The organism is Paenibacillus tyrphae (assembly GCF_024158745.1).
Lineage (GTDB): Bacteria > Bacillota > Bacilli > Paenibacillales > NBRC-103111 > Paenibacillus_G > Paenibacillus_G tyrfis_A.
Window position 1 is genome coordinate 57,672 of sequence record NZ_JAMZAW010000010.1, and the last position, 57,671, is coordinate 115,342.

A 57,671-nucleotide genomic window follows, 5' to 3' on the forward strand; every position below is an offset into this window, starting at 1 on the left:
TCTCTCGGAAAAATGAGAATGTAGTCGTAAGATGATGCTGCGAAGGAAACGTTATTCGAGCCTGCAACCGGAAAAAAACTCGCCAGTAAAACCGAGATGAGGAATACAATCGAAAATAGCGACTTTCCCTGCTTCTTAACCATTCGATTACCTCCATATTTCATATTTGGAATTTTATTCCTTTATAATTGTATTAGATAATACATTACCTCTCAATAGTTTTGTTCCAAGTTTATTCTATAGCTTTTGTAAAGACGCTATGGACGAAAAAAAACCAGGTCTTCTTCTTGGCAGAAGTCGACCTGGGTTTCTCTCCGTCTGGATATGGAAATCAATATTATTACGCGTTTGACCTATGAATGCCGATACTAATTTTTGTGATTGCCTATAAATTTTTTAAGTTCTTCCACAGGAATGGCGCCAACGATTTTGTCGACCGGTTCACCGTTTTTAAACAGAATCGTCGTTGGAATGCTCATCACTCCAAACTGAGCGGCCGTATTGGTTTGTTCGTCTACATTAACCTTGAGAATTCTCACGTCGCCGCTATGTTCCCGATCAAACGCTTCAAGTACAGTACCGAAAAAGCGGCAAGGCGCGCACCAAGTCGCCCAAAAATTGACTAATGTCAAGCCTTCGCTCTTTAAATCGTTGGTAAAGGTCGTATCCGTAGTATGGCAAATGGTCATTTGTAGCTTCCTCCCTTTTATTCCTATCATAAATTTAATTCAAATGAATCGAACCGACGGAGATTTCATCACCTCCTCCTCTCAGCTCCGCGGTTCCGGCAGTTTACTAAGCGTTTATTTCTTGAATTCTTCCTCCGTCAAGTCCAAATTAACGCCCATCGCCGTTCGGCTGCCGTCGGCTGCGGCAAAAACCACTTGGGAAGGCATGAAGTACGAAGCGTCTCCTGCGGCATATAAACCGGGTATCAAAGTTCTTCCCCATGCATCCGTCTTGAGCCCGCCGTTCTCCGTCCTTTCGCAGCCCAGATGTTCTCCGAACGGTACGGCCGGCACAAATCTCGGCATCACGAAACCGCCGGCTCTCGGAAGTTCCGTTCCATCCGCAAAACGAACATGCTCAAGCCGCCCATTGTGGCCGACGAAGGCCGTGACAGGCTGCTCCATCACCACGATTCCTTTGGTTTGAAGCCGAGTTTTTTGCTCGTCCGACAGGGACGACTTGCCGTGCGTGCAGACAACCACATCTTTGCTCCAATTGAGGAGAAGCTTGGCTGTATGAAATACGGTCGGAGATTCGGAAACAACGACAAGCGGTTGATCCCGCAGCTCCCAGCCGTCGCAATAGGGACAATTAAACAAGCTTTTCCCGTACAGCGGATAGAAGCCGTCGATGTCAGGAAATATTTCTTTAACCCCCGTCGCCAGAATCAGCTTTTGCGCTTGAATCCTATGGCCTGATGCATCCAGCACCTCGACAAATCCGGATTCGATTTTGCGAACTTCGACAGCCTCGGTTGGCAGATGCTCGACGGACGGATAACGGAGAACCTCCTCATAAGCAATGCGGCGGAACTCGGCCGGCGTCACGCCGTCTCTCGTAATAAAGCCGTGAGACGCATGCGTAACGGCATTTCGCGGCTTGTTGTTATCGATTAAAGCCACGCTTCGTCTTGCCCTGCCGAGCACGAGGGCTGCATTCAATCCGGCGGGACCGCCGCCAATAATTGCGCAATCGTAAATCATGATGTTCATCTCCTCAAGTTAGATATTAAAGACTCATTATATCTATGATTAATTTAAAAAAAATTGTTCACGCACTGCACCGTGTTTTTCCTTTTAACGAAGGGGCTCGTCTTAGGCTTGAGTTTGCTTTCGGGCCAGATCCGCCAATTTCGCTTCTTTGAGATGCGACTCCATCTTCTGTTCCGCTTCCTTCATTACCGCTTGAATCAGACATTCGTCGCCGTGGACAAAATCGCATTCGAATAAGGAGGCGTTGCCTTCAATGGCATGGATAATATCCAGAAACGTAATGTCGTCTTTTTTACGGGATAGCCGGTAGCCGCCGTTAGCTCCGGATACCGATTCGATCATCCCTGCCTTCACAAGCCTCGTTAAAATTTTGGAAAGATAGGTCGGTGAAACGCCTTGGGATTCCGCCAGCTGCTGCACGCCTACCGGTTTAACCGGAGAAGCCTCAATCAGAGCGAGCATCGTGTGCAGAGCATAATTTGTCGCTTTGGAAAATCTCATGGCCAACACCTCAATTAAAGACTTATTGTGTCTATAATATCCTTGAATTACGGACCTGTCAAGTCGCATCTTAGTTTCTTGACACAAAACACCGCAACTGTAAATGCGGCCAGAGTGTTGAGAAAGTGTTGAATTGAGATAATAGAGGTTACGAGGGGGTGGGGTATCCACTTCCGACCGCTGCTCCACCCCGCAAAGTGAAGTTGAATCAGGGAAGCTTAGTCCGAGTACTTTGCGGGGACCCCGGGTCATCGGGAAATTTGAATGGAAGCCGCTTATCAGCGGACATTTCCCGATGACAAAGGCGGCCGCTATCGCTTCTCCAGTGGATACCCCACCTCCGTTTGCATCTCATTTTTTGTAAAAATCCACTTTCTCAACAAGCTCACGCAATTGTAATTACGGCATTTTGATTCACAGGCTCCTACTGTTATCTCAGGATCTTCGGTTTTCGTCAATCGAAGCTCCGACTCGTTTCGTCAGAAGCTCCATGAGATAGAGGCTCGCCTCGTCTTTATCGGAGGTTAGCTCTTTAAACTTTTGCAGGGCGGTGTTAAGCTTCGAAAACCTGGCATCGAAGTCTTTCTCTGCTTCTTTCACCCCTTGAGCATCGGTCAGCTCCTCTAACCCTTTAACCCCTTGCTCCTTTAATTTAGCCAAGTTCGAATCCAGCTTTTCGGCGAGCGAGTCATATTTTTTAGAAGCGGACTTGGGATCGTTTAATTTCATTTTGGCATACACGTTCATGCGATACCCGTACAGTCCAATGGTCCTGTTTCCATCATGAATCCACATGGTGCCGCCGCCGTCACGGATATAATCGATATTGGACAGCTCTGAAATCGCTTCATTTACCGTTTGATGAACAGCGTCCGTATGAGTCTTCAGCTTGCTGTCGTTTGCAAGCAATTTATCCGTTTCCTGTTGAAAGCACTCGCCGATATAGCGATACATTTCATCCTGACCGCGTTCGGAGCGATCCAGCTCGTGCTTGCCGTATTCGTCCTCATAAGTCTGAACGATTTCATCCTTGGACATGTTGGAGACAACCACCCTTGAGCACAGGTTCCGGTTTACTTTCTCCAAAGTGGCGTTACTGTCGGAATCCGGTGTAGTCTGGACAGCGTCTGGTTTCGCTTTCGCTTTAAAGAACGCCACAACGTCACTCACCGTCGTCATTTTCCCGGAGGCATTCAGCCGGTTATCGGTCTCGTAATCCGATACAAAGCTTTTCTCCTTTTGAACAAATATGGACGGAGCGGTCACTGCGGCACTTCCGCCCGAGCCTTTTCCGGTAATGTAATCCGCGAGCACGATTACATCCTTCTTGCCGTCCCCATCGACGTCTTTAAAGGAAACCGCTTTGACGGATTCGAAATTCCACGACGCGACGAGCTTCGGCTGCGGGAACGTATACAAAGTCTGGCCTTCGGCATCCTTTAAGCTGAGCAAAAGCTCTTTATGCCCGTCTGCATTCGTACGTTTGGCGGACACAAAACGAACCTTGCCCCACGACTCCAGCTCAAGCTGAAACGACTGGTCCGCAATTTCCTCGACCGATGCGCCGTCATTTGCAGGAGCGGTTTGCGATGCTGCGGACGGAGAGGCTGCCGAGGGAGCAGGCGCTGCCGATCCAGACGGAGGCGACGTTGAATCGGAAGCTTTCGCGGGCTCATTGAGCTGGCTTTGCTGGCCGGACGGATTGCATCCCGTTAGCACCGCTAATAAAATACCTATTGCCAATAGCCTCATTGCCTATTCTCTCCCCCCTTTTCTATAAACCAGAAATGAACCATATATTGGCACATTTGACCATTCCATTTTCATATTCGCGCTGTACGGACAGATTCCTGCAAATTCTACATTATTCCGTAACTCCAAGTTGAATCATGCGTACCTTTTCTCCTGCAAGAACGCCGCGGCCTCCCGGAGGGATGACCATTAGACAATCGGAATCCTTGATCGAAAGCATCACGCTGGACTGATCGGGTCCTGCCATTTTGACATATACTTTACCGTCTTCGATATAGCTTTTAGCCCGCACGAATCGATGATAGGCATTGACTTTCGTAAAATCCTCCCCTAAGAATGCGGTTGCTTCCGGCGGGAGAATGTCCTTCTTCCCTTGCATGCCCCAGAGCACCGGGCGAACAAACAATTCAAAGCCCACAAAGCAAGCCCCCGGATTTCCGGAAAGCGCGAAGAGAAACTTGCCCTTCATCACGCCAACCGTCGTAGGGCTGCCCGGCCGCATCATCACCTTGTTAAATAACGTCATCCCTTCCCACGCATCAAAAATATCGACCATAATATCGTAATCGCCTACCGAGACTCCGCCTGTCGTAATGACGCAATCCGCCATGGAAAATGCGGCGGTGATTTGCTCCATGGCCCGCTCCGCATCGTCAGGGATAGTTTCCATCAGGATCGGGATGCCGCCTACCTCCCGCACTTGTGCTGCCAGCATATGCGTATTGCTGTTCCTGATTTTCCCCGGCTCAAGCGGCACATGAACGTCCAACAATTCCGACCCGGTTGCGAATATAGCTACTTTGGGGCGTTTAAATACGTTAACCGTTCCCACGCCGAAGGCAGCCAACAGGGCAATCTCGCCTGCCTGTAATTTCCTCCCCTTTTCCAAGGCTAGCTCGCCTTGTGCCAGTTCAAATCCGGTTAAGGTAATGTTTTGACCTTCCTTCTGTTCTTTTTTGATCGAAATGAACGTTTTTTCATCTTGCTCGAAGCATTCCGCTATCTCAAGCATGACGACCGCATTTGCGCCGTCAGGCACCATAGCACCCGTCATAATCCTCGATGCCGTATTCCCTGTTATGGCTTTCGTCGGCGTCGAGCCGCAAGGAATGCTCTCGATGACTTCCAGAATAACCGGCTGATTGGAAGATGCGCCGATTGTCGATTCCCACCGTACGGCAAACCCGTCCATACCCGAACGGCAAAAATGCGGCATATGGTCCGCTGCGAATACATCCGCCGCCAATCTCCTGCCGAAAGCTTCCTCCAATGGCACGTGCTCGACGTCTCCCGGCCGAATATGCTGTTGAATCATCTTTTGCGCTGCGTCAGGCTGAATGGCGTTCCTGCGAAAACGGTTCGAAAGCTGTAAACGTTCCATACTATCCTCCAATTTGCGACATTCTCCTGGAAGTCGGCCGATGTGTCTGTTTTTCATCGTCTAAGGCTTTTGCCATTTCATGATTTTGGGGCTTCAAGTGTAAAGCTTTGAGAAAGAGCTCGCGGATGGCATCATCATTTCCGATCCACTTGCGAACATTAAATTCGTCAGACCAGTATAAACAAGGCTTAATGCTGCCGTCAGCCGTCAGGCGAAGCCTGTTGCACGTTTCACAAAAATGGTCGCTTACCGGATGGATGAGTCCGAAGCTTCCTTGTGCCCCTTCGATTCGGTAATTTTTGGAAGGTCCATTGCCATGGATCGTATGAATAGGGATAACATTCCATCCCATTTCAGTGCAGCGATCGAAAATTGCCGCTAACGGCATATAAGAGGCCTTCCACCCTTTATCTTGATGGCCGATCGGCATGTATTCGATAAATCGTATTTGAAGTGGCCGTTCTATGGACAACCGCAAAAAATCTGCAATTTCATCATCATTGATTCCCTTCATAAGTACGACATTTATTTTAATGGGATCGAATCCCACTTGCATGCAGGTTTCAATACTATCCAGAACACGACGCACATCTCCGCCGCGCGTAATGAAAGAAAACCTGTCCGCGCGCAGCGAATCCAAGCTGATATTGACGCGAGTCAATCCCGCCGCTTTCAGCTTAGCCGCTTTCGGTGCGAGAAATATCCCGTTCGTGGTCAAAGCGATATCTTCTATTCCCGGAACGGCAGCAATCATGGCTACGAGTTTTTCAAGCTCCTTGCGAACTAACGGTTCCCCTCCGGTGAGCCTTACTTTTCGTACACCCATTCCTGCCAGTACCCGCACAACCTCCGTGATCTCCTCATAGGTCAATATCTTTTGGCCAGGTTCGAACTCCATTCCCTCGGGCGGCATACAGTATACGCATCGTAAATTGCAGCGGTCCGTAACGGATATACGCAAATAGTCGTGAACCCTGCCGAACGAATCGATCAATGGACTGCTCATCACTCGGCCTCCTTTCGTCACACTGTTTTATAAAAATGCGCTACCCGATGACATCATCGAATAGCGCACGACTTCGCTCCTTCTATACGCGTTCTTCAAAGTAGATATGATAACGCAGGTTAGCTTTAGGATCATGCGAAACAAAACAGTCTCTTGCTTGGCTGCCCTCCAGCTTGGTCAATGAATCGTCAAATAGGGGTACAGAAAGAAACTGATCGGCATTGAAATAAAACTTCAAATAGGCCCGGTCTTCCGTGAGCGCTGTCTTGAACAGGGTGAACGGCTTGGGCTGCGTTTGCTCTTCGCCCGAGAGATCTTCAATCCATACGGTGATTCGGCTTCCTTCATACTTGGATAACATCGTTTCCCATTCCATCATAAGCCCCCGGCTTTGACGTTATTTTTGCCGCAATGGCTGCACTCCGCATGTTCCTTGACTTCGACCTCTAACCGGTAGCCCTGCAGCCAGTCCCAGAATTGATGAGCTGCCCGCTCTTCGAGATAGGCGAGCATGTCCTCTTCCTTCTCCCAAGCTCCTGTACCCGTAACCTCGGCAACGACGTATTCCAGACCTTCTGCCTGTTTCTGCTCCAGGCTCCATTTCGCATGCTTCGGAAACAAGCTTTTCAGCTGATCGTCAATGATCTGCGCAAAAGGTTGCCCGGGCGCGTCCGCCGCACGTTCCCGAATAAAGCATAAGTCCATGAAAAATTCCGATTTCTTCATCTATTTTTCACTTCCTTCTTGTAAATAAATAAGGCGATCGGAAACAAAATGACGTTTAACGCAGCAAACAAGATCACCAGCTTATAGTTTTCAAAATAATAATGGTTGATCGTATACTGGGTAAAAATGATATTGAGCAGCAGCACGACACTCAGCAGGATGACGCCCCGATAGCTACGCTTCATACCGCTTCACTCCCGTTGCATAAATAGTCGGCCCTTCGACGGCTACGATGATTTCCGGCAGCGGCCTTCTTGGCGGCCCTCCTGTCGGAGCTCCCGATTTAGGGTCAAAAAAGCCGTGATGGCAAGGACAAACCATTCTTTTCTCCTCGCCGTTCCAAAATACAGGGCATTTCAAATGGGTGCATGCATTTTGATACGCTTTGTATTCATTTTCGCCCAAGCGGATCAGCAGCGCCGAATCGTGCTCCCCCGGATAAGCAAACTCGACCGCCTCCCCGACTTTCAACGCTTGAACGTCGGCGATTTTCGTTTTGGGGTGGCTTTTTTGGCCGAGCCCCGCAAGCTCTTTGGCCGCGAGTCCGCCCCAGGGAAGCGTGGAAATGGCAAACACCCCTGCCGCCCCCACCATCGTTTTCATAAAGCCGCGCCGATCGAGGGTTCGCTCATTATTTTTACGAATGTTATGCGTGTAATTGTCTTCGTTATACGGAACCTTGTTGTTCTTCTCTTTATCCATGCGGTCCACCCGCTTTCTAATAATGGTCGCTTTCCTTTGTCTGACGGTTTAGAACAGCTTCTGCTTTCCTTGGATAATGCCCGGAAGGCTGATCTTAACATTCGTCTCCCCTTCCAGAGGCTCGAACGGCTGCCGGCTGGACAGCCATTTGCCCAATCGGTGCTGCTCCTGCTTCTCGGCCAACTCGTTCTCGTCGATCCACTGCAGCGTATTGGTCGGGCAAACGGATGCGCACATCGGCGGGATGCCGTCCTTCGTACGGTCGTAACAAAGATCGCATTTATACATCAGGTTCTGCTCTTCATCAAATTTCGGAATCCCGTAAGGGCAGGCAATCGTACAGTTCTGACATCCGATGCATTTCTCGACGAGAGCGGACAGCACCGCTCCTTCTTCCGTGACCTGGATGGCTTGCGCCGGACAGCTTCTGGCGCATGCCGGGTTCACGCAGTGCAGGCACATCAGCGGAATCGTCTGCCGGTCCACCAACGGGTTGACATCATAGACATAATTGCGGTTCCGTTCGTCGTGACCGCCGCATTGTGTACAAGCCGCAAGACAGCTTCGGCAGCCGATGCAGTTGTCCATTTCGATATACAATATTTTTTTCACAGCAGTGCCCCCTTCGTCCCATCCGCCAGCTTCTCAATCTGGGCTGCGCAAGCTTTAAATTCCGGCATTTTCGACATCGGATCCAGCGCAGCAATGGTCAGCAAGTTGATCGACTGCTCATGTCCGAAATGATAAGGGACAAACACGGTATCTTTACGAATGGCTTCGATGATCTTCACTTTAAAGTACGCTTCGCCGCGCCGGGTAAACAAGCGGACGGTTTCTTCGTGCTCGATACCGTACAGCTTAGCTGTTTCCGGGTGAACTTCGACGAACGGCTCCGGACACATATCCCGCAAAAAGGGGATTCTTCGCGTCTGGTTCCCGGATAAATAATGATAGACGACCCTGCCGGTTGTCAGCCTGAGCGGATACTGTTCACACGGCTCTTCCGCAGGCGGCCGGTAAGGAAGCGCGCATATTTTCGCTTTGCCGTCCGGATGATAAAACTTCTTATCCAAAAACATGTAAGGAGTTCCTTGATCCTGCTCGTCTCGGCAGGGCCAGAATACACCGTTTTGCTTCTCGATTTTATCCCACGTCGCCCCGTAGTAATCCGCATATCCGCCTTTGGAGGCTAGCCTGAATTCATCCGCGACTTTGCTGGCCGTCGTCAGATGACGGAAATATTGGCCTCGGCCGAGACGCTCGGCCAACTCCACTTGAATCAGCCAATCCGGCTTCGACTCGCCAAGCGGGTCCTGGGCTTTATTGATCTTGATGATCCGGCCTTCCAGGTTGGTCACGGTGCCCTCATCCTCCGACCATGTCACTGAAGGAAGGACGACATCGGCAAATTCCGCCGATTCCGATAAGAACATATCGCAGCAAACCATGAAATCGAGGCTTTTCAGCGCCGCGCGGACGAAGTTTTGATTCGGCGCGGAAACCGCAGGATTGGAGCATAACAAATATAAGCCGCGGATCGTTTTTTCGGTCATCAATTCGAACATCTCATAGGCCGAAACGCCGGGCTGCGGCATTTCTTCCGGTGTGATTCCCCAGACGCTGCACACTTCCTGCACGTGCTTCGGATTCGTGATTTTGCGGTAACCCGGAAGCGCATCCGCTTTCTGTCCGTGCTCCCGGCCGCCCTGGCCGTTTCCTTGGCCTGTAAACGTGGCTACGCCGGATTTGGGCCGGCCGATTTTACCGGTAACCAGGCACATATTCGTATACGCCGATACGTTGTCCGTTCCTTTATGCTGCTGCTCGATCCCGCGCGCGAACAGGACGACGGCATTCGGCGCTTTGCCGTAGATTTCTGCGGCGCGGATCAATTTCTCCGGTGCCACTCCCGTAATTTCGCTCGTATATTCCGGGGTAAACGCCTTCACGACTTCCATCGTTTCTTCGAAGCCGTTCGTATGCTCGCGAATAAACGCTTCGTCCACATAGCCTTGCTGGATAAGCAAATTTACCATGCAGTTCGCGAGCGCCAGATCGGTACCGGGCTTGAGATCAAGATGGACGTCAGCCCGTCTCGCAATCGGGGTTTCCCTTGGATCCGCAACGATCAGATACCCCCCGCGATTCTGGACCTCCCATACCCGGAACATCGAGGTCGGATGGCATTCGGCCGTGTTGCTTCCGGCAATAAACAAGCAATCCGACTGGTGAATGTCCGTCCACGGCAGCGTAGATCCGCGATCCACCCCAAGGCTGCGCATGAAACCTGCTGCCGCACTGGACATGCAGAATCTGCCGTTGTAATCGATGTAGCGCGTCTGCAGGGCGACGCGGGCAAATTTGCCGGTCAGGTAGCATTTCTCATTCGTCATGGACACGCCACTGAACACGGACAACGAATCTTTGCCGTAGTTGTTCTGCAGTTCCTTGAACTTCCGCGCAATCAAGTCGTAGGCTTCGTCCCACGACGCTTCGCGGAAGCCTTCCTTCGTTCCTTTCTTCGAAGCGTCTTCCCGAATCAACGGCCGGAGCAGCCGATCGTCATGGTTCGTTTGCTGGTAAGCGGTGACGCCTTTCGGACACATTTTCCCCAGATTCACCGGAAAATCGTATCGTGGCTCTACGCCGATAATCTTGTTACTATCCGTATCCACCCTTAAATTCATGCCGCACTGCATGCCGCAGTAAGAACAGTGGGTCGGAACCAGCTTTTCCTTCGGATGATGCTTATTCTCAATCTCGCGATAAAATTTATCCTTTTGCATTCTGGTTCGCCTCCTTGACCTTGATTTCGTGGGTTGGGACACCCGCAAACCGCGACATGCGATACTTCCGTCGGCAAGGCAGGCACAGCTCGGCGAGGTGAAAGCCTTCGTCCATCTTGAATTCGACGCCGCTTTGCTTCAACACTTGGATGACATCGTTCGACTGCTCGACCGAAACAAATCCGGTGCCGCACACCTTGCAGGCTTTCATTTCTTTCTCCCCATAGTGCTCCCGGTAATTTCGGGCCAGCACGCTCATCGGCCGGAATGGAATATGCGCCAGTTTACCGAATGGAAGGTAAATTAACGTAATAATGACGGACCATTGATGAATCAGCGTAATGACCGGATGGCCCCAGCCGTGCAGGAAAATATTCACCCCCGTGAGCATCAATCCCGTAATGCTGATAAACAGAAGCAGGTACAAGGGGAGAAAATCGTATACGAAGGTTTGCTCCGCTCTTGCCTGCATGTTTTTGATACGCCGGTACAGCGCCATACACACGCCGGCGATGACCATAAAGGCTGTAATGTTCAGTGCATTGTAAAACATGAAGGCAATCCAGCCGTCCGCTTTGACCCGCATGATGTCGATACCGAAGCCGACAACCGTGTAGGTTCCGTTATCTCCCATCGTAAAGTACATCCAACCGAATACGAGCGGAAACGTAACCAGGCAAGAGAGAATACAGCCCCACCCCAGCAAAATATGCTGCGTCCAGCGGTAGATCCCGCGGTTCCATATAAACTTGTAGGTGGCCAAATGCTCAACGGTTGTTTGCGGAGTGCTTCTGCGAAACAGCAGCCGCAGGCCTTTCTTCATGATGACCTTCGTCGGCGGACGCTCGCCCCAGGCGATAAACCGGTAGAAAAAGCCGCCGATAAAAACGACCGTACCGACCATATACCCGTATAGAGCCAAGTCAATATGAGTAAAAAAACGGGAGCCGATATACATCAGAATGATGAGACAAACAACCGTAAAGAAGTAATTCTTAGCAAATTTAGATGCAAACGCCCGGTCCATGTTCTGACCTCCATAATTCATTTTTGGTCACTTTCATTAAAGCATCGGCCTCTCCCCATTGACTGTGACGGAAGTCACAAGTCCGATCCAAGAAGCGAATTTTGTTCAAAAAACATCTTTGACTCCGCTGCAAGGGCTTTCGGTACATAAGCGCAATAGGGATCGCTTTCCAGATAATCTCCGGTAACGGCATAGGCTCTCGCCCTCGAACCTCCGCACAATTCTTTGAATTCACAAGCCCCGCATTTGCCCTTTAACCGCGATTTGTCGCGTAATGCGGTCAGGACCGGAGAGCTGCGATAAATTTCCGTTAGCGGACGCTCCCGGACATTGCCGCATACGACAGGCAAAAATCCGCTCGGGTAAACCTCTCCGGTATGGCTTATGAACACAAACCCGTCTCCGTCATTTACCCCTTTTGGCGCGCGTCCGAGAAGGTCCTGGCGTTTCGCTCCCATGGCCGCAATCTGCTCGCCTGAACGCTGCTTTTCCTGCAGGAGAACTCGCCGGTAATGCGGCGCTTCCGTTGCTTTTACCCCATACGGCATCTTTTGCTGGATGTGACACAGCCATTTCATCACTTCTTCGTGCTGCTCCGGGGTGATGATATCTTTCACCATCCCGCGTCCGGTGGGCACAAGGAAAAATGCGCTCCAAAGCACGGCTCCCATCTCCTTGACCTTGTCCGCGATCGCTTCAAGATCGTGAAGATTATATTGGGATACGGTCGTATTCACCTGAATCGGGATTTGCAGTTCCTTTAAGTATTCGATCCCTCTCATGGTCAGATCGTAAGATCCCTTTGTTCCGCGAAAATGGTCATGAATCTCCGCACAGGAGCCATCGAGACTGAAAGCCCACCGCGACAGCCCGACTTCCTTCGCCTTCCGGACCGCTTCACGCGTTACCTTCGGCGTGGCGCTCGGCGTCATGGAGACGGGAAGGCCTTTCTCTTCGATCGCATAGCGGGCAAGCTCGAACAGATCGGGCCGCATTAACGGATCTCCGCCGGTAAAGACGAATAGCGGGTTATCCATCTTGGCGATTTCGTCGATGAGCTGCTTCCCCTCTTCGAAAGACAGCTGCCCGGGGTCCGCTCCATACTGTGCCTCCGCTCGGCAGTGCAGACATTTCAAAGCGCAGGCCCGGGTGACTTCCCATATGACGATGAATGGATTTTCGTTGTAATCCCTTTCTTTTATAAGGGGCTTCAATAAGATCCCTCCTTCTCAGTTGCCATCTGGAGAGAAAGCATGAATATTTTTATTGTTCCGAAGCATCCTATTTGTTGACATATTATGACTCAGGAGGTTTCGCATGGAAAATACTAAGACTCTTTACGAAAAAGTTGGCGGAGAACCGGCCATCTCTAAAGTCGTCGATTATTTTTATGAGCTTGTATTGGCGGATGATACGGTGAACGAGTTTTTTAAGAACACCGATATGGAGAAACAACGGCGCCACCAGACCAAATTTATCAGTTTTGCGTTAGGGGGGCCGAACCAATACTCGGGAAAATCCATGGCCAAAGCTCATGAGGGCATGAACCTGCAACCGGTTCACTTTAATGCCATCGTTAAGCATCTGCATGATTCACTTGCACATTTCGGCGTCAGCGAGCAGGAAATCGAGCAAGCCTTATCTCATGTCGCTGAAGTAAAAGACGATGTCCTGTATAAATAGGGAATGATAAGAAAGCTGAGAAAGACCGCAGACTTGAACGGGTCCGGAGCTTTCTCAGTTTCTTTTCTACTTATTTCTCAGCTCTGAAATGTCGCTGAACATCCCCGCGTAATTTTTTACTTCGCCGGCGTCGTTTTTGATTGCGCTGATCGTCAGCCATTGAAGGTACTCGTCGCCGTTTTTCCTCCGGTTCCATATTTCGCCCTGCCAGAAGCCTTTCTCTTTGATCGTTTTCCACATCGCGGCATAAAAATCCGACGGCTGTTTGTCTGATTTTAAAATGCGCGGATTTTCCCCAACGACTTCCTCCTGCGTATAGCCGGTCACTTTGGTGAACGCCGGATTCACCTGCTGGATCGTACCCTTCAAATCTGTGATAAGAATGGCTTCCGCCGTATTTTCAATAATTTCCGCAGCCAGATGAAGCCGGTCTTGATAGTACATCCAAAACACAAGGACAAGGCTGACCAAAGCAAACTCGGACAAGGCCATGAATCCGATTGCATAGTGGCCCGTCAGGCTGAATAACGACGCGAGAATCAGAGGCGGGAAAAATCCCCCAAGGCCGCCCATGGCAGAAACGATTCCGTTCACAATCCCGGCCTGCTTCAGGAAATAGAGCGGCACCAGCTTGAAGATCGTGCCGTTTCCTGTCCCTGCGCAAACCGCGATCAGCAGACAACCGACGGTATAAAGCTGAATGTCCGGCGAGAAGGAAAGCAAGATGCCGGATAAGGTCAGTCCCCCGAATACGAACATCAGAATGACAAAAGAATTGAACTTGTCGCCCAGCCATCCGCCGATCGGCCGTGCCGCCGTCGCGATCGCAATAAATACAGCCGTTCGGAAGCCCGCGTCCGCCTTGGCCAATTGGAAGTGGCTGACGAGAAAATTCGGCAAATAGATGGTAAATGCGACGAAGCAGCCGAAGGTGATAAAATAGAACAGGCTGATCGCCCATAGCCGCGGATTGCGGTATATTTCCTTCATCTGCTCCCGCACCGGGGTCACGACCTTCGGCTCCTTGCGGTCGCCGAGAAAAACATGAAGGAGGACAAACACGGCAAGCAAAATCAAATACAGCTGGACGGTGGCAGACCATCCGATCGAGCCTGCGATAACCGGAGCGCCGAACGCTGATACCGCCGTCCCCAGGTTGCCAATGCCGTAAAGCCCGTTCACGGAACCGTGCTTTTCCTTCGGATAATATTTCGGCAGCGAGGTAACGCCGACCGAAAATACGGCGCCGCCGATGCCGAGGAAGAAACCGCCGATCAGCAGATCGACGAACGTCGTTGCCTGGCTTACATAATAGACAGGAAACAGCAGCAGAACAAAGCTGATGGCGAACAGCTTTCTCGCGCCGTATTTATTCGTCCAGAAACCGATCGGAATGCGCAGGATCGAACCCAAAATCACGGGCACGGCCGTTACCCAGGACAGCTGGCCCGGAGTCATCGGGATGTCCGACTTGATGAAAGGCATGAGCGAAGACAGAATCACCCAAACCGCAAAACCGAGAATTAGACTTACCGTTTGCAACGGCAATTGGAGCTTTCGAACATCCATCCTTTTTCCCTCCACTCTTAGTCAATCATGATCGTTCCAATTTCATAAAGCTCGTTTCGGGCTTATGACTGGGGCACAAGACGTGGCTGCGGCGCAAATCGGTAACCGGCACGCCTCCCCTTACCAAGTGTAACGTTGCCTCCTTTACGGAATGTTTCTTTTCAACAGGAACATTTTGAAAATAACATTTCTCACTATTTCATCACTGTGATGCAAATCATCATGAACCGTAGTTATACAGCGTAAAATAACTCACTTTCACAAAATGGACACAAATTACTTGAATAACCGGCATCCCGTTATCCTGCGCCCAGATGATTGTTTTCTTCGCAGGAAAGCTGCCACGTGCGCAGTTCATAGCTTTCCGTGCCGGTCGATACAAACGGATCCGATTCGGCGATGCTCCGCGCTTCTTCGTAGCAAGAAGCACGGATAATCACCATCCCTCCCTGGTAATCGGAGAACGGTCCGCAAAGCTCCAGTTGACCGTTTTGCTCCAGTTTACGCAGGAAAGCAATGTGTTTTCGGATCAGTTCTTCTGTCAATTTCTTACCAGGATTCAGCGACAACAAAATCACATACCTTGTGAACTTTGTCATGTCTACTCTCCTTTTCACCATGGTTGTTACAGCTCTTCAACCTTAACTCTCTTTCTCGTATTCCAGTCAAACCTTCTCGCTTTGCCCCAGAAGTTGAACTCCCCGTGATAACAACCTTCCTTATCCACCTTGATGCTTTTTCTGGATATCATCTTTACATAACCGATCACGCGGCTGAATGTGGCGATATCGTCACTGCCGCAAACCGGACAATTCCCGATATGTTTTCCATCCTGTGCCACCAATTGCCGATTGCAGCTTAAGCAGCTTGTCAGGGTAGGTGTAAGCGTAATATAGTTAATCGGCTTTTCGAATATGTTGCCGAGATATTGCGCAAGTTGGCCCGGTGCAAGTTTGCTTTCCACAAAATGATGGAGAATGCTTCCCGATGTGGCGTACCCCTGGAATTCCGCACTGTTTTCGATTTGTTTGAGGAAGTCTTCCTCGCTGAACGGAAGCATGCACCCGGACGTCAGGTATACGTTATCGCCGCTGCCCTGAACATAGACATGCCGTCCACGCTGTTTCCCCCATTTCAAATCATGCCGGGCGAGCTTGATCGCGGCGTTCTCCCCGGGAGCATATTCAATCCCGCAGGCCACTTTATCCCGCACGATGAACTCATTGATGATGTCAGTCATCGCTTGCATGAGACGATGAGCCAGCCTCTTGCCCTCCTCGTTCAACAATCCGCCTTCAAAGCCCATATTATGCAATCCCTCGTGCATACCGGTCACGGCAAATACGTTAAAATAGTTTTTCAGATCGTTGTTGAATGCGAAAAACGTCGGGTACAGCTCTTTATTTCTTTCGATCCATGCCCTTTTTGCCTGATGGCCCTGCTGCATGAGTTCCAGAACCTCTCTGATTTTATCCAAGAGTACGGATTCGTTATGTCCAAATTCCATCAGCATTCGATTCAAGTTAAGATTCAACACTTGCACGGCGCCGGTCGATCCGGTAGAGCTGCCAAAAATGCCGCTTCCGGCCCTCGAAAGCACGGATAAATCGATCTGCAGCCTGCAGCATAAACTACGGCTCGCTTCCGGATCGCGCGGTTTCAACAAAGGGTTGCGTTTTTTGTAATATTCATTTTCAAACGGTTTCGTCCGGAAGTTTTCAAAGTAGACGCCGCCCCAATAATACATTTGCTCAAGCAAGTACAGAAACAGCTCGTCCTGTAGATTAAAATGATCGTCAATTTGAACCGTAATTAAAGGAAACGTAAACGGAATCCCTGTTCCCGTCCCCTCTTTCATCACATCGATAATCGCCTTGTTGATCCGGTCAAAATAGATAGGCGGAATATCTTGATATTTAATATTTTTGGCAACGCCTCCGATAATGACGTATTCGTTTTTGATTTCCTCGGACGGTTTACCGAATTCCATTGTGATGTTCGAAAATGCGGATTGCGAGCCTCCGCGCAGCGGCATGTTCATTTCCCATATCAAGCCTTGAAACAACTGCTTCAGTTCGTGATCCGAATACGCTTTGCCGTTTTCCAATTGTTCAAAATACAGGTAGGATGCAGAAATGGTTGTTAATTGGGACAACATCACCGCGCCGGATACTTGCTGCGACATCAGCACGATGACGTTGCTAACGTGTCTTAAGAAAACATCCAGCTTCTTCGTCGGTTTGGAGGACAGCATATTTTTGGCTAAATTAGGTATTCCCATCATCGCGATATCTTTGCATCCGACGCTCATGCAGTACGGGCTTAATTGCTTATCGTGTATGTATACAACGCCTTCTTTATAGAGCTCCGTCAGTTTGGACGGCAATATGTGCGAAAGCAAAAATTCCTCTTCGGCAAAGTTTGTAAGATTGTGGCGCAGCAGGGGCAGAGAGTACACAAAATTGCTATTCTCGCGTTTTAAATAGTCCGATTTTTTGTCCTCCACCTCCGAGGTGAATTTTTCGATAATTTCGTTAAAATGACTAAACATTCATCCGTTCCTCCCTGACCACAATTGATTTTTTCGTCCCGTTCAAGCCGGAAAATAAAATTCATTTAATTTATACGTGACCTCGCTGTTGTAACGCTCCTTCAGCTCATCGACATAGCTGCGAATTTGTTCAAAATATTCCTCACTTAAAACAGGATATTTTACAGTGCGTACCTGACTGTAAGGACTATTGTGCCGAACGACCAATTGGATCGCCGACATCATGTTTTGAACCAGCGCAGGGGTAGGAACGACGCCGAGAACGGCTTGATAGGCGGCCATATCGACGTTCTTATCGAAAGCATGGTACGGCAATTTCATATCGATATGAATCCCGTCAGCCAGCTCTCTCTCCAGTAAATGGCGTATTTTCTCAGGAAACGTGCCGTTCGTGTTAATGATGATTTTGCCCTGGAACCATATCCTCAGCCTTGTAAGAAAAACGGAAATTTCTTTAAGATTGCCCATCAAAAACTCTCCGCCGCTGAAGATGACGGCATCGAATAAATATCCGTTCATCTTGATTTGTTGCAAAATATCATCCGGCAACAAATAATGCTCATGATTGGATGCAACCAATTCATCATAGTTATGACATCCGAAGCAGTGTAAATTACAGCCGGCAAGAGAATGAATCACCAAAGAGGTGTTCCCCGGCAGATCCTCGAAAGTCCGAATCATGATTGGATAAAATCTTAGCACTTTCCCGTTAACCCCCTCTCCTCAAAAACTAAATATAGTGTTATCAAAAATATTTTATCACCATATATAGTATATTTCGGTGATTCGAGTCACTAAAGAGGTCGCCTTTTAGACGACCTCTTCTGGGAAATCCGCTTGTTAAGACTCGTTGGCAGGATTGCTCACGCGCTGGAAAAGAATGTTGTTTTCCAGGTGGATATGCTGGAACAAATCCGATTCGAGCTCTTGCAGCTTGTGGAACGCCAGCGTGTAAGTCCGGCACGCGCCGGCCGGCAGCTCGTAATCGCTCGTGACGGCTCTCATTTCGTGCAGGAGATTGCCTACGCCGCTGTGATCCGCCTCAAGCTCACTTATCGCATTCGCCGTTTTCTCCGCAAGGGATGGGGCCGGATTGAGCTCCAATTCTTTGATTAACGGAAAGACAGTCGCCTCCTCGGCAATCAAGTGCTGTTCAAGCTCCATTTTCATCTGATGGAAAAGCAAATGAAGCTTGGCGAGCTCACGGTGTTCCGGACCGTGTACCCGCAAAATTTTGGTGACGAATTGGCTTAACACGGGGAGCTCCCGTTCCAAATACGCGTGATGCGTGGTGACGATATGATCGATCAACTGACTCGACGAGAGCTTGAGCCAGTCCGTGTTGGGATCGATTTTTTGGTTCGCTTCCTCGTAGAACCGGTTCAGTTTTTCGATGAAAGCTGCTTCCTCGATGTTTTTCTGTCTTAGCGCTGTTGTCAGAGGACGGCCCCCGCCGCAGCAAAAGTCGATGCCGTGCTCCTGAAATAAGTTGCTGGACCCGGGAAAAGCGGTCACGATTTGTCCGATCGTTTCGGAACCGTTAAAAGCAATGCTCATTGGGTTGGCCTCCTTTTGACATGACCGTTTATCCAGTGATCATGTTCTTGTCTAAATTGTAATGCAACGAGCATAAGCCTACTGTGTTTACAATCACGTTTTTTTCTGCTCTCCTAGCCCCAAAATGAAAAGTCCAAGGTTCGTTGCCGGTAAGCAACAAACCTTGGACTTTTTCCAGAAATGACATTGAACCTGCTTAAGCAAGATTTCCAGGCACCGACTTCAATATTTTACCGGTATTCACCGCTTGCGCGGTTGTTATGGCCGGACGAATCCATTTCATGTTCTTATCCACCTCCTTTGACTTAATCTTTGGTCTTCCCGATCAATTCCAGCACTTGCTTGATTTTTCTTTTCTCATGCGGACAGGGGCGCTTCCCTGTTCTCATCCGGTATAACGGGCAATGGTTGCCCTGACAGGCGGGGCGGAAATAACATGTGCGGCAAACCGGGTCCCGTTCTTCGCCGGAGCCGGTCCATCTCGCCATTTTGTCCGTATCCAGAACCATGCTTCCATCTGCATGAAGCTGCCCGACATGATTCACCGGGTCGTCCAGCGCAACCGAGCATTTGTACAGCCGTCCGTCCGCTCCAATCACGAACGCATTGGGCTTGGCGGCATAACAGACGGCTCCGGACGGCATAAGCGAATCGATGATCGTCTCGCTGAGCGGCAGCCCGCGTTCCACCCCAAGGCCCGTCAATTCCCACAGATGTGCATCCGAAGCGGTCCGGTCGCACACGGGAATGCGGTCGTCGTTTCGTCCGCCCCACCGGCCGACCGGTCGGACCAGAATCTGAAAACGCTTGTCACCCTCGAACCATGCGAAAAGCTTCGTCAGCAAATCCGGCACTTCATCCGCGTTATCCTCGTCAAAATTGATTCGAATATCGATAGCAAACGCAGCATCGACATCACGAAGCGCCTTCAAATTGCCGATGATTTTCTCGAACGTTCTGCCGCCTCCGCGAAGGGCCCTTCTCCTGTCGTGAATCGATTCCGTTCCGTCCAGTGTCACCATGAATCGGCGCACGTTGCGGTCAAGCAGCTCCATAAACCGCTCTTTCGTCAAAAAGTATCCGTTTGTGGACATGTCTGCGGAGTAGCTGATGCCGTTTTTCGAGCAGCTTTCCAGGAAACAATCCGACAATTCAATAATCGTATCGGGAACAAGCATCGGTTCGCCGCCGAACCAACTGACGGCAAGATGTTCGATGCTTTCGGCAGCTTGCCGGACGTATGCTTTTAAACCGTCGATCGTCTCCCGCGTCATGGCGCCACGGGGAAAGCTCTGGTAACAATACGTGCAGCGAAAGTTGCAGGCTTCCGTAGGCATGATCACGAGATGCTTCGATTTCGCTTCATTCAGGGCAGCGTGCAGCTTTTGCGCCTGCGCAAGCTCGTCCGTCTCGTCCGACACCAAAAATCCGGCATCGTGCAGATCGGAGGCCATTCCTGACAACTCCTCATGGAGAGCTTCCTTCCCCAGCACTCTAAGGACTTCTGCCTCCTCATCCGGCTCGAAGGCGGCCATGGCGCCGGAAAAGGAGTTGTAAATCATCCCTCCTTTTCCGTTCCATCGTACGATGGTGGAATAGCGGGAAGGAGTCCAACGGTCAGTCACTTTTGCCAATCCTTATCACCCTTCATCGTTGAATGAACTTAGCGGAAAGTATTACAAACTGCACCGCACCCACAATTTCAATAATTCCCGCCTTCGAGGGACGCATCGGCTTGCCTGCGAAAGCAAAAGCCCGCGCAGCGGAAAACGCATAAGCGAGGATCATCCACGGATGGCCTACCACCCACAGCACGAGTGGCAGCAAAATGTGATACGCTCGCGTATAAGCGATCCAGCGCTTGTTCTCTCTTTCGCGGAAGATAGCCTTCACAAAAAAGACGCTGCTTGTAAAATACAAAAAGCTGAACAGAACGACCGTCGCCATCATCCGGTCCCATCCTCCCCCGCCCACCAGGTAAGCGGCTGCTCCTCCAATACTGAAAAGGAGGATGGCGCAAAGATCGTTAACCAGCGCCCTTTCCGATTTGTGTCTCGTATGCCATATGTTCACCGAAAGCAGCACAAGAAGAAGCGGACCGAAATAGAGCAATGCCGGATGGCTGAAAAGCGCCGGCACCAAACAACAAGCCGCAACTAAACCGTAAATCGTCCCCCATTTGATCCAATGCCGCCGATTGGCTTTATTTTTCATGGATTGAAGAAAAGGATAAGACGACATGTAGAGAAACAGCCATCCCATAAATAACGGCAGATGCATCAACTGCGGCTTCCCGGCGAACATGCCGAGCAGAAAAGGAACACTGACCATCGCCCAACCGCCGTGTTCATGAGGAATCACTATTTTTCGCTTCTTCATGGGACAGTCGCTCCTCTCGCACCTTATTGCACAACTATCATATAATTGCCGCCCCCATCCGCTCTATGATATTATGCACATGCCTTGCAGATCGCGAGGATGTTTTTAGATCCCTTCGGCTACACAGGCCATTCTATCGATTTCCTTTAAATACATTAACCTCAAATTAATGTTATATATTTTTTTCAGCTTCTCTTCGTTTAAAATATCGGCGGCATGGCCGCATTCAAATTGGCCTGACTTGTCTATGATTCCGATTTTATCGTTCAACAATATGGCATGATCCGGTGTATGCGTTGTCATGATGATGCCGTAGCCTTTGCGGGATAGTTTTTTTATGATTTCAATGGTTCGAATCTGATTTCCATAATCCAACTGTGAAGTCGGTTCATCCATTAATATGATTTTGGATTGCTGGGCAATGGCTCTGGCAATGGTGACCAACTGCCTCTCTCCGCCACTGAGCTCCGTATACGGCTTGGTTAACAAATGACCGATCCCTATCATCTCAATGGCCTCAAGTGCAATATTGTAATCCTTGTCGGACGGCATTGAAAATGCCGAAATATACGGCGAGCGCCCCATAACAACAAATTCCTTGACCGTAAATGCATAGGCAGGCGTATGATTTTGGGGAACATAGCCGATATTTCTTGCAAATTCATTCATGGTGTAGTCATAAATGGATTTTCCGTCAAGGAAAATATCCCCCTGATCCCCTTTAAGCAATCTCGCTATACAATTCAACAGGGTAGACTTGCCCGACCCGTTGGGTCCCAAAATCGAAAGAATCTCCCCCTCGTTCAGGCTGAAGGATACGTTGGAAAAAACTTTCTTTTGTTTAAATGAAAAACTTATATTGTTCACTTCAAGTCTCATGAAATGTTCATCCTTTGTTTATGCAGAATCCAAAAATAAAAGGGCGCTCCTACAAGCCCCGTTAAAATACTGATGGGCAGTTCTGCCGGGGAAACGATTCTTGATAGCGTATCAATCATTAACAAAAATCCTCCTCCTATGATGATAGAAAGAGGAAATAACCTTTTATTGTCCGGCCCGATCAGCATCCGCCCCAAATGAGGGACGATTAGCCCGATCCAACCGATGGTCCCGCTAACACATACGGCACAAGCTGTTAAAATAGTAGACAGCACGATGACGACACCGCGATAAAATTCCGTATTGACGCCCAGATTTTTAGCCTCGCTTTCTCCTAAAGCAAGAATATTGACTCTCCATCGGATAGCGAGCAGTAACATCATTGAGATCACCATGGGAATGGAGATTATCAATATATCGCCCTTGGAGATCTTGGCTAAGCTGCCCAGAAGCCAATAGGTGATCTCGGCAAGCTTATTCTCCGTATCCATCATATATTTGGTCAACCCTAGTAAGGAAACCATCATTCCGTTAACGATGATTCCCCCTAAGACGAGAACGATGGCTGAACGATTTTTCATGAACTTTGGAATCGCGCTTGTTATCATAACGGCCAATATGCCTCCGGCCAAGGAGGAGATTTGTAAACCGAATGTCCCCAAATGAAAAAGTATGGCTAAAGCAGCCCCCAGCCCCGCGCCGGAGGAAACCCCTAAAATGTCCGGGGAAACCAAAGGATTTCTAAAAATCCCTTGGTAAGCGGCCCCAGCCAATGCCAGCGAACCCCCGATCATAATGGAAGCGATGATCCTGGGCAATCTTAAATTCAAAATAATATTTTCAATGGTTTGATTTACATTTGACGGCTTTCCAAGCAGCTTCGACGATAAAACATCCAAGACATCTGAAATCGGAATGCCATATCGCCCTAAGCAAAGCGCTGCGATCGAAAGGACGAACAACAGGAGCCATAGCGTTAAAAAAAGCATGTAACCTCTAACCTTGCTGAATGAATCAGCCTTTTGCTTTATCGCTTCCATCTTCTGCTCACCCGGTTGTTTATTTAACAACTTCTCCTTTTAAGAGCTGCTCCAACTGCTGATCGGTCATGTCGAAATTCGAATATTGTTTGTAAAACTTTCTGGTTTCCTCTTTCATATCCATCACGAACAAATCGGGATGGAACGTGGCCGCCGCCCACAAAATTTGCAAGGCGCTTTCCGCCCCAAAGCGGTCCCAAGCAAAGCATCCGGAGGGGATTACGAATATTTTATTGTTTTTTACCGCTTTAATTTCGCTCCACTCCGGAGCTGTTTTGAAGCTCTGTACCACCTTCTTGCTCCCTTCTCCGCCACTAACTACGATGATGTCGGGATTTTTCTTTAAAATATCTTCCGGGGTTACGGTCACCCGCATGCCTTTCCCCAAATCGGAGGTTGCATATTTCCCTCCGCCGTTGATAACCCATTCTTCCATAATGGTCCCGGCGCCAGTTGTTGAGTACATATTATCGACCGCATAATAAACTACCGGTTTATCTTCTTCCCGCAAGTTTTTGAACGTGTCTTGAACCTTTTTTAAATTTCCGTCAATGTAGGCAACTAATTTATCTGTTTTACTTTTGTAATCATCACCTAAAATGTCGCCTAAAGCGGAAACGGATTCTTTCATTGTTTTATAATTGTTAAACATTAGATTTACACCCTTTAATCCCACTTGGGTGTAGCTTTTTATATTATCATCGCTGGCGGTTATGATCACTTCGGGGTCCAGCTTCAGCAATTCCTCAGCATTCTCTTCTGCTGTTGGAATTTGCTCCAGCTTCGGATAAATAAGCTTATTAAAGGGCAATGTTTTCACATATTTATGTACGCCTACTAATTTATCGCCGGCTCCTAAGAAAATCATCATGGTTGCAGACGACGGCCAGGTATTGACGACCCTTGTTATCTTTCCCGGCAGTTCGACTTCTTTCCCCGACATGCTGACGACTTTTTTGGTTGTCATTGCATTCGCATCACGTTTTGATACATCCACCTTAACGTCAGTGCCCGCATGATTAGTTGCCGTTGATTTTGCACATCCCCCTACAACGATCGTCATGGCAAGTAACCATAGCATGATGTTCATCTTTCTTTTTCTCATCGTTAGACTCCTTCGTATGTAAAATCCACGTCTTCAGGCTTCCACCACATGACATAAGTGGAGGTTTCTCTTAAAAACCGAACGGAACCGTCCTTGCCTTCGATCAAATACTTGTCTACATTTTGCCTGAATAAATCTTCTTGATCCTCGTCCACCGTGCCTAAAGTTCTTAAATCGTCATAGGCTTCTTCTTTATTCCGAAAGTTTTTTTCAAATCCGTCTTTCACGATGACAACGCTCGGATCAATCCCTAAGTCATACAGCATATTAAACCGAATGTTATACCCGAGCTGGCGGTTTTCTTTGAAGTCAAGCTGTACATTGCCTCTTACTCCACGAAATAAATCCAATTGTATCGATCTTAAGAACGGCCCGTTGGCAAAGCTCAAAAGAAAGACATATTTTTTGGCAAGCTTATTTAGTCTTTTAATATCTTTTAGTGCAACGGTACGTGATGCAAAAACGACATCATGCTGTTCTAATTGGTTGATTTCACTTTCGTTATTCCAATCCAACAGATGAAAATGAATATTATCCGCCTGCTCTTCTTCGGCGTATTTTCTCGCATAACTTAACATGTTCGGAGATGCATCGATGGCGGTAACGCTGCTCACTTTTTTGGAAATGGGCACACACAATCTTCCTGTCCCGCAGCCTACATCCAGAACACGGTCATGGGGTTCCAGAATCATAGCATCCACTTGATGTTTCGTATAACTTTTTTCCATTCTGGACATCTTGTCATACATATAGCCGAACTGATCCCAAAACTTAGCCGGATCTACGTCCTTGTCATCCGTTGTCTTGCCATAAGCGAGTTCAAGCATCTTTTCCCAATTGATGATCCCGGCCATTCCATCCACATCCCTTTCAACTCCATTGTTGGTACGAATCACATCATACATATTAATACTAAATATACTTATTTAATGTGATTACACGCACTTTAACATGGAATTAGTTATAATTAATTATGTTTAGATATAATTGATTTAGCTTGCTAGAAACCCGCTACGCGTATAAAATTCTCAGCATACGCCGGTGGGGTATATCCCTCCAGCCGCTCTTGAAACCCGCGAACTTGATTAGAATTAGCGGTATTTTCGCGGGTTTCAAAGGCGGACGTAAACTCTTACGGGACATACCCCACCTCTATTTTGTCTGAGATTTTTTACTTCCAGGTTTTTAAAAACCTCGAATAAATTATGTTTAGATATAATTAATTATATTTAATTTTATTTTCAGAAGTCAAAGGATATTGTGAACGACCGGGAACATTTGTACGACTCTATCAGGTATCGAGCCTACATCCGGTTCGGGGCAGGCAAGCCGAGGATGGACAGCCCGTCGTGCATCGTATCGCGATACCGTCCGACCAGCCACAGACGGAACCCCTGCGTACCTTCGTCCGTCTTAAGAATCTGGCATGCCGTATAGAAATGGTTGAAAAGGGACGCCAGCTCATACAGGTACGTGCAAAGCAGATTTGGCGCCAAGCTGGAAACGACTTCCTCCAATGTCTCCGGCCAGTAAGCGAGCTGTTTGAGAACCGCATATTCCTGCGGCGTAAGCCCCACGGAGGCAGGATATGCCGCTATTGCAGTGATATCGCTCATCGCGGTGTCCGCCAGGGAACGGGCTTTTTCCAAAATGCTGCATGCTCTGGCATAAGAGTACATTAAATACACGCCGGTATTGCCGGATACCTCCGTTGCTTGCTCTAAATCAAACACCACTTCCGTCTGCAAATGGAATTTAAGCAAATAGTACCTGATAGCTGCCGCTGCAATCGAACGGCTGTCCAAGCCTTCGTGCTGCGAGCGCTTTGCTTCGATGACGGCTTCCATATGCGCCACAAGATCCGCCACTTTGATGCCGATCCCCTGTCTCCCGGACATCGGATACGATAACCTGCCGTCGGACGTGTCGACGCCAAGACTTTCGGCCGTCGCCTGGCTCAGTGATACCACCCCATAGCTCACGTGATGCAGTTGAGCAGCTTGCTTATCGTATCCCAATGCCTGCAAAGCCTGCTTCACCATCTGCTGCGGGTACTCTTGACGATGATCGATCACGTTGATCAGCATATCCGCTCGCCCAATGTCCTGCTCCACTCCTTGCGCATGCGTGGACCATACCCCATCGCCGAAGGGTTGATAGCGGAATTGTTTATCGAGCAAGCCGAACTTCCACATGTGATAGGCAATATCTTTGGCCGTATACGTCAGTATCCCGTTGGAACGCACCAGCACCTTGTCGCTTTGAAATTCCGTCTGTCCGGCTGGATCATCGGCCTCCTCCGCCGTCTGCTTGAGCACCCAACAGCCGGCCAGCTTGCCTTCGCTTTCCTGCCGGAACAGATCGGTTTTTTGCAGTCTCTTGAACGCCTCCTGCCAGAAGCCTTCACGAACAATGCTGCTCTCCCATACCAGCACATCGTAGTCAATTCCAAACTGCCGCATGTCAGCCAGATGCTCCCTGACCATTTGCTCCGCGACCAGCATACCGAGCCAGGCGATATTGTTATGTCCCAATTCCAGATGATGCAATACGTTCGCCCGCTCCTGCTCCAGCTCGGGCTGTTTGCGGTATTTCCGGTTGATTTCCGCATAGACGTCCCAGCAAAAATCGCCAAACCGGGAATGCTGCTGCTGTACCGACGTCCGCAATACGCCGACAACCGTATCGGCCAGTTGATTGCCCAAATCGTCGATGTAATTGTGAACCTCTACCTGATGGCCCATCCGCTTAAGCATTCTTGCCAAAGTATCGCCAATGCACGAATTTCGCAAATGCCCGATATGCGCCGATTTATTCGGATTAATCGACGTATGCTCGATCAATACTTTTTTGCGGTCATTATCCAGCCGGAAAGCATCTTGATGATGCGAGTTAACGATCCAGTGCTCCCAATGGATAAACAAATTCACAAAACCTGGCGCCGCGACCTCAATACGTTCGAACCATCCTGCAAGGCGCGGATGACTAACGAGCCTCGCTTTGATTTCGTTAGCGATCGCCAAAGGATTTTGCTTGAGCACCCGCACCAGCTTCATAGCCAGATTCGTGCTGTACTCCCCGTGCCGGTCATTTGCCGGATGTTCAATTACGATCGCCAGTTCCTCCGGCACGGCATGCCCTGCTTCCTGGAGAAGCTGCTCCGCAATGTCTTCAAGCGCTTGGTTAAGCTGCTTATGAATCATTTTCCCAACCCCCAGATGGATAAAATAAAAAGGCCCCCGTCTCCAAAAAGAGACGAGAGCCTATTGCTTCCCGCGGTACCACTCTATGTGCAAATCGCCAAAATAGCGATTCACCGCTTAATCGTGTAACGGTCCTTGACCGGATCTGCCTACTGCGCGTCGTCCCGAAAGCTTGAAGCCTGCTTGACGAGTCCGGTTCGGCAAATCATATCCCGGGTCCGCTTCATCCAAGACCAACGTACCGGCTTCCACCACCTCCGGCTCGCTGCGACTGTTCGTCCTGAACTACTGTCCCGTTCATTTATGTTGGCTTATTCAATTTGTGGCACGATGTTTAAAAGTAGTTATACCTAAATTGGAACGTATTGTCAAGAACCTTACACGATCACGTGCCGCAAAAGGTGCGGTAAGGACGGTTGGATGGCTCGGGCAGCGTGCAGTATTCCGCCTGCTCGGGGGAATGCGCATAGGGATTCGAAATAGCCTGCACAAGCCGCTCCATTACGCTGTAACCTCCCTGCTTCACTGCGGCGTCCAGCGCTTCTTCTACCCGGTGGTTGCGCGGGATGAGTGCCGGATTGCTGCTGTGCATCAACTGCTGAGAGGAAGCCTGCGGCTCTCGCTGCCTGCCCCGTCTCGCCTGCCACAGCTCATGCCACTGGACGAATTCCGTCGTTCCGTTGAATGCCAACTCCTCGTGCTTATCAAACGTTAAGGCGCGGAACGTATTGGTATAGTCCGCCCGATGCTTCTGCATCATGACGAGGAGGTCCTTAATCAGGGCTTCGTCCTCCGGCTCTTCGTTAAAGAGGCCCAGCTTCGCCCTCATTCCCGCGAGCCAATGACTGGCAAACAGATCGACAAAACTGGAAATAGCATCCTCGGCCAGCTGGATAGCCTGATCCTCGTCGTCATGCAGCAGCGGCAATAAGGCTTCGGCCAATCTCGCGAGATTCCACGCGGCAATCGACGGCTGATTGCCATAGGCGTAGCGTCCGTGAACATCGATGGAGCTGAATACCGTTGCCGGATCGTAGGCATCCATGAAAGCGCAAGGACCGTAATCGATGGTCTCTCCGCTCAGGGCCATGTTGTCGGTATTCATCACCCCGTGAATAAAACCGACGAGCTGCCACTTGGCAATAAGTGCGGCCTGACGCTTGATCACTTCCTGAAGCAGGGCAAGATAGCGGTTTTCCGCCGCCTCGGCGTCCGGATAATGCCTTTGGATGGTGTAATCCGCCAAAGTCCGGAGCTCCTCGACTGTGCCCCAATTGGCAACGTATTGGAAAGTCCCGACGCGCACATGACTGGCGGCCACGCGGGTCAGAACCGCACCGGGCAGCTCGGTTTCGCGGATGATTTCCTCGCCGGTCGTCACCACCGCCAAGCTGCGGGTGGTCGGAATGCCGAGCGCATGCATCGCTTCGCTGATGATATATTCGCGCAGCATCGGTCCAAGCGCCGCCCGGCCGTCTCCGCCGCGGGAATAACGGGTTCTGCCCGATCCCTTAAGCTGAATATCTACCCGCGTATGGTCGGGAGTGATCTGTTCGCCAAGCAGCAAGGCCCGACCGTCCCCCAGCATGGTGAAATGCCCGAATTGATGCCCTGCGTAAGCCTGGGCTAGAGGCGCAGCCCCTTCGGGAATACGGTTCCCGGCAAACACCGCTACGCCATCGCTGCCTCGCAGCGCCTCGGCGTTCAACCCCAAGGATGCCGCCAACCGGTCATTCAGAACGATCAGCTTCGGCGAGCGGACATGGGTTGGCTCGATCCTGGAAAAAAACGTTTCCGGCAGACGAGCATAGCTGTTGTCGAAATTCCATCCTGGATCTATGATTGCTTTGTTCTCAGTCATCGGATCTCCTTTTTACCCTTCAAAAATAAATACAAGCCACCGCTTTAGTGTTTGTTTCTACCAGTTTATTATACACTTTCCAGCGCACTTGGGCATATGGTTGCCTGATCATAAAGTTGTTAAAAACTGCAGCTTAAAATGCAGAAAACCCAGCCTGGGTTCCGGGCCGGGTTAGAAATAAAGTTGTTTTTCTTAATGCTTTAAAAAATGCGAGTACGGCCTTTATGTTTGAACTGGAAACATTGCATCAATGAAGAATTCTATTATAACCTAAGTAGATGGACTTCTAAACGTTGTTTTGATGGATCGCTCACCGGGCGATAACCGCCAATGCTACAGCCGGTTGTCTGTTCGTCCCCCCATTTCTAAGAACCGCTTTCCACAATATTCAATTAAACCCGCCGTTTACACGAATTGTCTGACCCGTTATCCAACGGGCTTTGTCGCTGACGAGCAACTCGAGAGCATTCGCGATGTCCTCCGGTTCGCCAAGTCGTCCGAACGCATTCATTCGACGGAACGAATCGACCAACTCCGGCGATTTGCCGTTCAGGAACAAATCGGTTGATACTTGCCCGGGCGCGATGCAATTGATGACGATGTCCTTCGGACCGAATTCCTTTGCCAATTGGCGTGTCAGCTGCTCGACCGCACCTTTCGTTGCGGCGTAGACACTGTACGTCGGGAGTATCGCGCCAGACACGGAGGTCGAGAAGTTAACGATTGTCCCGCCTTTTGCCATATGCTTCATTGCTTGTTGGCAAGCGAAATAAGTCCCTTTCACGTTGATCGCGAAATGCCGATCGAATATCTCCTCCGTCACGTCCGCGATCGCATTGTTTTCCAAGATGCCTGCATTATTGACCAGAATGTCCACGCGCCCGAATCGCTCGAGCGTCTCCGAGAACAACGCTTCGACTTCGCTCACCTTGCTCACGTCGGCTTGGATTGCTGCCGCTTGGCCGCCGAATTGCTCAATCGTCATTACAACCTCGTCCGCTTTCTCCCGGCTCGAGGAATAATTGACAGCCACCTTCGCTCCGGATTGCGCTAATTGGATGGCCATTTGCCGTCCGATGCCTCGCGACGCCCCGGTGATGATCGCGACTTTTCCATTCAAACTCATTTCCTTTCCTCTCCTTTATCTTGTTGTGGGCCTATCGGTCATTCGCCGAGTTCGACCTTGCATATTCATTATAGTAAGTGTTAGCATCGTGCCGTTAGACCAATCCTGTCCGATCCTTGCCTAATTCTCTTCCGTCTCGATATAATAAAAGTAAAAAACATATTTCCTGGAAAGGAGCCGGCCTACATGGACACAATGGATGAATCGCAGCGCATGGAACAAGCCTTGCAACAATTGGCGCTTGCAATACGTCGCCATGCTCCGGCTAGCGGAACACATCGGACGGCCGTTCCTTCTTTGTCGCTGATGCATGCCACTCACTTGACGGAACCGCTGGAATCCGTCTACAAGCCATCCATTTGCATCGTGGCGCAGGGAGCTAAGATCGCCACGCTGGCCGATGAAACCTACCGATACGATCCTTCAACTTACCTGATCACTTCCGTCGAATTGCCGATCATTGGCAGAATTGTCGAGGCTTCACCCAAGATTCCCTATTTAAGTTTGAAACTGAGCTTCGACGCCGACGTCATCCTGGAGATCGTGGAAAAAACGAATCGTCCCTCTTCCACTTCCGTCCCCGCGGAAGCCGGCCGAGGTATAACCGTGAACCAAACGTCTCCCGCGTTGCTCGAAGCCATCGTGCGGCTCATGCAACTGCTCGACGCGCCTGAGGACATTCCAGTTCTGGCGCCGCTTGTCATCCGCGAAGTTCTGTATCGAATACTTCAGGGCGAACAAGGCGCGTCCCTTTATCAATTTGCGATCAGCGGCAGCCATGCCTACAACATCGCTCAAGCAATCCGGTTAATCAATCGGCAATACGACCGCCCTCTGGCGGTTGAGCAGCTCGCAAAGTCCGTGAACATGAGCGTGTCGGCGTTTCATAAGCATTTTAAGCGTGTCACGGCGATGAGCCCATTGCAATACCAGAAAACGCTGCGTCTGCAAGAAGCCCGGCGGTTAATGTTGACGGAATCCGTGCAAGCCTCTGCTGCGGCGTTCCGCGTCGGCTACGAGAGCCCGTCCCAGTTCAGCCGGGAATATGCCCGTTTGTATGGCCGGCCACCGATGCTGGATGTTCAAGAGCTTCGTGGTTCGATCAAGGACTCCAAAGTACTTGTCCGAATTCCATGAAAGCAGCAAGAGAAAGTTTAACATAGACAAGAACAGGGCCCTGACGATTGATCGTCAAGGCCCTGTTCTCCATCGATAGTCCAAGCGGGCAGGCGCGTTCCTCCTATTCTTCCTCGTTCAACTCCAATTTCATCTTCTTTCCTAATCCCTGCTAACATATGAAAAATGGGCGGTGACTATGAATACATCTTGGCGATCTCGGCAATATGATTTCGGAAGTCGTTGACCAATTCGGAAGGCGCCAACAAGGTTACGTTCGTGCCATAGCTCATCAGATGCCGAATCGCGCCTTCTTTCGTATAATAGCCGGCATCGGCCAAGATCGTTCCTTCCGGACCGCTCTTAAGCTGATCTGGCAAAAATTCGTCCCTTACCCTCGTTTTTACCGCGGCTTGAAAACGAAGGAGTACACGGATGCACGGAGCCGTTCCGTTGCGGGCGCGGGCGGCGTCGATATCCTCTATTGATAGCCCACGGTGGCTAAGCGTTTCGGACAAGACCCGCACCCGGTTCATACGGGAAAGCCGAAACACCCGCAAAGCGGAACGAACCCGGCAATACCCCCACAGGTACCAGGCATTGCTTTTCAAATACAGTCCCATCGGCTCGACCATGCGCTGCGTTTCCGCGCCGTGAATATCCATGTAATCCAGCTCAACCAATCGAAGTTCCTTGATCGCGAGATGGAGCGTACGAAGATGCTCTCTTGAACCGGAGGCCGGAGCAAAGTCCAGAAGCATTCCGCTCGTATCGAGATCATGCAGCTTATCCGAGATCAGGGCGCCGATCCGGTCCAGAAGCTCCGCCATGCCGGTATCGCCGGTTGCGGACTGCATCCCCCGCAAGGCACTGTAGATCGAATACAAATCTTCGAGCGACAAGTATTGTCTGTCCAGCCGGTAACTTTGCATAATCTCGTACCCGCCGTCCGAACCGGAAAAAGAGACGACGGGAATGCCCGCCCGGTTGATCGTTTCCATGTCTCTGTAGATCGTTCGAAGCGATACTTCAAACCGGGCAGCCAAATCCGTTGCGCTAATTCTTTTGCGGTTCAATAGCATCATCGTGATCGAAAACAGCCGGTCCAGCCTCAAACGAACCTCCTCCCTTCTCTAACGATTCGCGCAAATAAGTGCCGGTTACGGATTGGCCGGCGATCGACGACTTGCCCGAGCCCGATACGCCGGTAAAAATCGTTATTTTCCGCTTCGGAATACGGAGCGACACATTCGCGCCCTTTATCGCGATATACTCTTGCATTGCACTTCCCCCTCCATTCGATCGGCTGCATCTCTATCTTAAACGCCCCTCCCTGACAACCTTATGTCAGGATGGTCTTGTATCTGCAAAAAAGAAACCGCCGGCAGGACAATTGTCCCGCTGGCGGTGTACGCTTCGCCGTTTCGATCATGCAGCCGCCAGGAGCAGGCAGCTTTAACCGATAACCTCTACGACGTTCCCTTCGTTATCCTTAATTTGTGTTTTTACAATTTGAATGGCGATTCCCGGTAAAGCAGAGAGCTCAATTACGCTTTCCTTCGGCAGCAATTTCCGGCTCAATTCCCCCGCCGTCACCTCATCCAGTGTGAGTCGGACCTCGTCCTCCCCGGCTTCGCAACCCGGCTTCTCCCCCGCTTCAAACACGACCCGGATCTCCGGACCGACCAGCGTCAGACTTTTTCCCTTCAGAATGCGCCCTTGAAGCAGCTTTCCGATGATTCCAGCCTGCTTGGCCCCCAGCTTAAGCGTGGAAGGCGTCTTGCTAAACCAGCCCTTTTTCCCAAGCTCCCAAGCCAATTGATCGACATATAAGAAGCCGGTATTCGAACCTTCCTCTTGCATTCCTTTCTGCACGACTTCCGAGATGGCCGGAATCCCAAGATGCGAATGCCGTGCCAGATCCGTGATGTAATGAGGCATATGATTCAAGCAAGCGGAGAGCACGCCAAGCGTATTCCACGTCTGCATCGCTTCGAGCTCATCGCGCGTGATGCCGACCATCTGCACAAATTCCACCCGCCCGTTCGGCGTATCGATGGCCGGAAGCTCCGGATCCTCAGCGAACGCCAAGGCGGTCAGCAGCGTGTCGGCACCCAGGCAAATCGGTCCGTTCGCATCCAAGTAATCGCCCGATCTAAAAATATTGCCGCTGTTAAATACGTATCTTCCCATATTTTGGAGCAGGTTCAGCGCCCAGGCCGGAGGCTCTTCCTCCCCTTCCTCGCGTGCCAGCCGAAACGTCAATTCGAATCCGTAGCCGCTATCGTCGGGATTGTCCGATTCTTTATCGTACAGCTCCGTAAATCCATAAGTCACAAAATGCCAATGCGGCGCAGGCTCGTCCGCCTTATAAGCGCTGATTCCGTCCAGCGGATCTTGGCCCCCCAAAGAATAGGGCAGAAGCGTTCCGTAATGCTTCGGTTCCTGATCCCCGTAAAGCCTCGACATTTCCCGATCAATGGCGTCCCAGCCCACTGCGTTTGCTTCTTCGTTCATTACCCGTTCCCTCCCAAAAGTTCAGTCCATGCTGCCATAGCAGGCGCTCGGAGCCGTGTCCCATCAAGCTATCATCGCTGTTCCCTGCAAAAAAATCCTCGAGGGTTGCAATCGCCGTTCCTTTAGCGTCAAGTTATCCTTAGGCGTAAAGAAAACGCTTCTAACATGGTAACCCCAGTTGGAAAATATATCAATACTGCGATGTTCCCGATTTGATATAAAAAAGCCGGGCGGACCCAGGACATGACCTGAGCTCGCTCGGCGGCATTTTGCTATAGCGGCCTTCTACGCTTCTTCCTCTGCTTCGACTCTTTGCCGTTTTCCTATGCTAAAGACATAATAGCTCACAACGACGATCAGAATGAATGACGCTCCGACAATCAGCGAGACGCGAGTATCGGGGTTGAACCACATTCCGATTAGCACCAGGAACAAGAAAATGATCGTGATGTAGTTGCTGACCGGGAAGAAAACAGATTTGAACGGATGATCTTTCAAGCTGTCCTTCCATTTGTTTCTAAACTTAAATTGACTGAAGGCTAATGCAAACCACGGTATCATGCCCGGAAGCACGCTGGCACTGTAAATATACAGGAACAATTTGGAATCCGGAAGCAGGTAATTAAACAGCACTCCGACTAACAGCAAAGAAATCGTGGTAGCGATACTATTCCTCGGGACGCCGCTCCGGGATACTTTTCCGAAAAACTTAGGCGCCTGACCGTTGGAGGCCAAAGTATACAGCATTCTTCCCGCACTGTAAATCCCGCTGTTGCAGCCTGACATCGCAGCCGTGAGCACAACGAAGTTGATGATGCCCGCAGCGGCGACAATTCCTATCTTGGCAAAGGTCATGACGAAGGGGCTCCCAATCTCGCCGACTTGGTTCCATGGATAAAGCGTGACGATGACAAAGACGGCGCCCGCGTAAAAAATCAAAATGCGCCAGACAATATTTTTGATCGCTTTGCGCAAGGTGAATTTCGGATTTTCCGCTTCACCGGCGGTAATTCCAACCAATTCAACGCCTTGATAAGCGGCCGTTACGATGCAGAGGGCAAATAAAAACCCTTTCAATCCTCCGGCAAAAAAACCGCCATGCGCATAAAGATTCGAAAGGCCGATGGGCTGTCCTCCGTTGCCCAAACCGAAGAAGATCATGGCCGTTCCAATCACAATCATGGCGACAATCGCGACGACTTTGATCATGGCGAACCAAAATTCAAATTCCCCGTAAAATTTGACAGCCGCTAAATTGGCCGCGGCAATGATTCCTACGCCTGCCAAGGCCGGCAGCCATTGCGGAATATCGGGAAACCAATAACCGACGTAAATTCCGATGGCGGTCACTTCCGCCATGCCCACCGTTAGCCACAAGAACCAGTAGCTCCAAGCCGTCAAGTAACCGGCCAGAGGGCTGACATATTTATGAGCGAATGTAGCAAAAGATCCGGTGACCGGTTCGAGAAACAGCATCTCTCCCATGATCCGCATGACAAAAAACACAATGATCCCGGCTAATAGATAGGCCAGCAATACGGAAGGCCCGGCCCATTTTATCGTGCTTGCCGACCCCATGAACAAACCTACGCCAATCGTGCCTCCGAGCGCAATCAGCTCAATATGCCGCGTCTTCAGTCCTCTGACTAATTGCTTTGATTCCAAAAAAAAGCGCCCCCATTCTATACATGTTCCATCCAAAGCGGATCAGCCAAAAAACCGCCTCTCCCGCTCAAACCTTACTTTTCCGACCACCTCCAATACCACCAAATTGTATGACATCAAACGCAGAAATACAACTGCCGTGTTTCAGGCAGCGGTTGGAAAATGGTGGTTGTACCTCGAACGCCCAGTTATAGGATTATTTTATATATTCAAGAAAAGATAGCGTTTTCCTCCTGATCTGGGGAGCGGCCAAGAATTTGTTTTAGCAAAAACGGCCCTGTCCCTTTGATGAAAAGTGTGTAAATACCCCACCTCCGTATATTTCTCTATTTCAAACCACTTTCTCAACAGCCTGAAAAAGCCTGATTTCTCAGGCTTTTCTGTTCCTTCATGCACGAATCATCCAGCGCTTTATATTTCCCGCGCGTAGCGTTCATCAGGAATGTTATTCAGGTTTACATACAATGTGGCAGGCACTTGACCGGTATTGGCAAAAGCAAAAGACTCCTCGCCTCCGCATCGCACGCAATCCCCTTGCCGGACTTCCGTCTCCACGCCATCTACGATCATCGTACCGCCGCCTTGAACGACCAGCACGTAGACTTGGCTTCCCGGATGCCGGTGTACGGGAAGCTGCTGGCCCGGCATGAAATTCAACGTAAAAACGATGGTTCCGTCCGCTTGAAACAATACTTTTTTCGTAAACCGCTCCTCTTGAAACGGTTGGTGCGCCTCAAGCCTTTTGATTTCCATATGAAGTTCCTCCGTTTCATCTTATCGGCGTTCCCGCCGGATCGCCTTCTCCGCAGATCTTACCAAGCGCTCAATTGACGTTTGGCTTCGTCCGACATCCGGTCCGGTGTCCATTGCGGCTCCCATACGACCTCTACGCTGACACCGGCGACGCCAGGTTTTCCCTCCAGGGCACGGCGCACGCCGCCGATGATCGTATCGTGAAGCGGGCAGCCGGGTGTGGTTAACGTCATCCGGATCGCAATGTGTCCGTCTTTGATGTCAATACCATAAATCAGACCGAGGTCTACGACATTTACGCCGAGCTCAGGGTCGAACACCAGCATCAATTGCCGCCGCACCGTATCTTCATTTACTTGTGTTGTCATGATATTCTCTCCTCTCTTATGTGAAAAGCACCATTTATCTGGTAAATACTCTGGCGATCACGCCGATATAGAACAACGCTCCGGCGGATAACGCCGCTATGCCTGTGACGACCGCTCGCGGTTCCATGAATCCCATGCCCGCCACAGCTATCAGCAGCCCCGCAGCCATCACCCACATCCCTGCATCGATGCTGCGCTCGCTGATGAGGTCGGACATGACGGGTACCCCGGGCCTCCCTGCTTGATCGCCATATTTGTGCGTCCACCATAGGAACGGCACGATTTTCGACATGTACCCAAGAACCGTAACCGCCACCCATCCCCACAGGTATACCCAACCGGCGATAACGCTCCAGTACAAGCTCCACAGCAGCGAAGGAGCCACCAGGCCAATGCAAAACGATAGGATGCAAAATATAAGCAAAGCTCTGGTGCTCCATAAGGTCCATACGATCCCGCGCCCCGGCGAGGCTTTATGGCTGTGCTTGCGAATGTCTCGAATAAGCCGATCATAGGCGAGCAGCGCTGCGGCGAGCAGCAAAATGACCCCAAGCGTCAGCCTGGACCAGCCCGGTACTAGAGAAGCCCCTACGCCCAACAGGACAGCCGCATTCCACAGTGCGAGGATATAATACTGGGGCTTTTCTGAGGCACCGTGAGACAAATAAAACATCGGCAGCATTTTGTAGCTGAATCCGGTAATCAACAGCCCGAACCAGCCAAGCGTCCCAAGCCAGATATGGGCGGCGAGTAAACGTTCATGCAGGTCGACCCAGAATTGGAACGCAAAGTTTAAGCCCATCGCCACGCCTAGCAGCCCGGTCAATGCCAAATACAACAGCGCGCAGGCGGTGCTTAGAGTGATCGGATTCCAGCGCTTCGCCTCCCACAGCGTCCGCCCGACATTCCAGACAAAAAGCAGAATGCCGATGACTGCGGCGACGGCTCCGACAGCGATCCATTCGACCCGGCTTTGTAAAAATCCGGCCAGCAGGATGACCGTCCCTCCCGTGAAAAATACATAATGCACATAGCCAAGCATACGGCTGTAAATGCGGCGTTGAAGCACCACATCGATAAGCTGGTAGACCGCTCCCATCGCGACCATCGTCCCCCAATCCAGCACCAGCAAATGAATACGAAACCAGCCGTCGGGACTGCGGGGATGGTCGATCGCCCAGCCTCCTGCGGTGAAAAGCGATCCCACATGAAACAAGACAAAGCTGACTATTCCGGTGGCAATAAATAATAGCGGCAAGCGAAACATGCTTTACACCCCCATGCAGCAAGCTTTTTCTGAAAGCTATTTTTTCGTAATCGCGACTTTGGCGGTGCCGTCCGGCTGCGGATCGACTTCATACGAATACTGGAGCCGCCGCAGCTCCTCGATCAAAAACATGGGGACCCGGTCATTGTGAATAACGAGAATGTCCCCATTCCCCATGTCCTCCAGCGCCTTCAGCGTACGCAGCATCGGCTGCGGAGGCTCCAACCCCCGGTTATCCAATTCCGTGACATGGCCGCTCATGATCCAGCCTCCTCATCTTTAGGGATGAAGGCTTGCAGGGACATGGCTTCCAACTTCGCCCGAGCCTCGGCTCCCCTGGCGAAAGCAGTGATCCAATGATCGTCGCTTACGCTTTCGACCTTGTTGGCGTACCCTTTCGCCTTCATGATGCCTAGCAGCGGCGTAGGTTTAAATATCGCATGCAGCACGAACACATCGTCTGACTCCAGTGCCTCCACCGCATCCATAATCTGCTTGAACGGCTCCAGCTTTTTCCGCAAAAATGGCCGTACATCCAGCTCCACTACGTTTCCGTTTCGCTTCATATCTCTTCCCCCAATCCATTTGCCGGATCGAAAGTCCGGTCCAAATGAGAATTGTTTTCACTGTATCTACAGTGTAGCGAATTCGGCTGCGCCAGTTTGTGACTGCAATCACAAGATGAAAAAAATCCTGCCAACAGGCAGGATTCACGGAAAGCTATACGTTGCGGATGCGGCTTAATGTGCGTTTATGTTCATATCGACGCCGGTGTCATGCAGACTGCGCGTGCTCCGGCGCTTTGCTGTTCATGATCGGCATCATGGCTAGTGCGCCGAGAAGGAGCAGCAGGCCCGCTCCGGTGTAAATCGATACTAACGAAAATGCATCCTTCAGCGCGCCGGCGAAAGACATCGAAATGACCATCATCCCGACGAACATGGGGCTCAGCACCCCGTTTACCCTTCCTACGATGGATGCAGGCGACCATTTCAGAATCATCGTGTTGATGCCAATATGAATGCAAGGAAATACGAGACCGTTCAAAAACTGCACTCCGAGCGTAATCGGTATGCTGGTCGAATACCCGACGATCACCGTACAAACGGCGCCGAAGAGCAAGCCGACGGCGAGCAGGAGCTGCGGCGCGACGCGCTTGGCAAAAACGGATACGAGCCCGCCGCCGATCAGCATAGCGGCACCGTACACCATCATCAGATATTGCAGAAATTTCTCATCGCTTCCAAGCCGCTCCGTAACGACGAACAGGCCGAGCGTTTGTGTAATGCCAATGGAGAGACCGGCCAAAATAAACGCGGCTCCGAGCATCCGTAGCACTTGACTTTGCCAGACATAACGGAAGCCTTCGACGAATTGTTCGCGGAATTGACCTTTTACGGCTTCCGTCTGTGATTCCGCCTTATCCTTAGGCAGGCGGGTCAGCATGAGCGCGGATAGTAGAAAAGCCACGCCCATCACCGCAATGGACGTTTCCAGACCAAACGTACTGTAGGCGAACGTGCCCAGCATGGGACCGAGCACCATGAAGATGGCCATCAGTGTCTGGAACAGCGCCATCCCTTGCTGCAGCTGCTCTTCAGGCACATGAACCTTGAACAGCCGAATGGCCGAAGGCTGGGTAAACTGCGAAAGAATGGCCGAGATGAAGGTGACCAGATAGACGGATTGCCAGGACCCGTAATGAACGGTCGCAAGCACGACGAAAACCGACACCGCGGACAACAGATCGCACCAGATCATCGTTCGTTTCGGCCGCCAGCGGTCGGCGAATGTCCCTCCGATGAACGAAAATATGAAGATAGGCGCAAATTCCGCTACGCTGATCAGCGAAATCGCACTCGGATCGTTGTTTGTCATCTCCGCAACATAAAGAAGAATCGCGAAATTACGCACCCAAATGCCGATCTGCAGCAGTATGTTGGATAGCAGAATCGTCTGCATGAAACGATTGCGAAAAAGACTCGGGTTTTTAGCGTTTTCCGGTTGTTTGTCCATAATTGTCCAGCCTCCTTGTGATTTCCGGCACCCCCCTTTTCGAATTGGGCGGGTCACCTGCTTGCTTCATGTAAAAGCTTAGTTCTCTTTTAATAAAACATTGTTACGTTATATTATTTTGCTTTATACAGGCGGGACTACGCATTGTGTAGAGACGATTCTGCCGAATCTGCGGGTAAATACACATTGCTATTTCACTGAGAGGCAGATCGTTTTTCAGTTTCAACAAAAAACTGTCCCGGCCAATATGGTTTTCTTAACCTTCCCTCCTATCCTGTAGACATCACTCTACTGTCAGTCAGTACCCTCGAAAATAATGTAACATAACATTGTTACGTTGTGAAGAGGTGATTTTTGTTCCACTTTAAAATAAAAAAGACACGTGCCTTAAAAGGTCGTGTCTTGTGTGGGATTTGGGCTTTTAGAATCCCTCGCTTTCTCTTATCTCGGAAAGCTCCCTTTCGTGTAGGAATCCCACAGGTTATTGACAAATTCGATATCGATCTTATGATCGAATGCCTTGGCTATCAAACCAAAGTCGTCCGATACATATCCTGCCATCTCCGGGCTTTGAGTGATCCGAAACGTTTGCTTGAACACCGTCTCCCTGATTTCGCGGATCACCGCATCTTCAGACGGATGCATTGCTTCTAGCTTGTCATAACTGGAACTCCACGCTTCAGCGAATTCAGCTTCATCCCTGGCATCCAATTCTGCATCCCAATCCACATCTTTATTGAAAACACGCTCTAAAAACGTGCCATCACCCAGGATCGAAAGTATCTCACTCGCAGTGATCAACGTAATCCCCTCCTCCCCTATTTATAGTAATGAAAATGACTTAACAATTCAATGACCGTACCGGGCACAAGGGTTCATGCACACACCTCTCACCGCATGATAACCTGCAATAAAAAACCTTTGAGGATTCGGTGCTGGAGAATCTGGAAGAAAAAGCATTAAGAAAATTTCCAGTAAATACTCCGGACACCAAGAACTCTATTACATGGCATCTTTGGCATATTGCAAGAATTGAGGACATGACAATGAATATTTTAGTCGCAAACGATCAGCAGGTTCTTTATTCCGATGATTGGCTTCAAAAAATGAACATCAGATTTCCCCATAGTGGAAACGGTATGGCCGATGACGATATCGCAGAACTGAGTTCAAGAATTGATATGGGCGCTTTATTAGAATATAGAATAGCTTCAACAAACGGGAATAAATATAATATAGCCTAGCAAAAATAAGACTGTAACTATCGCACAGTCTCCAGAATGTTGATATCATGGGAATTTCGGGATAAATCAACTTCCGATAATGAGAAGGAGGTAAAAGAAATGGGGCACACAGATTACATTTTTTGTGTTCCTTGTCCATGTGCAAATAACCTAGGTACTGACAGGCTGCCAAATTCCTGATGAGATAATTTTGAAATCTGTTGGTCCAATACGTGTACTAGCAATGTAAGTGTCGCCAGAGAAACCAGACCAGACATGCACGGAAGGTAAAACATCCATATTATCGGTTTCTACTACAACCTCGTAGGAGAATCCGGGAGTAAAAGGTTGACCTGTCGTACCAACAGAGTTGGCGTTATGCATCGATTCGTCAGAGTTAATTGTAAAGGAAAGTATACCTGGAGGGATAAGAACCTTCGGTGCCCCTATAACAAGTCTGAAGATTGAGACTTGAAAGGTTTCAGAAATTATTCCGCGGTTTAACACTACCCAATCTACCGCTGCTGCGGTTGGTGGCAAAATGTGAACTCAGATATAAAATATGCAGAATGAGACCAAATAGAATCGGTTTGATCATTAAATCAATGTCCGCTAATACTAAGATGGAGAATTTATGCAATAGCGAAGTCCATGGAGCTCTTTGGCATCCGCGAAACTTCGCTCAATCGTTTGGTACCGGAGACGGTACAGATATTTGCCCGAGTGAGAGCGCCCCGGTCATACTTAAATCGCCACTTGGGACGTCCGTTATCTTCACAGTAATATGGCTTCACTTTTTCAAGAATAAAGGAAAAGTCAATGTGTTTGTGGATCTTGCGAAGCAAATGATTTTGAGGCACGGGTTCTTCTAAACAAACGAATTCGTAGCTGCTTTGCACAGTATTAACGCGGTAAATGGATAAATAACGAAAACAAAGAAATAGCCCGTTGAGGGGTTTCTCAACAGGCTGAAGACTGTGACTATCGCACAGTCTCATTCCTCCAATGGCATACGTATTGCCTTGATCCCATTCGGGCTTTACAGCCACGCCGCTTGTTCGTTCACATGCTCGATTCGCACTTCATTATCGCGATACACGGCAATAAGCTTGCCCGTCACGTCCGTAGCAAACAAGACCGAACGCTCCGCTTCGATGGTAAAACGGTACTTGGCGCCGTTAGCCGGGTCCTCAATCTCCACATCCGCAGGGTAAGCGTACTCGGATACGAAGACGAAGAGCGCCCCTCTCGCAAACGAAAGCTTGCGTCCATAAATACCTGCAAGCTCCCCGCCCTGCCGCCATACCATTTCGGGCTGTACACCGGCCGCCTGAATGACGTGCTTGTACAGCTCGCGGATCGGTTCGGTGCGGTCGTTCAATTCGACCGGCAGCGGACACCAGAATAGGCGTCCCATCCCTAGGAAAACGTCGGTTAGCCGGCTACCGCCGGACGCCTTATCCTCTTCGGGAATTCCTTTGCACAGCTCGGCGATTTTGCGTCGTCCGAAAGAGACGGAATGGGCGTTCCCGTCGATCATCAGCCGCTCTTCCCGGCACAAGTTTCCTTCCCGGTACGGACCGAACTGCTCGCCGAGACGCCCGGTCGGCCGCCAATATTCATCCAGCCCGAGCGGCCCCGTGAAGAGCAGCGTCCCGCCTCGCGTACGAATATGCTCGACGAGCGTTTCCATCGCCCGGTCGCTGAAATTGTGCGCGCTCGGAACGACGATCAGCTTCGGGCAGCGCTCGGACAATGGCTTGAGGTCGTATTCCCCGACGGCGAAAAACGGACATTTCAGCTCATAAGCAAGCACCCGGGTCAGCCTCGCCGTCGCTTCGCAGGCGAGCCTGCGGTTCGAAAAGTCGTTCGAATACGGGAAGACGACGGCGATTTCCTCCGGTTTCCTACCGGTAAGCAAGTCGCAGATTTCGTTCATAAAGCGGCCGAAATCGTACGAAACATCCGCCTCCGGCTTCTCCGTACCGTCGGCCCGCAGGGCACCGATGTTCGACTCGTTGATATTGTTCATGTAATAATTCGTGTTCCAGATCCATTGGACCGCGCCTGCGGCACCGGTAACAAACGCATAGGCATATTTGCGCTCCAGCAAATATTTCAGCTCGGCCTCCGACCGCTTCGCTCGTCCGTCCGGCGTCTCCAGATACATGATGCCGGTTTCCTGCACCAGATTCGGCTTCTCGGTTGTTTTGGTAAAAATACCATCCCATACCAAATCGTCATTCAGCCACCAGGAGTGGACCGACGTATAGTCCACCTCGGAGCCGTAGAACAACGGCGACGGACGCTGGCCGCCAAGCGCTTCGTCCTGCCCGACCGTAATGAGCGCGCCGGGATGCAGCGCGCGGATCGTCCCGCTTAGACTGCGTATCCACTCGTTGTGCATTTCCATCGTAAACAGGGTGTAGTCGAGCCAAGGCGCTCCCCTTTTGCCTCTCGCCATATCGTGCACGTCGAAGTTGATGTCTTCCGGCGCGGGCGGACTGGCCGCTTCGAAGGACGGCAGCTCGGCCGGCGTCATGCCCCAGCGCTCCTGCAGCCGCCGTAACGAACCGTGCCGCCTCTGCAGCCAAGCGGAATAAGCGGTACGCTCCTCCCGGTCACGCACCGGACGCGGACCGGCGAACACCCGCTTCGGATCGAACAGCGAAGGTTCGTTGATCAAGTCCCAGTGCACATTCGTCGTGTAGCGGTGCCGCGATACGATGCCGGCTAGAAACCGTTTCTGGGCTTCCACGCTCCGCGGGTCCAGATACGGATTCGCCCCTTCCCACGCCTCCGGCGCAAACGCGAAAAACGTAAAATTCACTTCCAGCCCGTGCCTTTTCGCCGTAAGTATAAACGCGTCGATCGCGCGCAGCACCTCTTCGGACAGATGGCCGTCGACATACATTAACTGCCGGTGCGCCGTCCAGATTCCCGTCCGGATGAAGTTGATTCCGGCCCGCTTCATCTGCACCATATCCCGGTTCCACACCGACACGTTCGGCAGAAACAAAAATTTCCGCGCCACATCCGAACTCATATACGTCATGCCGACCACCGGCATCGGACGGCCGTCCTTCCAGAAATAATCCCGGTCGCAGCGCAAAGGACTGCCCTCTCGCAGCAGCTCTTCGTCCGTTCCCCAGAAGCCTTGCCGCAGTACGCGGACCTCGCCAAGGTCGGACTCCGCTCTGCAGACAATCTCATACAGCCCCGGCTCGACGGAAACCGGCAGCAGCAGTTCCGCGAAGCTCTGCTCACGGGACACGGCGGCTTGGATTTCCCCCATCCACACCGGTTCCGTCGGCCCGCTCGATGCTTCCGCTGACCGGCTCTCCCGACGGACCTCAATGGCAAAGCGCCAGGAGCGGCTGGCTGAAGACGCTACGCCCGTTCGCTGCAGGCCTTGCATTTGCAGCTTCAGCTTCGGCCGTTCGCCAGCTTCGTACGAGGCGTAGTTCGTTTTGAGCGTCAGCTCGGTCACGCCGAGCGCACAGTACGCCGCCCACTTCGCAATTGCGGCAGCCCCGCCCTTTTCCCAGAATGCCGCTGTCGCAAGCTGGTGAACGAACAGCCAGCGGCCTCCGGCGAACTCGCCTTTCGTATTTTCCATCAGCACCACCGGAGCGGCAACCTCTCGGCCCTCAGACGATACGCCTTTCAAGAGGGGATACAGATGCGCATCCATCGGTCCGGCCGAGCCGCTTTCGTGGGGCTGATCGTCATGGCGCGTCACGTGGAGAATCAGGCTGCAGGTCGGCTGAATCTCAAAGAGCGGCTCCTGACCGCGCAGTAGAGGCATATCTTCGTTAGCCGCCAGCTTCGCGACCGGAGCGGGATCGACCGTCATCGCTTCATGGATGCGGAGCTGCCGATGGTAGGCCGTTTGCTCGGCTTCGGCATGCCATGCTCCGTTCTCGCGGTAGACCGGAATGCGGAACGGGGCACCGCCCATGCTGACAAGCCCGCCTCCTCTTTGCAGAAAATCCAGGATCGCGCCCCACGCTTCCTTCGGGAAATAAGGGGCATGGAGATTCACCAGACACCCGGTGTCCATGTCCGCGAGCGCCTGCGGCAGCTGCTCCGCCCGGACCACGCGGAAGACGCCGGACAGCCGTTCGAGGCCGGCTTCGCCGATTCGTTCCCCAAGGAAAGGGAACTCCGGATCATACAATACGATAACGTTGTCCATGCTGTCTCCTTTCTAACCTTTAACGGAACCGATCATCGCGCCTTTGACGAAATATTTTTGCACGAAGGGGTATACGATCAAGATCGGCAGCGTGGCGACCACAATATTCGCCATTTTGATCGTCGATTCGCTAATTTCCTGCTGGTAGGCGATGCTGATGCCCTGGCTTTGCATCGCTGTCGACGTGTTGGTCAACAGATCCCGCAATACCGCTTGCAGCGCCCATTTGTCCTTTGAAGAAATATACAGGATCGTGGAAAAAAAGTCGTTCCAATACATGACGGCCATAAACAGGGCAATCGTGGCCAGCACCGCTTTCGACAGCGGAAGCACGATCCGAAAAAAAATGACCAGATCGTTCGCCCCGTCGATATAAGCCGACTCCTCCACTTCCGCCGGAATCCCGGCAAAAAAGCTGCGCATGATGAAAATGTTCCACGCCCCGATCGCCGACGGGAGAATGAGCGCCAAATACGAGTTCAGCATGCCCAGCTCCTTGACCAGTAAATACCCCGGGATCATTCCGCCGTGGAACAGCATCGTAAACAAAATCATCAGCGTAAACAGCTTTCGGCCCCGCAAGCGCGATTTCGAGATCGCGTACGCAGTCGCCGCCGTAATGAACGTGGCGAGCAAAGTGCCCGTCAGCGTAACGATGAGCGAAACCTTGAAGCCGGACAGTACGGCCGCATTGCCGAGCACCGTTTCGTATGCGGCGAGCGAGAAGCCTTTGGGCAGGAGGAACAATCCGCCGCTTCCCGCCAACTTCGCATCGCTTAACGAATACATGATCACGTACCAGTAAGGGTAAAGCATAACAACGACGAGCGCCAGCATGAACAGCGTATTGGCCGCTTGGAACAGCCGGCTTCCGGCAGACGGCTTCCTTTTCAGCTTCCTCACCATAAGCCCTCCTCGCCGAACCTTTTCGCCAATTGATTCGATGCTGCGACCAGAATCAGCGCAATGACCGACTTAAACACACCGGCGGCCGCCCCCAAGCTGTAGCTCGCGTCCACGATCCCTTTGCGGTATACGTACGTATCGATAATATCCGCCACATCCATGACCAGCGGATTGTACAGCAGCAGCGTCTGCAGGAATCCGGCGTCCAAAATGTTGCCGAGACTGAGAATGAACAGGATGACGATCACGTGGCGGATCGACGGAAGCGTAATGTTCCACATTTGCCTGAACCGGCCTGCCCCGTCCACAATGGCGGCTTCGTACAGCTGCGGGTTGATGCCCGAAATGGCGGCCAAATAAATGATCGTCCCCCAGCCGACCTCCTTGTAAATATCCGTAGCGACCAGAATGGAGCGAAAATACGATTTTTCGATCAGGAAGTCGATCGGCTCTCCACCAAACCACCCCATCACCTGATTGACCAGGCCGTCCACCGGATTCAAAAAGATGATGATAATCCCGGAAAAAATAACCCACGAAATAAAGTGAGGCAAGTAAACGACGGTTTGCACGAACCGCTGAAACACGAGCTGCTTGACCTCGTTTAACAAAAGAGCCAGCACGATCGGCGCCGGGAAGCCCCAGATCAGCTTCAGCGTGCTGATGATCAACGTGTTCTTGAACACATTCGTGAAGTCCAGCATCGTGAACAGCTTTTCGAACTGGTACAACCCGACCCAGTCGCTGCCTCCGACGCCCTGCAATATGTTGTACTCCTGAAAAGCAATGACCAAGCCGTACATCGGGATATATTTGAACACGATGATGAAGAGCATACCGGGCAGCAGCAGCAAATATAAGTACTTGTCCCTGACCAGATCTTTTAGCAAGAGGTTTTCCCCCTTATGTCACAGGTTCCGAAGTTATAGGATTACTTGTAAGGCTTGATTTCTTTGTCATACCATGTCAAAAATTCCGCATATTCCTGCTTTTGCGCTTTGTACAGGGCGTTTGCCTCTTCCTCTACCTTTTTGCCGCCCATCGCATAATATTTCTCGACAAACTTATCGAATTCGTCGATGCTTTTCTTCCCGGAAATGATGCCGTAGAATACTTCGTCCCGCACTTTCTCGATATCCTTGATGTACTCCTTGAAGGCCGGGCGATCGTTCGTTTTGAACCGGACCACCAGCTCCCGCAGCGGCTTGGACGTCGCCTCGCCCTTCTTGAACAGGTCGATCACCTGCGGAATGTTGGAAATATTCGCTTCGTCCTTCCGGCTCAAGTACCAGGTGTAGTTGCCGATGCCGAGCTTGTTCTGCTCGTCCGGAGTCAGGAGCGATTGGAACTGGCCATTCTCCATCTTGTAATGCTCGCCTTCCTTGCCGAAGCTGACCAGCTTGAACGTTTCGGGGGAAGCGATCCGGTTCAGCACTTGAACCGCGCCCGCGGGATCCTTGGCCTTGCTGGTCACGCCGATGAAGCACCAGCCTCCGACCGCTTCGGGATAATCCGAGCTGAAGCCGTCCGGGCCTTTGACCGGCGGAATCGCGAGCAGCTCGCCCGAAGGGTTGTTCGCCTTGAACGATTTGTACAGCGTGCTGGACGGGTTGAAATAAGCGATCCAGCGGTAGAAGGAGCCGACTTTGCCGCTTGCGGCGATTTCCTCGAACTTATTAGCGTCCGTATTGCTGATCGTCCGTGGATCGATGAGCCCTTCCTTATACATGCTCTGCAAAACTTTCAAAGCTTCTTTCGTCTGCGGAAGCACTGCGCCGTATTTGACCGTTCCGTCGGGTTGCACCATGAATTCGTTCGGAATCGACTTGTACGCGAAGAAAATCGGCGCGAACGTGCGGTATTCCGCCGAGCCTGCGATTCCCGGGCCGGACAAGCCGTACGTGTCGTCCTTGCCGTTGCCGTCGGGGTCTCGCTTGGTAAACGCTCTCAAAACTTCGATGTATTCATCCACCGTCGTCGGCACCTTCAGCCCGAGCTTATCGAGCCAGTCCTTGCGGATGATCGTTGTCATGGAGGTCGCTTCCGCTACGTCTCCCGGCAGGCGGTACATCTTCCCTTTTTCATAGGAGTAGAACATCGTTTCCGGAGAATAGTAACTCAAAATCGTCTTGCCGTGCTTCTGGAGGTAAGGAACGAGGTCGACGAGCGCGCCGGATTTTACCCAGTTCGTGTATTCCTTGTCCATGCCGTACCACCACTGAATGTCGGGCATGGTGCTTTTGTCGCTCATGTTCAAATTGATTTTCGTCTGCGCATCTTCCCATCCCGGCAGGAAAACGCTCTCAAGCGCAACCGGTTTTCCCAGCGCCTTCGTCAGATCCTCTTCCAACGCTTTTTCCGTCCAGGAATTCGGCGTTTTCGCGCCGCCCATCAAAGCCATCGAAAGATTAAGCGAAGCGTCTGACGGCTTGGACTGCCCGCTGCCGTCGGCGGAGCTCGCCGCCCCATTATTCCCACCGTTCTGGCAGGCAACGAGACTTGCGGTAAGGAATGCTACAGGAACAATAGCCTTTAACTTTTTCAAATGGATGACCTCCTGTAAGAAGAGAATGTAAACCCTTACAACCCTACTAGGTTCATCATAAACAAAAAACGCAACATTGTAAACAATAATTTTACATTATCATTTACATCGTTGCGTTTTGTAATATTACAGTGTGCAAAATCACATTGATCTAGGGGGAAACACTCGGGGCTGCCGCGACCGGCAAGGACGCAGGTACCGTCGAGGTTGAATCGTTGTAGATCACTTTCGTGCCCAGACGGACTAATTCGTAAGGCCGCGCAGGGTTGTTAATGCGCCACAGCAGCTCTTCGGCCGCGCGGCGGCCCCAATCCTTCTCGTCATAGTGCACGGTGGTCAGCGCAGGCGTGACAAAATCGGCATGCTCGGAATGATCGAACCCGGTCACGGCGATTTGCTCCGGCACCTGAAAGCCCTTGTTTCGCAAATATTGAATGACGCGGATGGCGATCGTATCGTTCGCGCAAACGAAAGCCGTCGGAAACGCTTCGAGGCGTTGGAATGCGTTTTCGATATCGTCGTAGTGATGATACTGCGACGGGTTGGGCCCGGTGGCGCAGTAGTCCGGCTCCAGAGTCAAGCCCGCGTCAAGCAACGCCCGTTTAAAGCCGAGCCACCGTTCCATAAACGACCGACAGCTGGTGATATCGCCTACGAAACCCAGATGACGGTGCCCCCGCCCGATCAGATGGGTCGTCATATCGTATACGCTGTCTTCGTTTTCCACTAGCAAAATATCGGCATACAGCGCGGAGAACGAAAGGTCCGGGCGGGCATCGAGAAACACTTTAGGCAAATCCACGGAGGCCAGAAGATCGGTATATTCTTTGCTGAGATAGCCGCTGACGATCAAGCCGTTCACTGACCGGTTTACAACGCACGAAGGCAGCGAAAGCTTGGAAAGCTCGTCCGGTTTGATGAAGTCGAACAGCAGCTCGTAGCCGTTCTTGGCCGTGATCTCCTCGATCCCCTTGATGACTCCCATCCAGAAGCCGTTGTTGGCAGGGGTAAATATGTTCGTGATGAAAGCGATGCCGCCTCTGACCGTCGCGTTTGCTGCCTCTGTCTCCTCCGCTGCCGTTGCATCCACGGATTTGTAGCCGAGACTGGCGGCCGCTTCGCGCACCTTCTGCTTCGTCTGCTCGGAAACGCTTGCATGATTGTTGAGCGCCTTGGACACTGTATTTCGCGATATGCCGAGGAGCTTGGATATATCGTGGGTAGTCACTTTTTGTTTTTTCATCGGATCTCTCTTTCTTCCCCGTAATACGAACCATTTTTTAGTCTATTCCTTTAAAATTGTATGATTTGCCTTCTTTTTTGTCAACTTATTTTGTAAACTTAATGCATCATTTTGTAAAGCTCATGCATGAGTTTTGGACCCTGCCCCGTGTCATGTTTTATAATAAAGCTACAAATATTTGCAGGAGGAGCTTATGGACAAGATCCCAATCATTTTAAAAGAACATTATAATCTGGATGCTGCTAACATTTTACCACAACGGGGCGGCTGGGCGGCACTTGCCTTTAAAGTATACAGCGGCAACCATGCCTTCTTCTTGAAGGTTTACGAAAAAAGCCGGGCGTCGACTCCGAAATGGACGGCACTCATCGATCAATACGTGCCGATCACGATATGGCTTATGCAGTATAGCGGCTTGAAAGGCAAGCTTCCCGTACCCGTGCCAACCAAAACCGGCGCTTACAAATGTGAAGATGACGAAGGGATTTATTTGCTGTATGAATATATCGAAGGAGAAACGATTGGCGATAAAGCTTTAACCGCGGAGCAGGTTGGCGAGCTCTCGAACATGATCGCGGAGCTTCATTTGTACGGAGAAGAAATCCCGATGGAAACGAAGGCGATTAAGGAAGACTTTACTGTTCCGTTTTGGCCGCAGCTAAGGAATACGTTGGAACGGGAGGTTCACGAGCTTCCTCCTGACGTAAGGGAATTGATAACCCCTCACCTGAAACAATTGAATGGACTGGCGGATACCGTAGAAAAGCTGTCTGCCGATTTGAGGAGCAGGAACTTAAGAATGGCCCTGTGCCATACCGATCTTCACCCTTGGAATCTGATGCAAGCCGGCCGGCAGCTGATACTGATTGACTGGGAAGGGCTGAAATTGGCGCCTGTCGAAGCCGATCTCATGTTTCTAGTTGACGAGCCTTATTATCATGATTTTGTACAGATCTACCGGAAGGTGCATAACGATTTTGCAATCAACCCCGATGTGCTGCAATTTTATCGGTACAGACGCAAATTGGAGGATATCTGGGAATTTATGGAGCAGCTCTTGTTTGACCGGCAAGAGGCGCAGGAACGGACGGCGACACTCAACCATTTGAGCAAAGAATTAAATGAAATAACCGGATAATTGCTACAAAACAAAAAAAGAGGATTAGCCCTGCAAGGGGGAGCGCGCTTGCTCTGCGCAAGCCTTTCCCTCCTCCCTTGCGTTCTATCCCCTCTTCGTAAACCGGTGCTAAGCGCCTTATTCAAACATCAGATACCAGTAGATCGCGATTTCATCGCTTTGTTTATCGATGCCTTTGTAGACGTAAGAATCGAACCCGCCGATGACGAAACCGCAGCTTTCGTAGAACTTGCATGCGCGGACGTTGTTGCTTTGCGTCTCCAGCATGATTCCCGGCATGCCGCCGTCCTTCGCCCAGCGCTTCGCCTGCTCGATCAGCTTGCGGCCGATACCGTATCCTCTGTAGCGGGCCTCGACTTTGATATCTTCGATATAGGCATACTTGTTCCAGTTTCGTTTCAAAATCATATGCCCAGCGACATCGTTGTCAGCGAATGCCAGATAGACGATTTGGTCCGGGTTGCCGATGTAATCCGGATAATCCGCTTCCGCCTCTTCTTCCAACGGTTCGTCGGCGTAGCTTTTCTGATAAGCGGGTATCTCTTTCACCGTATAGCCGATTCGCTGTCCCGTTAATGACAGGACAAGGGTAGAATCCACGATAAAGCTTCCGTCGAGGTCCATCCATCGTTCTCCGTCCCCGGCCGTCAGTTCTCTGATCAAAATATCCATATTCGTCCTCCCAAGCTAAAGTTGTATAAGATGGCGAATAGGATGCGGCGGGGGACCTCGGACTTAACGGAACACATATTTCTCTTTCATGGACATGTCCTCCCGGTAAGATTTTAAATCATTATACAATAGCCTGTTGAGAAAGTCGTTTCGCGTATAAAACTCTCTGCATACGCCGGTGGGGTATATCCCTCCAGCCGCTCTTGAAACCCGTGAATTTGATTAGAATTAGTGGTATTTTCACGGGTTTCAACGGCGGACGTAAACTCTTACGGGATATACCCCACCTCTATTTGTCTGAGTTTTACTACTTCCAGGTTTCTCAACACTCTGCTTTTATTAAACATTATACAATCTTTGTTCACGTGCAAACAATGTCCAATCCTTCGGGACGCTTAGGCATGCCCAAAAAGCGGCATTGGATCGGACGAAATCTCCGAACGATCTCGGCGGACGCCCGGTCAGGCGCTCCACAACGTCGTAACCAGATCCTCCGTTCCGTCCTCGTTAATCGCTTGATCCCAGCCTGCCAGGAAGAAGGCATAATCTTCGGGCATTCCGGCTTGGATGAATCCGGCGGCGAGCTGTTCTGTATCCGTATGCACATGCCGAATCGTCAAACCCGCGGCTGAGCCGATCATCTCCCCCGCCTCCGCATAGGTTAGTGACTGCGGACCGGTGATGATGTGATCGGTATTATGCGGCTGCTCATCGATTAACGCCCGTACCCCTACCTCCGCAATATCGTCGGCGTCGACGAATCCGACACGGCCGGTGCCCGTGGCGGTGACGATGATTCCGTCGCTTTTGATGGTTGCCCCGTGCTGACGCTCCGTAAAATTTTGCATGAAGTACGACGGGCGAAGCACCGCCCACTCCGTCACCATCCGGCGCAGCTCACGGTGCACCTTGCCGAACACAGGCCCGTCTTCAGACACGGAAGCGCTGCTCAATAAGACGATCCGGCGCACCCCCGATTTTACGGCTTTATCCAGAAAGGGAAGCATGATGGTGAACGGTTCCATCACGGCGACAGGCCCAACCAAATAAATGTTGTCCACGTCTTTTAAGGCCGGATCGAAAGTACTCTCGTCGAACCAGTCGAAATACGCGTGCTCGGTAAAGCTCAGACTTCCCTTCGAGCTCCTGGTATAACCGTCGGAAGAGTAAGGAAAATTCAAACACGACGTTCTCGTCGAACAGCTAGATCCAGCGATCTATGTCTTTTTCGACCAAAGTTTTCATAAAGGTGTCCCGACAGCAAAACGCAGATTTACAACGTTTAGAAGTTCCGGACACAATATCAGCCGGTTTTCGCCACGATAATGGTCTAACGGGCATTGGAAAAGTTGGTTATTTAATAATCATAAGGTCCCTTTAGTTTTTTAAGACCAGAAAAATTCCAATTTATTCATGCATAAAGTGGGGCATAACTTCTTTTCCTTTTGCAAAAAATTGTAATGGAATTAAAACGACCATCAGGAGGCAACAACGATGCCAGAACCAATAGTCAAACCAGAACCAATAGTCAAATTTGAAACAAATGGAAAAGCATCTATTCTGAACTATGATGTACCAGAGCCGACTACTTATACTGGAACAAATTGTATAAATCTCGCGTTCGATGGAGATATATTTATTCCGGGACCTAGCATTACCGATCCGCCACGAAGAAGCGACTTTAAGGACGGTGGCCCAGATGTTCAACAAGTTGTGCGTGATGCCCTGCAATCAGGGTATTTTCCATTGAAATATTTTCCAAATGTGAAAGTTGCTACGAACTCTTTGGCGATACACGCAACCGAAAACAGTCCAGAAACACTTTCCAAGACAGCATCTACCTCATTAGTTTCGGTTGGTGAACGTTTGCATTTAAGGAATGTTATGGCCAAAATTGATCCTGCAGTTGTCGCATCTCGTATTCTAAATGGGGAACGATTGAACATCTATCAGAATTTGTATGGGACATATGAGTATAATTTTATCACGCCACCCAAACAAACAGATCCGCGCCTAATGATCGTCGAAATTTATAGACTAACTTCTTTCGCCGGAGATTATGGAGCAGGACGAACAATTAAAACATTCTCGCTACTTCCAGGCGAACGCACAAAAATGACGATCAAAACGTACCGCAAAACTGAAACGGAAGAGAAACGCGCATCGAGTATTCTCGATTCGTTTACAGAAGAAAGCGCTAAATCTTTCGAGGATAACGTGCTGTCTGAACGGTCAGATAAGAGAAATTCTAGTGAGAATTTTGAATATCATGTTGAAGCGGAAGCAAACGCCTCCTGGGGATGGGGAAGCGCCAAAATATCGGGAGGTGTGAAAGGCGGTTCCAATTCTGCCAGAGAAGAATTTGCAAAAAACGTCTCAAATGCCACCCAAAAGCATTCATCTAAAGCTTCAGCCAAACGTGATGTACAAATTAACACGAGCTTTGAATCAAAGGTAACCACAGGTGAAGAAACTACCATCGAACGTCAGTTGGAGAACATTAATGTCAGCCGTACACTGAATTTTGTTTTTCGACAGATGAATCAGCAATTTATAACCTTACTTCACTTAGTGGATATTCGTGTCGCATTTTTTAATGGGTTCGCTGAATCACGCCGGGAATATCCACTCACTCAACTCGACGATTTGTTAGAAGAAGTGGTTAAGGATACCGAACGGGAAAAAGTACGGCAAGTAATAATAGACGAACTGACACACATTTTTGATTACCAAGATAATGTTCATTCAATTATCGAGAAAAAAAATTACCCAGAAAGTGAGAAACACTATTATCGTGTAAAAAAAGAGATGACGTCCACATATAAAGGTAAAACAGTGCCCGGCATCATCTTGTCCGCAAAAGAAATAGTGATGCGAACGGATGGTATTATTGTTGAAGCATTGCTCGGCCAGGGGGACGCACTTGATAATTATTCTCACGGACTCCAAGATGAAACGGTACGAGAAAAAAAATTGGCAAACGAGTTGGCTCAAGCAGAATTGCTTCGTGAACAATTGGCACAAAAGATTGTTACTACTAAAGACGATAATGCTGCAAAATTGTATGAAAAAATATTTCCATGTTGTAAAAAGAAAGAAGATCAACCACAATGAGCGGGGATAGCCGGATTACTCCCGTGTCTCCTCTCGGTCTCATGAATCGAATATTAAATACGTCCATGCTTTCGCCAGCTCCTTTCTCAAGCTCATCCTCACCAGCAAGTTATTCTGTAAAGCTCGTTGATCATACTGGTAGTGACGCGAGTTGGTTAGATGGCCTCGAGAAGAAAATTCAAAGCGTATTTGACGAATGTATGAAAGGGTCATCCCACAATGTTGTTGTGTCATGGGGAAAAGGAGTGGCAACCGATAATTTAGTCCTCCATTTCGTACAGGATGTTGACCATTCGTATATCCAACAGAAAATGCCCGGCGCCCCCATCAAAGAGGATATCGGGGGCCATACGCGAACACAGGGTAAGGTAGTGGGTTCAGAAATCTACAAACTCGCTGGCCCTAGAGGCGACCGCCGTCAACACACTTACACGGGTTATTCCAAGATAGCCCTTCACGAGTCGTTGCACAACTTGTATAACTGGTGGAGCGAATCCCAACTGCACGGACCCCTCGGCGGAGGCGGCTTGGCGGCCGCGGTCCCGCAACTTCCTCCGACAGCTTTGAACAAGGAATTGATACAAAGAGGGCTGAACATCAAAACAAAAGACCAGCTCCTGTAAGAAGTTGAATGCTATGAGGCGTTTAGAGACAAAGCTTTTGTGTTCTTGGGGGCGATCCTGATTGTATATTTGATTAATGCATTGAAGGAGCTTGGTGCATTGGTTCAGCGCACCGCATCGATGGCTATGATATCCTGCCACTCAAGGCCATACTCGGTTTCGATCCGCTGGGTCCCGTCCTGGTAGTACTGATAATGCTTCCTTCCCTCTCTGAAGAAGTCTTAATCATTTTCGGACCGTTTGGTCAATAATATTGCTCCATTTATTTCAAGTCATGCGTCAGCGAAATAAGTAAACATAAAATTAGTTATGTAAACTAAAAAATATAGCGCTTAATTACTTCGCTCTATTGTAAGTGAGCCTATCGATCGGGAAACCGATTGTGTGCAGAAAATGACCGGGGATGTCCCGAGCCGCCTTTTAATTCCGTGAATCGGCCGCGTCGGGACATTCCCCGCCTTGCAATATGCGCTTATTTCTTCCCCAGTACGTACATCACCCACGGCGAAATGCGGGTTTCGTTAATCCATAGGTAAGGCTCTTCTTCCCGGCCAAGCGGCTTATGCATTTCTACCACTTGCAGCCCGGTTTGGTCGAAAATGTCCCGGTAAGCGGCGTCCGACCACATGACGTCCTCTACCGGCCTTTGATCGTGCGTATCCTTCATGATGATTTTCACTTTGTCCCCGCTTCGGGCATGCTGATTTTCCGGAAAAGCCTTGGTCGTGAAGGAGGCCCATTCGTGACGGTAGATTTCGGGAGAGGAGACGACCATCACGATTTTCCCGTCCTCCTTCAGCGCAGCGGCTAGCTGTCTGAAATTTTGCAGCTTCTTCTCCAAGGTCGGAATGTTATCGAAGGTGAACATCGACAGCACCAGATCGAAGGTCGCTCCGTCCAGCAGCCGCAGATCCCCTTCCGGAATCAGCCGGTAATCGCCGGCCGCGTCCATTTCCCTCGCTTTGCCAAGCATGCCGGCCGAAATATCGATGCCGATCACGTCAAAGCCGCGATCTCGCAAAAAGCGGGTCGACCGCCCCGCTCCGCATCCGAAATCCAAAGCGCTCGTGCCGGCGATATGCTTGGTCAGCATCTCCGGCAAATCCCGATAGGCCAAATAATACGTTCCCGGAAACTCCAATGTGGCGTAGGCTTCCGCCCGTTCAGCGTCCTCGTATACATTTGAAAACTCCATATGCTTGTGCACCTCTCCCGATAGAAATATATTAATGGACGATGGGCCGCCTACGTTCAGATGACTTCAATCCGCTTCCATTTCCCGCCCAGAAAGCGGACGGACACCAGAAGCAGCATCACCATGGAATAAACGACCAGGGCGATCCATATCCAAATTAACGAAAGCCCCCAGACGACGCTGAACAGGTACGGAATCACAATATAGAAAAGGATGGGAACGACGATATAGATGACCATCATGAACATCGTGTCGCCTACCGCGCGCAGCACATTGCCGATGATGATCTGCATCGTATCGAACACGATCCACAGCGAAGTGAGCCGGACAAGCGGGACGATGACCGCCATCAGCTTCAGGAACGTTTCCTGATCCTTCCCGCCGCCGAAGATCGAGATTAAAGCCTGCGGAAACAAGTTAAAGATGAAGATGATCAGCACGTTGAACACAAGCCCGATCCCAAGCCCCAGTTTTGCGGCTCTTCGGACATTGTCGAGGCGTCCGGCCCCCTTCTCTTGACCGGCAATAATGGCGATGGCGGCCCCTAACCCCCAGAT

General features: G+C 50.5%; 55 protein-coding genes and 1 other annotated feature (2 of these 56 cut by a window edge). Of the genes, 6 read left to right on the forward strand and 49 right to left on the reverse strand.

Annotated features, from left to right (window positions below; translation table 11 throughout):
* The 15 genes from NI000_RS16205 to NI000_RS16275 all read right to left on the reverse strand — a co-directional run.
* On the reverse strand, positions 1 to 143 hold the 5' portion of the coding sequence (locus tag NI000_RS16205) for a NucA/NucB deoxyribonuclease domain-containing protein (protein ID WP_253412244.1). 295 nt of this gene lie to the left of the window's left edge; 143 of the gene's 438 nt are visible here — the first part of the coding sequence; the start codon lies at positions 141 to 143; its stop codon lies off the left edge, out of view.
* A 225-nt stretch (positions 144 to 368) separates the two neighbouring features.
* Positions 369 to 689 (reverse strand): thioredoxin, encoded by a 321-nt coding sequence (trxA, locus tag NI000_RS16210; RefSeq protein ID WP_253412247.1) that lies wholly within the window; start codon positions 687 to 689, stop codon positions 369 to 371.
* Between the two features lie 114 nt (positions 690 to 803).
* Positions 804 to 1,712, reverse strand: coding sequence for an NAD(P)/FAD-dependent oxidoreductase (locus NI000_RS16215; RefSeq protein ID WP_253412249.1), 909 nt, complete (start codon positions 1,710 to 1,712; stop codon positions 804 to 806).
* A gap of 111 nt (positions 1,713 to 1,823) precedes the next feature.
* Positions 1,824 to 2,222, reverse strand: coding sequence for an Rrf2 family transcriptional regulator (locus NI000_RS16220; protein WP_253412251.1), 399 nt, complete (start codon positions 2,220 to 2,222; stop codon positions 1,824 to 1,826).
* A 435-nt stretch (positions 2,223 to 2,657) separates the two neighbouring features.
* A complete protein-coding gene (locus tag NI000_RS16225) occupies positions 2,658 to 3,974 on the reverse strand; it encodes a hypothetical protein (RefSeq protein WP_253412253.1) in 1,317 nt (438 codons plus the stop codon).
* Positions 3,975 to 4,086: 112 nt separating this feature from the next.
* On the reverse strand, positions 4,087 to 5,355 hold the full coding sequence (locus NI000_RS16230) for a molybdopterin molybdotransferase MoeA (RefSeq protein ID WP_253412255.1): 1,269 nt from the start codon (positions 5,353 to 5,355) through the stop codon (positions 4,087 to 4,089).
* 1 nt (position 5,356) lies between these two features.
* Positions 5,357 to 6,361, reverse strand: coding sequence for a GTP 3',8-cyclase MoaA (moaA, locus tag NI000_RS16235; protein ID WP_253412257.1), 1,005 nt, complete (start codon positions 6,359 to 6,361; stop codon positions 5,357 to 5,359).
* Between the two features lie 82 nt (positions 6,362 to 6,443).
* Positions 6,444 to 6,737 (reverse strand): hypothetical protein, encoded by a 294-nt coding sequence (locus NI000_RS16240; protein ID WP_253412259.1) that lies wholly within the window; start codon positions 6,735 to 6,737, stop codon positions 6,444 to 6,446.
* Positions 6,737 to 7,087: a hypothetical protein gene (locus NI000_RS16245; RefSeq protein WP_253412261.1), complete on the reverse strand. Its 351-nt coding sequence runs from the start codon at positions 7,085 to 7,087 to the stop codon at positions 6,737 to 6,739. Before NI000_RS16245 ends, NI000_RS16240 begins: the two co-directional genes overlap by 1 nt.
* Positions 7,084 to 7,272, reverse strand: a complete 189-nt coding sequence (locus NI000_RS16250; RefSeq protein WP_253412263.1) for a hypothetical protein — start codon at positions 7,270 to 7,272, stop codon at positions 7,084 to 7,086. The genes NI000_RS16245 and NI000_RS16250 overlap by 4 nt, the downstream gene beginning before the upstream one ends.
* Entirely contained in the window at positions 7,262 to 7,789 is a 528-nt protein-coding gene (locus tag NI000_RS16255) for a Rieske 2Fe-2S domain-containing protein (protein WP_253412265.1), read from the reverse strand. The genes NI000_RS16250 and NI000_RS16255 overlap by 11 nt, the downstream gene beginning before the upstream one ends.
* A gap of 48 nt (positions 7,790 to 7,837) precedes the next feature.
* The gene (locus tag NI000_RS16260; protein ID WP_253412266.1) at positions 7,838 to 8,401 is read right to left on the reverse strand and encodes a 4Fe-4S dicluster domain-containing protein; all 564 of its coding nucleotides are present in this window, start codon (positions 8,399 to 8,401) and stop codon (positions 7,838 to 7,840) included.
* Entirely contained in the window at positions 8,398 to 10,575 is a 2,178-nt protein-coding gene (locus NI000_RS16265; RefSeq protein ID WP_253412268.1) for a molybdopterin oxidoreductase family protein, read from the reverse strand. Before NI000_RS16265 ends, NI000_RS16260 begins: the two co-directional genes overlap by 4 nt.
* Positions 10,562 to 11,602: a hypothetical protein gene (locus tag NI000_RS16270; RefSeq protein WP_253412270.1), complete on the reverse strand. Its 1,041-nt coding sequence runs from the start codon at positions 11,600 to 11,602 to the stop codon at positions 10,562 to 10,564. Before NI000_RS16270 ends, NI000_RS16265 begins: the two co-directional genes overlap by 14 nt.
* A 74-nt stretch (positions 11,603 to 11,676) precedes the next feature.
* On the reverse strand, positions 11,677 to 12,816 hold the full coding sequence (locus tag NI000_RS16275) for a TIGR04053 family radical SAM/SPASM domain-containing protein (protein ID WP_253412272.1): 1,140 nt from the start codon (positions 12,814 to 12,816) through the stop codon (positions 11,677 to 11,679).
* A gap of 103 nt (positions 12,817 to 12,919) precedes the next feature.
* Here NI000_RS16275 and NI000_RS16280 point away from each other — a divergent pair, with 103 nt between their 5' ends.
* Positions 12,920 to 13,285, forward strand: coding sequence for a group I truncated hemoglobin (locus NI000_RS16280; RefSeq protein WP_253412274.1), 366 nt, complete (start codon positions 12,920 to 12,922; stop codon positions 13,283 to 13,285).
* Between the two features lie 66 nt (positions 13,286 to 13,351).
* Here NI000_RS16280 and NI000_RS16285 read toward each other — a convergent pair whose 3' ends face one another.
* The 14 genes from NI000_RS16285 to NI000_RS16350 all read right to left on the reverse strand — a co-directional run bounded on the left by NI000_RS16285 (position 13,352) and on the right by NI000_RS16350 (position 30,555).
* Entirely contained in the window at positions 13,352 to 14,854 is a 1,503-nt protein-coding gene (locus NI000_RS16285) for a nitrate/nitrite transporter (protein WP_253412275.1), read from the reverse strand.
* 299 nt (positions 14,855 to 15,153) lie between these two features.
* Positions 15,154 to 15,453, reverse strand: a complete 300-nt coding sequence (locus NI000_RS16290) for a YciI family protein (protein WP_253412277.1) — start codon at positions 15,451 to 15,453, stop codon at positions 15,154 to 15,156.
* A 26-nt stretch (positions 15,454 to 15,479) separates the two neighbouring features.
* Positions 15,480 to 17,405: an anaerobic ribonucleoside-triphosphate reductase gene (nrdD, locus tag NI000_RS16295; protein WP_253412278.1), complete on the reverse strand. Its 1,926-nt coding sequence runs from the start codon at positions 17,403 to 17,405 to the stop codon at positions 15,480 to 15,482.
* Positions 17,406 to 17,447: 42 nt separating this feature from the next.
* Positions 17,448 to 18,086 (reverse strand): radical SAM protein, encoded by a 639-nt coding sequence (locus NI000_RS16300; protein WP_253412279.1) that lies wholly within the window; start codon positions 18,084 to 18,086, stop codon positions 17,448 to 17,450.
* A 159-nt stretch (positions 18,087 to 18,245) separates the two neighbouring features.
* The gene (gene ric, locus NI000_RS16305) at positions 18,246 to 18,962 is read right to left on the reverse strand and encodes an iron-sulfur cluster repair di-iron protein (protein ID WP_253412281.1); all 717 of its coding nucleotides are present in this window, start codon (positions 18,960 to 18,962) and stop codon (positions 18,246 to 18,248) included.
* A 305-nt stretch (positions 18,963 to 19,267) separates the two neighbouring features.
* Positions 19,268 to 20,587 carry a radical SAM/SPASM domain-containing protein gene (locus tag NI000_RS16310; protein ID WP_309247910.1) on the reverse strand — a complete coding sequence of 440 codons (1,320 nt, stop codon included), beginning with the start codon at positions 20,585 to 20,587 and terminating at the stop codon, positions 19,268 to 19,270.
* 22 nt (positions 20,588 to 20,609) lie between these two features.
* A complete protein-coding gene (locus NI000_RS16315; RefSeq protein WP_253412285.1) occupies positions 20,610 to 21,341 on the reverse strand; it encodes a YwiC-like family protein in 732 nt (243 codons plus the stop codon).
* Positions 21,342 to 21,446: 105 nt separating this feature from the next.
* Complete coding sequence (locus NI000_RS16320) at positions 21,447 to 22,220, reverse strand: ABC transporter ATP-binding protein (RefSeq protein WP_253412287.1); 774 nt, start codon at positions 22,218 to 22,220, stop codon at positions 21,447 to 21,449.
* Positions 22,217 to 23,290 carry a FecCD family ABC transporter permease gene (locus NI000_RS16325; protein ID WP_253412289.1) on the reverse strand — a complete coding sequence of 358 codons (1,074 nt, stop codon included), beginning with the start codon at positions 23,288 to 23,290 and terminating at the stop codon, positions 22,217 to 22,219. The genes NI000_RS16320 and NI000_RS16325 overlap by 4 nt, the downstream gene beginning before the upstream one ends.
* Complete coding sequence (locus NI000_RS16330; RefSeq protein WP_253412291.1) at positions 23,280 to 24,365, reverse strand: ABC transporter substrate-binding protein; 1,086 nt, start codon at positions 24,363 to 24,365, stop codon at positions 23,280 to 23,282. Before NI000_RS16330 ends, NI000_RS16325 begins: the two co-directional genes overlap by 11 nt.
* 2 nt (positions 24,366 to 24,367) lie before the next feature.
* Positions 24,368 to 25,219, reverse strand: coding sequence for a class I SAM-dependent methyltransferase (locus NI000_RS16335; RefSeq protein ID WP_253412293.1), 852 nt, complete (start codon positions 25,217 to 25,219; stop codon positions 24,368 to 24,370).
* Between the two features lie 450 nt (positions 25,220 to 25,669).
* Positions 25,670 to 27,568: an arginine--tRNA ligase gene (locus tag NI000_RS16340; RefSeq protein ID WP_253412295.1), complete on the reverse strand. Its 1,899-nt coding sequence runs from the start codon at positions 27,566 to 27,568 to the stop codon at positions 25,670 to 25,672.
* Between the two features lie 45 nt (positions 27,569 to 27,613).
* Positions 27,614 to 27,878, reverse strand: a binding site (T-box leader).
* 75 nt (positions 27,879 to 27,953) lie between these two features.
* Positions 27,954 to 29,429 (reverse strand): protein adenylyltransferase SelO, encoded by a 1,476-nt coding sequence (locus NI000_RS16345; protein WP_253412297.1) that lies wholly within the window; start codon positions 29,427 to 29,429, stop codon positions 27,954 to 27,956.
* A gap of 388 nt (positions 29,430 to 29,817) precedes the next feature.
* Positions 29,818 to 30,555, reverse strand: coding sequence for an SDR family oxidoreductase (locus NI000_RS16350; RefSeq protein ID WP_253412299.1), 738 nt, complete (start codon positions 30,553 to 30,555; stop codon positions 29,818 to 29,820).
* Between the two features lie 195 nt (positions 30,556 to 30,750).
* On the opposite strand from NI000_RS16350, the gene NI000_RS16355 reads away from it, so the two are divergent.
* Positions 30,751 to 31,692 carry an AraC family transcriptional regulator gene (locus tag NI000_RS16355; protein ID WP_253412616.1) on the forward strand — a complete coding sequence of 314 codons (942 nt, stop codon included), beginning with the start codon at positions 30,751 to 30,753 and terminating at the stop codon, positions 31,690 to 31,692.
* 176 nt (positions 31,693 to 31,868) lie between these two features.
* On the opposite strand, the gene NI000_RS16360 is transcribed toward NI000_RS16355, so the two are convergent.
* The 11 genes from NI000_RS16360 to NI000_RS16410 form a co-directional block, all read right to left on the reverse strand.
* Entirely contained in the window at positions 31,869 to 32,786 is a 918-nt protein-coding gene (locus tag NI000_RS16360; RefSeq protein WP_253412301.1) for a helix-turn-helix transcriptional regulator, read from the reverse strand.
* Positions 32,728 to 32,952: a hypothetical protein gene (locus tag NI000_RS16365; RefSeq protein WP_253412630.1), complete on the reverse strand. Its 225-nt coding sequence runs from the start codon at positions 32,950 to 32,952 to the stop codon at positions 32,728 to 32,730. Before NI000_RS16365 ends, NI000_RS16360 begins: the two co-directional genes overlap by 59 nt.
* A 174-nt stretch (positions 32,953 to 33,126) precedes the next feature.
* Positions 33,127 to 34,188: a suppressor of fused domain protein gene (locus tag NI000_RS16370; RefSeq protein WP_253412303.1), complete on the reverse strand. Its 1,062-nt coding sequence runs from the start codon at positions 34,186 to 34,188 to the stop codon at positions 33,127 to 33,129.
* 285 nt (positions 34,189 to 34,473) lie between these two features.
* Positions 34,474 to 35,853, reverse strand: a complete 1,380-nt coding sequence (locus NI000_RS16375) for an amino acid permease (protein WP_253412305.1) — start codon at positions 35,851 to 35,853, stop codon at positions 34,474 to 34,476.
* Positions 35,854 to 36,264: 411 nt separating this feature from the next.
* The gene (locus NI000_RS16380) at positions 36,265 to 36,606 is read right to left on the reverse strand and encodes a cupin domain-containing protein (protein ID WP_253412307.1); all 342 of its coding nucleotides are present in this window, start codon (positions 36,604 to 36,606) and stop codon (positions 36,265 to 36,267) included.
* A 59-nt stretch (positions 36,607 to 36,665) separates the two neighbouring features.
* Positions 36,666 to 36,974: a metal-sulfur cluster assembly factor gene (locus NI000_RS16385; RefSeq protein ID WP_216790290.1), complete on the reverse strand. Its 309-nt coding sequence runs from the start codon at positions 36,972 to 36,974 to the stop codon at positions 36,666 to 36,668.
* Positions 36,975 to 37,008: 34 nt separating this feature from the next.
* On the reverse strand, positions 37,009 to 38,241 hold the full coding sequence (locus NI000_RS16390) for a hypothetical protein (RefSeq protein WP_253412309.1): 1,233 nt from the start codon (positions 38,239 to 38,241) through the stop codon (positions 37,009 to 37,011).
* 36 nt (positions 38,242 to 38,277) lie between these two features.
* Positions 38,278 to 38,502 (reverse strand): DUF2249 domain-containing protein, encoded by a 225-nt coding sequence (locus tag NI000_RS16395; RefSeq protein ID WP_054975601.1) that lies wholly within the window; start codon positions 38,500 to 38,502, stop codon positions 38,278 to 38,280.
* Positions 38,499 to 38,807 carry a DUF2249 domain-containing protein gene (locus NI000_RS16400; protein WP_253412310.1) on the reverse strand — a complete coding sequence of 103 codons (309 nt, stop codon included), beginning with the start codon at positions 38,805 to 38,807 and terminating at the stop codon, positions 38,499 to 38,501. Before NI000_RS16400 ends, NI000_RS16395 begins: the two co-directional genes overlap by 4 nt.
* 208 nt (positions 38,808 to 39,015) lie before the next feature.
* On the reverse strand, positions 39,016 to 40,257 hold the full coding sequence (locus tag NI000_RS16405; RefSeq protein WP_253412312.1) for an MFS transporter: 1,242 nt from the start codon (positions 40,255 to 40,257) through the stop codon (positions 39,016 to 39,018).
* A gap of 441 nt (positions 40,258 to 40,698) precedes the next feature.
* Positions 40,699 to 41,058: a hypothetical protein gene (locus NI000_RS16410; RefSeq protein ID WP_253412314.1), complete on the reverse strand. Its 360-nt coding sequence runs from the start codon at positions 41,056 to 41,058 to the stop codon at positions 40,699 to 40,701.
* Positions 41,059 to 41,189: 131 nt separating this feature from the next.
* On the opposite strand from NI000_RS16410, the gene NI000_RS16415 reads away from it, so the two are divergent.
* The gene (locus tag NI000_RS16415; protein ID WP_253412315.1) at positions 41,190 to 41,501 is read left to right on the forward strand and encodes a DinB family protein; all 312 of its coding nucleotides are present in this window, start codon (positions 41,190 to 41,192) and stop codon (positions 41,499 to 41,501) included.
* 1,018 nt (positions 41,502 to 42,519) lie between these two features.
* On the opposite strand, the gene NI000_RS16420 is transcribed toward NI000_RS16415, so the two are convergent.
* The 5 genes from NI000_RS16420 to NI000_RS16440 form a co-directional block, all read right to left on the reverse strand.
* On the reverse strand, positions 42,520 to 45,678 hold the full coding sequence (locus tag NI000_RS16420) for a beta-galactosidase (protein ID WP_253412317.1): 3,159 nt from the start codon (positions 45,676 to 45,678) through the stop codon (positions 42,520 to 42,522).
* A 12-nt stretch (positions 45,679 to 45,690) separates the two neighbouring features.
* On the reverse strand, positions 45,691 to 46,584 hold the full coding sequence (locus NI000_RS16425; protein ID WP_253412319.1) for a carbohydrate ABC transporter permease: 894 nt from the start codon (positions 46,582 to 46,584) through the stop codon (positions 45,691 to 45,693).
* Positions 46,578 to 47,474 (reverse strand): ABC transporter permease, encoded by an 897-nt coding sequence (locus NI000_RS16430; protein ID WP_253412321.1) that lies wholly within the window; start codon positions 47,472 to 47,474, stop codon positions 46,578 to 46,580. The genes NI000_RS16425 and NI000_RS16430 overlap by 7 nt, the downstream gene beginning before the upstream one ends.
* Positions 47,475 to 47,515: 41 nt before the next feature.
* Complete coding sequence (locus NI000_RS16435; RefSeq protein ID WP_253412323.1) at positions 47,516 to 49,129, reverse strand: extracellular solute-binding protein; 1,614 nt, start codon at positions 49,127 to 49,129, stop codon at positions 47,516 to 47,518.
* A 151-nt stretch (positions 49,130 to 49,280) separates the two neighbouring features.
* Complete coding sequence (locus NI000_RS16440; RefSeq protein WP_253412325.1) at positions 49,281 to 50,372, reverse strand: LacI family DNA-binding transcriptional regulator; 1,092 nt, start codon at positions 50,370 to 50,372, stop codon at positions 49,281 to 49,283.
* A 193-nt stretch (positions 50,373 to 50,565) separates the two neighbouring features.
* Here NI000_RS16440 and NI000_RS16445 point away from each other — a divergent pair, with 193 nt between their 5' ends.
* On the forward strand, positions 50,566 to 51,510 hold the full coding sequence (locus NI000_RS16445; protein WP_253412327.1) for a phosphotransferase: 945 nt from the start codon (positions 50,566 to 50,568) through the stop codon (positions 51,508 to 51,510).
* Between the two features lie 117 nt (positions 51,511 to 51,627).
* Here NI000_RS16445 and NI000_RS16450 read toward each other — a convergent pair whose 3' ends face one another.
* Both NI000_RS16450 and NI000_RS16455 read right to left on the reverse strand, forming a co-directional pair.
* Positions 51,628 to 52,182: a GNAT family N-acetyltransferase gene (locus NI000_RS16450; RefSeq protein ID WP_253412329.1), complete on the reverse strand. Its 555-nt coding sequence runs from the start codon at positions 52,180 to 52,182 to the stop codon at positions 51,628 to 51,630.
* 461 nt (positions 52,183 to 52,643) lie between these two features.
* Positions 52,644 to 53,363 (reverse strand): ergot alkaloid biosynthesis protein, encoded by a 720-nt coding sequence (locus NI000_RS16455; protein ID WP_253412331.1) that lies wholly within the window; start codon positions 53,361 to 53,363, stop codon positions 52,644 to 52,646.
* Between the two features lie 313 nt (positions 53,364 to 53,676).
* Here NI000_RS16455 and NI000_RS16460 point away from each other — a divergent pair, with 313 nt between their 5' ends.
* Together NI000_RS16460 and NI000_RS16465 are read left to right on the forward strand one after the other, a co-directional pair.
* Positions 53,677 to 55,296, forward strand: a complete 1,620-nt coding sequence (locus tag NI000_RS16460; RefSeq protein WP_054977195.1) for a hypothetical protein — start codon at positions 53,677 to 53,679, stop codon at positions 55,294 to 55,296.
* A gap of 41 nt (positions 55,297 to 55,337) precedes the next feature.
* Entirely contained in the window at positions 55,338 to 55,919 is a 582-nt protein-coding gene (locus NI000_RS16465; RefSeq protein ID WP_253412333.1) for a hypothetical protein, read from the forward strand.
* 472 nt (positions 55,920 to 56,391) lie between these two features.
* Here the strand turns inward: NI000_RS16465 and NI000_RS16470 are convergent, their stop codons facing one another.
* A complete protein-coding gene (locus NI000_RS16470; RefSeq protein ID WP_253412335.1) occupies positions 56,392 to 57,114 on the reverse strand; it encodes a class I SAM-dependent methyltransferase in 723 nt (240 codons plus the stop codon).
* Between the two features lie 56 nt (positions 57,115 to 57,170).
* Positions 57,171 to 57,671, reverse strand: the 3' end of a protein-coding gene (locus NI000_RS16475) for an MATE family efflux transporter (RefSeq protein WP_253412618.1). It continues 909 nt past the right edge of the window; the window shows 501 of its 1,410 coding nt (coding positions 910–1,410); its start codon lies beyond the right edge, outside the window; the stop codon is at positions 57,171 to 57,173.

What these genes read in the sequence shown, in the direction of transcription:
- trxA (WP_253412247.1), bottom strand. Translation starts at nt 689, where the DNA reads ATGACCATTTGCCATACTACGGATACGACCTTTACCAACGATTTAAAG.
- NI000_RS16215 (WP_253412249.1), bottom strand. Translation starts at nt 1,712, where the DNA reads ATGATTTACGATTGCGCAATTATTGGCGGCGGTCCCGCCGGATTGAAT.
- NI000_RS16220 (WP_253412251.1), bottom strand. Translation starts at nt 2,222, where the DNA reads ATGAGATTTTCCAAAGCGACAAATTATGCTCTGCACACGATGCTCGCT.
- NI000_RS16225 (WP_253412253.1), bottom strand. Translation starts at nt 3,974, where the DNA reads ATGAGGCTATTGGCAATAGGTATTTTATTAGCGGTGCTAACGGGATGC.
- NI000_RS16230 (WP_253412255.1), bottom strand. Translation starts at nt 5,355, where the DNA reads ATGGAACGTTTACAGCTTTCGAACCGTTTTCGCAGGAACGCCATTCAG.
- moaA (WP_253412257.1), bottom strand. Translation starts at nt 6,361, where the DNA reads ATGAGCAGTCCATTGATCGATTCGTTCGGCAGGGTTCACGACTATTTG.
- NI000_RS16240 (WP_253412259.1), bottom strand. Translation starts at nt 6,737, where the DNA reads ATGGAATGGGAAACGATGTTATCCAAGTATGAAGGAAGCCGAATCACC.
- NI000_RS16245 (WP_253412261.1), bottom strand. Translation starts at nt 7,087, where the DNA reads ATGAAGAAATCGGAATTTTTCATGGACTTATGCTTTATTCGGGAACGT.
- NI000_RS16250 (WP_253412263.1), bottom strand. Translation starts at nt 7,272, where the DNA reads ATGAAGCGTAGCTATCGGGGCGTCATCCTGCTGAGTGTCGTGCTGCTG.
- NI000_RS16255 (WP_253412265.1), bottom strand. Translation starts at nt 7,789, where the DNA reads ATGGATAAAGAGAAGAACAACAAGGTTCCGTATAACGAAGACAATTAC.
- NI000_RS16265 (WP_253412268.1), bottom strand. Translation starts at nt 10,575, where the DNA reads ATGCAAAAGGATAAATTTTATCGCGAGATTGAGAATAAGCATCATCCG.
- NI000_RS16270 (WP_253412270.1), bottom strand. Translation starts at nt 11,602, where the DNA reads ATGGACCGGGCGTTTGCATCTAAATTTGCTAAGAATTACTTCTTTACG.
- NI000_RS16280 (WP_253412274.1), top strand. Translation starts at nt 12,920, where the DNA reads ATGGAAAATACTAAGACTCTTTACGAAAAAGTTGGCGGAGAACCGGCC.
- NI000_RS16285 (WP_253412275.1), bottom strand. Translation starts at nt 14,854, where the DNA reads ATGGATGTTCGAAAGCTCCAATTGCCGTTGCAAACGGTAAGTCTAATT.
- NI000_RS16290 (WP_253412277.1), bottom strand. Translation starts at nt 15,453, where the DNA reads ATGACAAAGTTCACAAGGTATGTGATTTTGTTGTCGCTGAATCCTGGT.
- nrdD (WP_253412278.1), bottom strand. Translation starts at nt 17,405, where the DNA reads ATGTTTAGTCATTTTAACGAAATTATCGAAAAATTCACCTCGGAGGTG.
- NI000_RS16300 (WP_253412279.1), bottom strand. Translation starts at nt 18,086, where the DNA reads ATGATTCGGACTTTCGAGGATCTGCCGGGGAACACCTCTTTGGTGATT.
- ric (WP_253412281.1), bottom strand. Translation starts at nt 18,962, where the DNA reads ATGAGCATTGCTTTTAACGGTTCCGAAACGATCGGACAAATCGTGACC.
- NI000_RS16315 (WP_253412285.1), bottom strand. Translation starts at nt 21,341, where the DNA reads ATGAAGAAGCGAAAAATAGTGATTCCTCATGAACACGGCGGTTGGGCG.
- NI000_RS16320 (WP_253412287.1), bottom strand. Translation starts at nt 22,220, where the DNA reads ATGAGACTTGAAGTGAACAATATAAGTTTTTCATTTAAACAAAAGAAA.
- NI000_RS16330 (WP_253412291.1), bottom strand. Translation starts at nt 24,365, where the DNA reads ATGAGAAAAAGAAAGATGAACATCATGCTATGGTTACTTGCCATGACG.
- NI000_RS16335 (WP_253412293.1), bottom strand. Translation starts at nt 25,219, where the DNA reads ATGGCCGGGATCATCAATTGGGAAAAGATGCTTGAACTCGCTTATGGC.
- NI000_RS16340 (WP_253412295.1), bottom strand. Translation starts at nt 27,568, where the DNA reads ATGATTCATAAGCAGCTTAACCAAGCGCTTGAAGACATTGCGGAGCAG.
- NI000_RS16345 (WP_253412297.1), bottom strand. Translation starts at nt 29,429, where the DNA reads ATGACTGAGAACAAAGCAATCATAGATCCAGGATGGAATTTCGACAAC.
- NI000_RS16350 (WP_253412299.1), bottom strand. Translation starts at nt 30,555, where the DNA reads ATGAGTTTGAATGGAAAAGTCGCGATCATCACCGGGGCGTCGCGAGGC.
- NI000_RS16355 (WP_253412616.1), top strand. Translation starts at nt 30,751, where the DNA reads ATGGATGAATCGCAGCGCATGGAACAAGCCTTGCAACAATTGGCGCTT.
- NI000_RS16365 (WP_253412630.1), bottom strand. Translation starts at nt 32,952, where the DNA reads ATGCAAGAGTATATCGCGATAAAGGGCGCGAATGTGTCGCTCCGTATT.
- NI000_RS16370 (WP_253412303.1), bottom strand. Translation starts at nt 34,188, where the DNA reads ATGAACGAAGAAGCAAACGCAGTGGGCTGGGACGCCATTGATCGGGAA.
- NI000_RS16380 (WP_253412307.1), bottom strand. Translation starts at nt 36,606, where the DNA reads ATGGAAATCAAAAGGCTTGAGGCGCACCAACCGTTTCAAGAGGAGCGG.
- NI000_RS16385 (WP_216790290.1), bottom strand. Translation starts at nt 36,974, where the DNA reads ATGACAACACAAGTAAATGAAGATACGGTGCGGCGGCAATTGATGCTG.
- NI000_RS16390 (WP_253412309.1), bottom strand. Translation starts at nt 38,241, where the DNA reads ATGTTTCGCTTGCCGCTATTATTTATTGCCACCGGAATAGTCAGCTTT.
- NI000_RS16395 (WP_054975601.1), bottom strand. Translation starts at nt 38,502, where the DNA reads ATGAGCGGCCATGTCACGGAATTGGATAACCGGGGGTTGGAGCCTCCG.
- NI000_RS16400 (WP_253412310.1), bottom strand. Translation starts at nt 38,807, where the DNA reads ATGAAGCGAAACGGAAACGTAGTGGAGCTGGATGTACGGCCATTTTTG.
- NI000_RS16405 (WP_253412312.1), bottom strand. Translation starts at nt 40,257, where the DNA reads ATGGACAAACAACCGGAAAACGCTAAAAACCCGAGTCTTTTTCGCAAT.
- NI000_RS16420 (WP_253412317.1), bottom strand. Translation starts at nt 45,678, where the DNA reads ATGGACAACGTTATCGTATTGTATGATCCGGAGTTCCCTTTCCTTGGG.
- NI000_RS16425 (WP_253412319.1), bottom strand. Translation starts at nt 46,584, where the DNA reads ATGGTGAGGAAGCTGAAAAGGAAGCCGTCTGCCGGAAGCCGGCTGTTC.
- NI000_RS16440 (WP_253412325.1), bottom strand. Translation starts at nt 50,372, where the DNA reads ATGAAAAAACAAAAAGTGACTACCCACGATATATCCAAGCTCCTCGGC.
- NI000_RS16445 (WP_253412327.1), top strand. Translation starts at nt 50,566, where the DNA reads ATGGACAAGATCCCAATCATTTTAAAAGAACATTATAATCTGGATGCT.
- NI000_RS16450 (WP_253412329.1), bottom strand. Translation starts at nt 52,182, where the DNA reads ATGGATATTTTGATCAGAGAACTGACGGCCGGGGACGGAGAACGATGG.
- NI000_RS16460 (WP_054977195.1), top strand. Translation starts at nt 53,677, where the DNA reads ATGCCAGAACCAATAGTCAAACCAGAACCAATAGTCAAATTTGAAACA.
- NI000_RS16465 (WP_253412333.1), top strand. Translation starts at nt 55,338, where the DNA reads ATGAATCGAATATTAAATACGTCCATGCTTTCGCCAGCTCCTTTCTCA.
- NI000_RS16470 (WP_253412335.1), bottom strand. Translation starts at nt 57,114, where the DNA reads ATGGAGTTTTCAAATGTATACGAGGACGCTGAACGGGCGGAAGCCTAC.